The organism is Paraburkholderia sp. SARCC-3016 (genome assembly GCF_031119615.1).
Lineage (GTDB): Bacteria > Pseudomonadota > Gammaproteobacteria > Burkholderiales > Burkholderiaceae > Paraburkholderia.
On the sequence record NZ_JAVHZD010000010.1, the window covers coordinates 113,169 to 170,839 of the forward strand.

The following is a 57,671-nucleotide window of genomic DNA, read 5'->3' on the forward strand; positions in this document are numbered from 1 at the left end:
GAATAACGACCACACAAATGCCTGCTACTCCTGAACATTCGAAAAATGCGCGCAAGCCGTCGCAAGCGGTGCTGGCCACCATCACGTGGCTGGTCGGCATTGGTGTACTCGTGCTCGGCTTCGGTGGGCTCTATTGGTATGTGGCGATCGAGCGCAACGAACTGCCGTGGGGTGCGTTACTGCTGATTCCGTGCGTGGCGGTGATTGCGGCAGTGACCTTTCGTAACTACTTCAGCCGGTGATCGGTCAAAAAGCATAAGAACAGAATCGCCCGCGAGCCCCCGTGCATCGTCCGACAACTGATGGAAGACACCTGAGATTCCGCACCTGCGTGCCGGCAACTGACAACGCGCGTCAATCCGCAATCGACGCGGAATAATGCGGCACGTCAAGCGTTGCTCCGAATGATCGTCATATTTTGCCGGCGGATTGCAGGCAGCGTTAGCTGGTCTGCTTCCCTTCACATTATCGGAGACCGCTCATGCAGATCATCGAGCACATTTACGTGGACGGATCGTTCGTCGTGCCGCACGGAAGCGAAATGTTCGACCTGTTCAATCCGGCAACGGAGCAGGTTATAGGAAGCGTTCGACTGGCGGACGAACACGATGCCAATCACGCAGTCGCAGCCGCGAAGCGCGCGTTCGTATCGTTTTCGCGGACCAGCAAGAGCGAACGGCTCGACATGCTGCAACGCATTCTGAAAGCGATTCAGGCGAAAGAGGACGAACTGACCGAAGCCTCGGCAGAAACGCTCAAACGTACGACGCTGGAGTTGGGCGGTAAGTCGCCGTTCATTATTCTCGACGACGCGGACCTCGCCACGGCGGCGCCGATTGCGGTGCAGGCGGGCTTTACGAACGGCGGTCAGGCATGCAATGCAGGGTCGCGGATATTGATCGACGAGCGTCGGCTTGCTGAATTCGAGAAACGGGTGATCGAGGCGGTCGGGCAATTCAAGCCGGGCGAGCCGCGCGCGGCCGACACGAAAATCGGGCCGATGGTGAGCGAGAAGCAGTGGCAGCGGGTGCAGCGCTATATCCGTCTGGGTCTCGAAGAGGGAGCGCGGCTGTTGACGGGAGGCGAGGGGCGCCCCGCGGGGATGTCGTCGGGCTGGTTCGTCAAGCCTACGGTGTTTAGCGACGTGCGCAACGATATGACGATCGCGCGGGAGGAAATCTTCGGGCCGGTGCTGTCGATCATCCCGTATCGGGACGTTGAAGATGCGATTGCTATCGCTAACGACACGACGTATGGATTGCAGGCGTATGTGATGTCCGCGCAGGATAAGCGCGCGCAGGACGTCGCTGCGCGTATCGATGCGGGGCGTGTGTTGATCAATGGACTTCACTACGATTTCGATGTGCCGTTCGGTGGCTTCAAGCAGTCCGGACTCGGGCGGGAGTTCGGCGTGGCGGGGCTCGAGGCTTATCTTGAGCCGAAGGCGGCGCTGGGCGTGGTGGGAACTGGGAATTAGCGCGGTTGTTCGGCAGGGGTTGTTGCGCGGGGACTGTTGAGTGGGATTTTCGATCTACATCCGTGCTGGGAGATTTCACGGTACACGTCGAAGTGATTGCTTCACCTTCTCACCCGACGAGTTCCGCTACAAGCAAAGTGCTGGCGCCGGCTGCCCGAATGGCTAAGCCGTGCCATTTGTCAGCGGGGGCTTGCGTCTCTGTGTGAATCCACCATGTCTGTGTTCGTTGAGAATTTTAGAGCGTCGATAGGAACTCGAAACCGCCCGAAGCTCAACGATACGATCATAGTTCAAGCTCCGAAGGAAGGATGAACGGATAAGCGATACGCATATCCAAATGATGGATTTCAAGAGTTATTTCTAAGCTGTTTCAACAACCTGTTAAACTCGCATATACGGAATTGCCGATTCCTCGCGAAACCTGACGATTCGCATAGAAGGTTCTTCAGTTCACCCCTCTTCGGTAAAGTTAACAATATGAACGACACTCACAGTCAAGAGCCAACCGTTTTTCATGTAACTCACTGGAAAGCCGGGTCGCAATGGTTGCATCGCATCCTTCGGGATATCGCTTTAGATCGAATCGTTGCACCACAACTGTTCGAAAAGCAATTCCTCGTCGAGCCAATCGTCGCCGGCGCTATCTATCCGACGGTTTACGTGACCAAAGAGCAATTTGAGTCGGTTCCTCTCCCGGCTGGTTCAAAGAAATTTGTCGTGATACGGGATCTAAGGGATACCTTGATTTCCGCCTACTTTAGCATTCGATACAGCCATGCGGTAATCGACAAGAGCCTTGCAGAATGGCGTGAACGACTAGAAGCAGGCAGTATTGAAAGCGGTCTGTTGATGTTGATGGAAGAATGGCTTCCGTTATCCGTGAAGATTCAGGAGTCTTGGGTAAAATCCGGTGAAAATTTCGTTCGCTATGAAGACCTGCTTCAGAACGACTTTGAAATTCTGGAACGAGTGCTCATTCAACAATGTGGGTTGCCTGTGGATACAGAACGGCTGCATGAAATCGTTCGCGGTAATCGCTTCGAGAATGCGACCGGCGGACGAAAACCCGGGGAGGAAAACCGTTTGTCTCACGAGCGCAAAGGCATCGCGGGAGACTGGAGAAATTACTTTACGCCTGGTGTGACGAAAAATTTCAACGCGCAATTCGGCAATCTTCTCGTGTCGGCCGGCTACGAGCTGGTAGATTAAAAGTTCAGGCTCGCGAGACCGCCGCGGCAGAGGTTTATGCAAGCGGCCCCGCGCTTGGCTTCTGCGTCCTGACCTTCGAAAAACGTACGAGGGACGGCGGTCTCGACGCGAGAACCTTCAGACGCCTCTTCCCGCATAAGCGAACGAGCCAGGCCCGATTGCTCTCTCCACCTCGAACGTATCACGCACGCGGACAAAGTTGGTGCGTAGCATTGGAGTACGGGTTTTCCCTCGTAGATCGGTTATCGCGCGCTATATCTTTGTTTTGTCGAGAATTTCTGAGCGTCGATGGCAGCTTGAGACTGCTTGAAGTTCAGAACCACGAGATCAAAGTTCACCGCTGGTTGAGCCTCCACTGTCGAGATTCACTTAACTTTGAACTGCCCATGACGAGGTTATAGGGCGCACGGCGAACGCTGTTCATCCAAGCTTGAACCGCCGGTTCACTTAACTTTGAACTTCCTGGAATCTGCTTCACTTAAGTCTGAATTTTCTGGACGTGTGTTGCAGGCGTAGCTGCGGCTTGGCGCCGCGCGCCTAGATTATCTCATCGTTCAGGTCGTAATCCGCTTGGAGTGCTTCCAAGAGCACCCGGCCAAACGACAACACACTTGCGTCACTCACCTGCAGATGATCCGCGCGCCGACGGCGTCGGATCTCCGAATAGTCAAAGCTTGACAGTCAGCTTTCGCGCGATGACCATCGATGTCATATTTTTTATATGAGGTCGATGATGAATGCGCCGTTGCTTCCCGAGCAGGTCAAGGCCGCCCGTGCGCTTTTGGCTTGGTCGCAACAAGAGCTCGCCGCAAAAGCCCGCGTCGGCACGTCGACCGTAGCCGATTTCGAGCGAGGAGTTCGCACGCCCGTGGCCAACAATGCGCAAGCGATCCGAGACGCGCTGGAAGCGCAGGGCTTGCAATTCGTCGCTGGGGGAGTGGTAGAAAAGGCAATGTTACCGACACCCGTGGTCGCACGGCCGGGTGGGCTGATGCGTTGGGTCAACGCTACGCATTTATCCCAGTGGGGGGAGCGCCGGGACGGTCAGAGCGGTGTGCCGGAATTGATCCGCCGCTTGATATATGTAACGGTCGGACCGTCTGCGGCGATGCGCTTTCCTTCCGATGAGAGTGTCCAACATTCCGGGTGGGACGGCGTTTGCAAGGTCGACGTTGGACTGAGCTATGTACCGGGCGGCGATTCTGTATGGGAGATGGGGACGCAACGTAAGTCAATTCGTAAGAAGGCAGACGACGACTTTCTGACTCGCATCCAAAATCCGTTGGGCTGCACCCCCGCGGAAACAACATTCGTGTTCGTTACCCCTCAGCGTTTCAGCGCGAAGGACGCTTGGGTCGCGGAAAAGAAGGCACTTGGCATATGGCGTGACGTCAAGGTGGTTGATGCAGACGACCTTGTGCACTGGCTGGAGATGTATCCGGCGGTTGCACAGTGGTTGGCGGTCAGGATTGGCCGCCGCCCAGAGGGGCTGCGCAATCTCGAGGAAGTGTGGCTCGAGTGGACCGGCGCAACCCGAATGCCTTCGACGGAAGACGTCCTCTTGACTGGGCGTGATCAGGATCAAACAGCCATTCTGAAGTGGTTGCGCGCCCCTGCGCAGCAGGTCTCCGTGCAAGCCGAATCCCCAGACGAGGCACTCGCGTTTCTCTATGCTGCGATCAGCCCGTTGCCCGACAGCTATAGATTGTGGCATTTGAGTCGTTGCGTCGTGGCGGATGACGTCGCGACGGCGCGCCAACTGCTCGGGCTCGGTACCCCGTTGATTGTTGTACTTGTCGATCCGGAGCCTGGGCTTGCGCAGCATCTTGTCGATGATGGCCATCACGTCTTCGCGGCGTATGGCTCGGATGTAGTTGACTATCAAGGAAATCTTCGACGGTTGCGCAGGCCATGGAAATTCGATCTGCAGACTGCTCTCATCCAGGCAGGCATGAGTGACGAGGACGCTCATCGCTACGCACACGCTTCTGGCCGCAGCATCACGGTTTTGCGGCGATTGATGCCGGCCGCGCCGCATCTGCAGCTCGAGTGGGCGCAGAAAGCGTCTCCTGAACTCATCGCCGCCATGTTCGCCGGCGCATGGCTTGGGACATCGTCGCAAGATCGCATGGTAATCAGTGAACTGGCCGGTCGTCCTTACGAGCAAGTCGAGGAGGTGCTCGCGTCTTTGGCGACTGCCGTAGGCGGTCCGATCGTCCGGTCGGGCGATCTCTGGAAGGTCGTGTCATTGCGTGACCTGTGGACGCAGATCGGCGGTCAGGTAACACCCAGCCAGCTCTCACGCTTCGAAGCAGTGTTTCACAACGTCCTGGGTGCTATCAACCCTCGATTTGCGACACGGCCGAAGAGCATTTACTACGAGGCGGATGGCGAGTTTGAGGAGCAGCCGTCCGTTGCGCTGCGGAACGGTCTTACCGAAGTGATGATCGCTATGGGTGTGTTTCCGGAAAGAGCGGCGCTTGTCTCTGGGATAGGAGGTCACGTCGATCGCGCTGTTCGCAAGCTGTTCGACAATGCAAGCGGATCGCTTTGGTGGTCGCTTTCTCGCGATTTCCAGAATCTTGCTGAGGCCGCGCCGGGTGCGTTTCTGGATGCCGTTGAATCCGGGCTTGAGGGAACAGACCCGCCGATCATGTCGCTGTTCCGCAATGACGAAGGAATGCTCCATTCGACTGAGTATCTGTCGAGCTTGCTGTGGGCTCTCGAAATGCTCGCTCGCAGCCCCGAACATTTGGGGCGATCGGCGCTTCTGCTGGTGCGCTTGCACGAAGTTGACCCAGGTGGCGAGTGGAGCAATCGCCCATTTGCGTCCCTCAGGCGGATTTTTCTGAACTGGTCGCCGCAGACGTACGCAACGTTGCCTGAGCGATTAAAGGTGATAGACGTAATCACACGATTGCACCCGGCTGTTGGATGGAATTTGCTGCTGGCACTGGCTCCGCGTTCTGATGACTCGTCTACGCCCTCGTCCAAACCGAAATGGCGGGACTTCACACCGGATGCGCGCGAGGAGATTACATGGCCTGCGGTCGCCGTGGCAGCCAGTGCCATCGGTGAGCGCCTGTTAGCACACGTGGGGCAAGTGCGGGAGCGATGGCACTCACTGCTAGATTTGTGGTCCAGTTTTGACGAGCACTGGCGCGCACTCGCTGCTGATCAGCTGACTGCATTCGCGCACCAACTTGCAGACCCCGGAGAGATCGAGGAGATGAGGGACAAGTTGCGCTCGCTGCTGATGCAGCATCGCGCTTTCTCGGACGCTCCGTGGGCGATGAGCGAGGACACACTGAAGCCCCTTGATGCGGTTTTTGAGGTTCTGCAGCCCAGTGGTGTGGAGGATAGGGTTCGTTGGCTTTTCAGGCCTGGGGCGTCACAGATAGGCCCGAATATCGATTTTGGAGAAGAGCAGGCTGAGCTACGTCAGAAGCAGTGCGAGGCGGCCGAACACTTGCTGGTGGCGCTCAATACTGATCAGCTCTTCGCTTTCGCGTTAACGGTCACGATGCAACGTGACCTTGGCATAGCCATTGCAAATGCAACCGTGTCTGACGAAAGAAAGCACGAGTTCATGAAAAGAGGGATCCAGAGCTCTGCGACAGAAGAAGCCGAAGTGGGCCTCGGTGTTATGTACGGGCTCAAGGTAAGCGCTGGGCCCGAAGGCGAAGCGTGGATTCAGGGGCTGTGGCGGAAAGCTATTGCGGAACACTGGGGGGGTGAGGCGGAGCTGCGCATAGTACAGGCGCTTCCGGTGAACGCGCTGACATGGAAGCAGATCGAAACGCACAGCGCTACCCTGAGCGACGCATATTGGCGTGCGCTAACGACATACTGGATTCCTGGAGAGGCTGACGCAGGCTATGTCGTCGACCACCTGTTGGAGATAGGGCGCGCCATCGATGCAGTCAGTTGGCTAGGACACCATATCAAACGGAAGCACGATAGTCAGTTGCTCATCCGTGTTTTACGCGCAGCGGCCGCGGGGCAGGCGCTTGACCGCGACGCTACGATGTTCAGCCATTATGTCGGCCTGATGCTGGACTACCTGGAGTCCGATGCCAGCGTCAGCGAGCGGGATATTGTTGGTCTCGAGTGGACTTATTTCCAGGCCTTGTGTTATTCACGACGTTCCGTGAAGTCACTTCATCGTGCGTTAGCTTGCGATCCCGAATTCTTCGTGTATCTCATCAAGCTCATTTACTTACCCGAAGAAGATAGCGGTATCGTCGAACCGGAGCCCACAGATATCGATAAAGCGCAAGGTTTAGCGAGTCAGGCATATGACGTTATGCATCACTGGGCGCACGTGCCCGGCGCCGACGACGAGGGGCAAATTGATGGAAATGCCTTGGAGTTGTGGGTAAAGCAGGCACGTAAGCTTCTGTCAGAGGCTGGCCGCACTGACATCGGCGAAAGCAAGATTGGGGAGATTCTTGCTGCCGCGAAGCGAACGCCGGATCAACCATGGCCGCCAGTACCGGTGCGAGAAATGATAGAGCTCGTGCGGAGCCGGACGATGGAGCGCGGCTTTGAAATTGGCGTGTACAACCGTCGAGGTGTGACGGTCCGAATGCCGCACGACGGTGGAGAGCAGGAGCGAGCACTCGCGGAGCGATATCGTGGAGACGCGAGTGAGCTCCGTTTCGACTGGCCGAGAACCGCTGCTTGCCTCGAACGCATAGCGGAAACGTACGAACTCGACGCAAACCGCGAAGACATTAGTACGGAGCAGAGGGACTGGCTTTGATTGTCACTGAAGCTAGTTACCTTTGAGCCTCAGCCAGGCAATACAAAGAAAAGCTGCGGCAACTGAAAAAATGACGACCGTAGAAGAAAACCGGTAGTAGAGCGTCATTGCTGCCCAACGGACGGGATGACGTTCGGCCCGTCTCTGCTCTGTAATGAGATTCCGGCAGGCCGCGTCGCGTGCTTTGAGATCCCATGTCGTCTTCTGATGCGCGTACAGGAGATCTGCCAGATATTCCATTACCGGACGCTCGGTGATGTTCTCTTGCCACACATCGACCAGTCGCAGTTCTTCTGCTGTCGTCGGCTTCGAACTGCCCGCCCGACGCTCAGAGTCAGCGTAGTCGAACACAAGACCGAACTGTTCGTAAAAGCGGTTACGCCGATCTTTGTTGTCTTCGTCCGCCTGGCCGGAGAGCAGTTCGACTGATCTGACGGCTGCTTTCGGCCACTGCTGTACCCATTGAACGATCTCGTTCATGAGGTAAGTGCCAATGTGCAGGCCGCGAAGATCCGGGGGATCGACAAACACACCGCCGGACGACATTGTGCTTGAGGTCAGTGAAACGGATTGGTCCAGATGCGAATAGCTGGCGTCGAAGGTACCTCCGCCGCCATCGTGTGAGTACTTTTCCACGATCCGATGATAAGACAAGCGAATAGATGCCTTGAAGATGGATCGATCGCGAGGATCCCGTTCGTATACCTCGGTGCGCTCGACAATTAGCCATTCGATCGGTTCGTGGTTCGGCTTGTCAACGGGGCGCACTGCGAGAATCTGCATGCGTGGTTTTATGCGTTTTGTGTCTCGCCATTCATTTTCAAACGATGGAATCGACATTCTGAGCTCTTGGCGTCACGTGACGGATGATAAGTCCACGCAATATCGGCAAACGCGTGGCTGGACTTTAATTGCCCAGCGGTCTGCGCCGACGCGATTCAGGAATAGGAATGTCGACAGTAGGATTGCCTAACTGGCCCCAGTTGCTATATGTAAGAGACCGGCAACTCAGGGATGCGTGCTGCATTGGATCGTTGGCGATAGCACCAGCAACCCGTAACAGCACATCGTGTGTAATCGGATGATTTGAGGAAAGCCGGTTCGATACATGACTATTCGACGATTCCGGCACGGTCGTTACCGGTAGTCTCCGTCGGAAACCGGCCATGAAGCGTCGTTCGCATCCAGCATGAATACGACTTCTGGGCGTCGGCTCCTGATCAGTTTCCCGCCATCCATATCAGTGACACTTTCTGAACATGTCGTCGCCAGTAGCCGATAACCAAACTGCCCAGATTTGCTCAAAAGCGTGAGCGGATTGCCAGACGAACATAAGCCTGGCGCGTATTGGATGAATCTCCCAGATTGCCTATGTTTGCCACCGCGGCGGAGCCCGTCGACGAAACGCCTGACGCCTTCTGCAAAGTTACCCCGGCGTAGAAGTCCGTTCGCTTGGAGACAAAGTAGTCGGCGATCACGGACAACTGGTTGAAGTGCTGGTTCCCCACCGTACCCCCAGCTCCGTTGCCGACGGCGTTACCCTTCGTGTACTCATAGCCAATGCCGGCATAAAACGCGGGTGAGAACTGATATTTGATGCCGACCTCGCCGGTATTGAACTTTGCGGAGTTGCCGCCGAGCGCGGCGATGTTGCCGTACTCGACGTTTGAATACGCGGCGCCGATCAGCATACCGCCGATCTGATAGGTGGCTCCGCCAGCGATCGTCTGCCAGGACGAGGCTGTCGAGTAGCCACTGTTCAGTATTCCACTTAGCTGTGTCGCCCCATTTGGGTTGCCGGTGAAAAAGCCGGTACTGCCGGTCGCGCCAGTCGGATTCTTGAAGTACTCGTAGGCGGCGCCGAGCGTGAATGACCCGTTGGCATAGGCGATGCCCGCGTTGTACCCGCTGCCACCGGTGAAATTGCCGGGCTGCCCGCCGAGGCTCCATTCGCCACTGAAGGTGAGTCCCCGGTACTTCGCGCTGGTGTATCGGATCGTGTTATTGAGCCGCAGCGAATTGTTCAGGTTGTCGAGGTCACCGGGGTGCGAGAAAAGCGCACTGCCGTAATAACCCATCGTCGTGACCGGCTGTACGAAGTAGAAATTCGAATCGTATTGCCGGCCCAGCGTCACGGTGCCGAAGCGGGTGCTTGACAGGCCCACAAACGCCTGACGGCCGAACTCGGCGCCTCCCTGTCCCAGCTGCCCGTTGTTCAGGTTCACGCCGGATTCCAGCGTGAAGATCGCGGAGAGTCCGCCGCCGAGATCTTCGGCGCCCTTTAGCCCCCATCTGCTGCCGTTGATGCCGTTGGTTGAGTCGAGGTTGAACTGCCGGCCGCCAACATTCCGGCCCTTCACCACGTTCTTGTTGTTACTGATGAATTGCACGCCCTCGTCGATAATGCCGAAGAGGGTCACGGAGCTTTGGGCATACGCGTGCGACGCGCACAACAGGGCAGTGCCGCAGACCGCAGCTTGGGTTCGTTTCAATATCATCTCCATGGATTTTCATTGTTGTGAGGCTGCCCGCTCGTTCTCCAACGATTCGAGCCAATCTCTTTTCGTGTTGCGAGGAGGGACCGCGAGTGCGAGACTCGCCCAGCCAGTATCGCGTCGAACACTGGCAAGCCAACTCGGGAATTCAAGCGGAGGGAGCGGCACGATGGCCGCCTTAAATCAGCTACTGAAAGACAGATTCGGCTACGGCACTGTTGAAAAGTCAGTCAACCTGCGACAGAGAAACACCTTTTGTCTCTTTCAGGAAACCGAAAACTATCGCGAGCCCCAACAGAACACCTATCGATGTGAAAAGTGATATGCCGATCGGCAAATCGAGATGCAGAGCCTTGATCGACGACAGCACGACATAGGGGGCGATACCGCCACCAAATACACCAATGTTGTAGATGAAGCCGACGCCGGAGCCGCGTACGTTGCTTGGCAAATTTTCTGCAATGATCGTCGCGTAGCAGCCGCCGGCACCGACGATAAAGAAGCCTGAAAAAAACGCGAAAAGGATTGCTAATGGCATCACAGCCACGGTACTGACGAGCGCATAAACGCTCACACTGCCCAGAATTAGCAGCAACGCCAGACCTTTCTTGCGCCCCAGATATTCCACGACAAAACCGGACGCGGAAAACCCAAAGATCTGGCCAACTGCTGAGGCGCTCGTCAGCCAACTGATTGTCGCGGCACTGAAGTTAAGTCCCTTCAGAAAGGTAGGCAGGAGCCCCTGTAGTGGCCACGCGGCGAACTGTAGAAAGATCAGCATCAGGCCGAGTGTCAGAACCAGCAGCGGATGCTCCGCGAACAGGCGAAACGCGGGCCAGCGGCCGGTCGTCTTACCCTGCTTCTGGCTGCGTTGCCACAGCGGGGATTCGGGCAGATAACGGTACAGGAACCACCCGAGGATGGCACTGGGAACAATGCCGACAAAGAAAAGCACACGCCATCCGAAATGCGGATAGACCAAACCGTATACGACCGCAGCCAGAATCGCACCGATACCCCATCCGGCATCAAGAATTCCAATGCCAATCGCGCGGTGCTTTTCCGGCCAGGACTCAGCGATGATGGTCGAACCCAGCGCGAAGATCGGCGCCATCCCGAAGCCGAGCAACAGCCGGAAAATAAGAATCGATGCGAAGCTCCACGCGACGCCGGTCAACGCGCCGCCCACCGTGAACCATGCCAGCGCAACCAGCAGCGGAATCTTGCGACCGATCCGATCGCTCAGGCTGCCGAACATCAATCCCCCCAGCCATCGCACGCCAAAGGTGGCCAGGATTAGCAGCGAAGCCGTGCTGGCCGCCACGCCGAATGCCTTCGCGATATCCGTCAGGACAAAGGTGACCAGCAGAAAATCAAATGCGTCCAATGCCCAGACACACCATACGCCTATCAGAATGCCCCATTGCCCGCGGCTGATCTCGCGATACCATCGCTGCCCGGCAGCCGACGCCGCTTGTTGTCCGGTTGATTCCATCATGTCTCTCTCCGCTCTGTCCGTTGGCTCTGTTTGGCCTCAGCACGACTTGTTCAGGTTGCTCATACTGCGCTGGCGTGACGTTCTATACAGGTATCGAGAACGTCGCCTCCATCACGCTTACCCCAGTTCTCACTCGAAAAAATTTCGACTTCGTTGAAGCCGTCGTAGCCCGCCGCTTCAACCCAGCCGCGAATCCGCGGGATGTCGATTACTCCATCACCCATCATGCCCCGATCGTTGAGCAGGTCGCGCGTCGGCACGAGCCAGTCGCAAACATGAAAAGCCAGCAGACGGTCCCGGCCCGCGCGATTGATCTGCGCCTGCAGCTTTGGATCCCACCAGACGTGATAGACATCGACTGCAACACCTAACGCACCGCTGCGCGCCGGGTCCAGCTCGTCACAGAGATCCAGAGCCTGCTCCAGCGTATTGACGCACGCGCGATCCGCGGCATACATCGGATGCAACGGCTCGATCGCCAGTGGCATATGAACACTGCGCGCGTATTCGAGCACCTGTGCGATACCATCGCGGACCTGTTCGCGCGCGGCACCGATATCCTTTCTTGCCGATCCAACCGGCAAACCGCCGACGACCAGCACCAGACACGGCGCATTCAACTCGCGCGCTTCGTCGATAGCACGGCGGTTGTCGTCGACCGCCTGTTGACGTCCCAATGAAGTCGATGCCGGAAACATGCCACCCCGGCAATAGCCCGACAGAACAACGCCGTTTTCCTGTAAAAGCCGTGCAACGGTCCTGCTGCCCACTGCCGCGACCTGATCGCGCCACGGCGAAATCGCACGAATGTTGCGCCTACCGCACTCCTCAATTACTCGATCGAGGGGCCATTGCCGTACGGTGGCCGTATTGATCGACAACCAGCGATGATCCTGGGACAGATCACGCATCCCACACTCCGTGCATCGCCAGCAGGGTTTTCATACGCGTGACGGCGAGCTCCGGCTTCTCGAGCAAACCCGCCGCATCCGCCAGCCGGAACAGCTCCGCGAAATGCTGCAGCGAGCGCGCGCTTTGCTGTCCGCCCACCATCGTGAAATGCGGCTGATGTCCATTGAGCCACGCCATGAAGACCACGCCCGTCTTGTAGAAACGCGTTGGCGTACTGAAGATGTGCCGTGCCAGCGCAACCGTCGGCTGCAGGATCTCGTAATAGCGTGCCGTATGCCCCGCGGCCAGTTCGCCGAGCGCGGCGGCAGCCGCCGGCGCGATGGCGTCGAAGATGCCAAGCAACGCATGGCTTTGCCGCTGGTTCTCCAAGGCGCCGATGCCGTCCCCCGCGATCAACTCCGGATAGTTGAAATCGTCCCCGGTGTACATCCGCACGCCGTCGGGCAGACGGCGACGCATCGCGATTTCCTTGTCCTTGTCGAGCAACGAGATCTTGATCCCGTCGACCTTGCCAGCATGGGCCGCAATGATGCCAAGTACGGTATTCATGGCATCGTCCAGCTCCCCAGTACCCCAATAACCTTTTAGCGCGGGGTCGAACATGTCGCCCAGCCAGTGGAGCACAACCGGCTGCCGTGCCTGGCTCAAGATACGGTCATAGACGCGTTCGTAGTCGGAGGGCGATTTCGCGACACGCGCTAGCGCGCGGCTCGCCATGACGATCAGCTTCCCGCCCAGCGCCTCGATCGCTTCCATCTGTTCTTCATAAGCGCGAATGACATCGTCCACGTTGCGCACATCGTCTGGCGCGAGCTGATCGGTGCCGCATCCCGACGCGATCAGTGCACCCGGCGTGTGTCTGGCCGTCTCCAGCGAACGCTTGATCAGTTCCAGTGACGTTGCCCAGTCCAACCCCATCCCTCGCTGGGCCGTGTCCATCGCTTCGGCAACACCCAGACCGAGCGACCAGAGGTGTCGGCGGTAGGCAATCGTCGCATCCCAATCGATCGCGACCTGCGAGGAGGGATCATGACTGGCAAACGGATCGGTCACCACGTGCGCGGCAGAGTACGCGATGCGCGCGGCCTGCGGGCGCAGCTGGTCCGCCGTGAAACGGGTGGCTTCGCGTAGCCGATAGTCGTGCAGGGTGCCGTCGCCGGCCGGAAGCTTCAAGGTCATGCTCATCGATCTCTCGTGATTGTCTGGAGTGCAGTGAAGTTGACTGTGCCTGTCCTTTCGTTGGCCTTGGTCAGGTGGGTGCACGAACGGCAAAGAAATCAAGGACAGCGTCAATCTGGCCTTCCAGCATGGCGGGTCCTTGATGGATGGCGCAGCCTCGAGCGCGAGCGGCCACGAGTAGCGGTGTCATCACAGGCTTCAGAATGATGTCGGCAACCAGCGCGTGACTAGCCAGATGCGTGATGTCGAGTGGCAAGGGGTCGCCGGTGCGCATGCCGACCGATGTGCAATTGACGATAACGTCGAAGCCCAGTGCATCCGGTTTTGCCTCGAACACATCGAGACCCGGCCGATGGCCTTTGATGTCGTCCACCAGAGCACGACGCCGCCGAGCGTCGATATCGAACAATCCGATCGCGTGCGCGCCCGCTGCCGCGATGGCGTGTGCCACCGCACAACCTGCTCCGCCTGCACCAATGACCAGTACGCGACGCCCGGTTACCGTCTGTCCTCGCGACGCCAAACCCCGCACGAATCCTTCACCATCGAAGTTTTCGCCGATCAACCTGCCATCGTCGCCCTTACGGATTGTGTTGAGCGCGCCGGTTAGACTGGCGTTGGGACCCAGTTCGTCGACCCATTCGATGGCAGCGATCTTGTGCGGCACGGTGACAATGAGCCCGTCGAAATTACGGATTGCTCGAAAACTGTCGATCACCCGCTGTAGTTCGGCAGGCGCGACATGCAACGGCACCAGCACCGCATCGGCGCTGCGCTCGCGAAAGGCGGTATTAAAAAGCCCCGGTGATGCGACCTGCGCAATCGGATCGCCGACGATTGCATAGAGCCGCGTGCTACCCGAGAGGGGACCGGGGACGCCTAGGGCCGCGGTCACGTTGCAGACCCGGCATTTGCCGCGAGTCTCGGATGCGGCGCTCGCACTTTGCCCACCAGCTGCTGCTCGATTCCCATGGGTGCCGCGCTGAAGATGCGCTCATCCATGGTACGCAGGGCAGGGGAAATCGCAGGACGGAAACCCATCTGGCTTAAGACATCGCGATCCAGATCGATGCCCGGCGCTATCTCGATCAGCTCCAGCCCGGCTGCCGACGCCTGAAACACCGCCCGCTCGGTCACAAAGAGCGTTGTCTGGCCGCGTTCACGCCCGTATGGACCACTATAGGAAACCTGCTCGAGCGTCTTAACGAACTTGCGATGCTTGCCTTCGGTCACGATCGCAAGTTTTCCGTCACCCGTCGAGATCTTTAGACCTCCTGCGGTAAGCGTGCCGCCGAACACCATCTTCCGGGCATTCTGGCTGATGTTGACAAAGCCGCCGATGCCGATCACCCGGTTAGCGAACCGGCTGATGTTCACGCTGCCTTGTGCATCCACTTCGACTGCCGAAAGAAACGCGAGATCGAGTCCGCCGCCGTCGTAGAAATCGAACTGATAGGGTTGATCGATCATCGCCCAGTAGTTGCGAGCAGCACCGGCATCCAACCCGTTAGCCGGTGCACCGCCGATCAAACCCTGCTCATTGGTCAGCACGATGTGATCGAGGATATTCTCCTCGGCGGCCACAATACCGATGCCGGTGCAGATGCCTGAGCCAACGTTACAGATCGCGCCCGCTTCCAGTTCCATTGCACAGCGTCGCGCGACGATTTTCCGTTCATCCAGCGGCAATGTCGGGAAAGAGCCGAATGGAATGCGCAATTGACCCGCAAAAGCCGGATCGTGGCGAGTCTGATAGGTCTGCATCTGGTCTGGGTCGACCACCACCACGTCGACCAGCATGCCGGGAATTTTGACAGTCTTGCCTGGCAAGGCGCCGCGCTGTGCGAGACGCTTGACCTGCACGATCACGATCCCGCCGCAACGTCGTGTGGCTTGCGCCATCGACAGCATTTCACCGAAGACGGCCTCGTCTTCCATCGAAATATTGCCGTCCTGATCGGCGGTGGTGCCGCGCAAAAATGCCACGTTGATATCGAACGGCTTGTAGAACAGCCATTCACGCCCTTTGAGTTCAACGAGTTCAACCAGATCGTCCGTACAGCGCGTGCTCTGCTTGCCGCCGCTAATGCGCGGGTCGACGAATGTGTGCAATCCGACGTGGGTAAGCAGACCCGGGCGCCCCGCAGCGATTTCGCGCATCAGTTGCGAGAGCGCACCTTGCGGCAGCGTATACGCCTCAATTTCGTTGCGGCTGGCCATTTCGGCGATTGCCGGCGCATCAACCACCGTGCCGCACACGACGCGCTTGAGCAGTCCGGGGTGCGCAAAATGCGATACGCCTCGATGCGAGCGGTCTCCCAGTCCCACCGGGTGCAGCGACGTAATCGAGCGCGGTGCCGCAGTGGCGAGAAATCGCCGCTCCACCGCTTCAATCAGCGCTTCCGGGATCGAATGTCCCGACCCTGAGCCCCCAATGACGATCGTATCGCCATCATGGATCAAGGCCGTTGCCTGATCAGCCGTCAATACCTGCATTGCCACTCCACCCAGAAAAGTATGGAAATGAGCTTAAAACTTATTGACTAGTAAGTCAATAAACGTGGGTGTTGGGGTTTACTCTGCACTACCAGAATCCGCAGGCGGACGCGGATGGACGCGCGTCACCTGCCGGGCCGCATAGCGACCGTCAGGCAACGCGTGGAAATGCCAGGGAGGAGGGGAAAGGATGGGAAGGCGGCGCGGTTAGAAGCGAGCGCCGCGCCTAACATTCGCCGGAGACTACTTCGCCCGACGGCGCGCTTTCGGCTCCGGCGCATAGGCCGACAACATCACGCGGGAAAAAGCATCGAAAAACAGCTTCAATTTGTCGAAACCGCCGGTGCCTTGCGTGAAGACAGACGAACTGTTCACGATATTGATCAGGAGGAACGCGAGATCCTCTCGCGGCGTGTCGTCGCGTAGTTCGCCGTTATGCCAGGCTGTGTCGACTGCGAGCCGGATCGCTTCATGAATCGAAGAGGTGAACGATGCGAGGATATTGCGCGCGTTGTCGCTCAGCACGTCGCTCTCGAGTCGCAACCTGCCGATGAGGCTCCACGATTGAGCGCCTTCATCGGTCTGGTTGAACTGCCGGTAGCGCTCCAGGTTGTAGTCGACCACTTTTTGCAGTTTCTCCTGCAAGGTAGTGGTCGGATCAAGCCAGATGCGCAGGTGACGCCCCCGCGCCTCGTTGACATAGTCGGCCACGACTTCGTCCACGAGGCCCTGCTTGTTGCCGAAGTGGTAGTGAATATTGGTGGTCGTGACATCGAGACGGGTCGCGATATCGCCAAAGCTGGTGCCGTTGAAACCGCGGCTGATCAGCAGTTCAGTCGCGACTTGCTTGATCTTTTCGCGCATATCGGAGCGTGCCGCAACAGGCGTCTTCGCAACCCGCTTTCTTCGCGCTGCGACTTGAATTCCGCCACCGGCTTCGCTTTCCGTGCTGTTTCCCATCTTGGCTGCCGTCCCTTCCGATCAGAGTTCACGCGCAGCATGCTACCGCATCCGGGCACGCGACGCGGCGCTGATCATACCTGCACGAGCAATAGCGTCTCGCCTTCCTGCACGACTTCTTTGCGTCTGTTCATGACTTTCATCGCGAGTGTCACGATGCCGCGATCGCTGCGCTTCGTGGCGCGTTTCGCCTGAATCCGCACCTCGACGTGGATCCGGTCTCCGATGAGTAGGGGGGCGCGGAACGACCAGTTCCAGCTTAACGTTGCGATCCCTTTGAGCCGGACAGCACAGCGCGTTTTGAGGCCATCGGCGAGGGACAGGCCCAGCAGCCCATGCGCTATCCGGCCCGGAAAGCCTGCTGCCTGCGCAAATTCGTCATCCATGTGAACGTCGAACAGGTCACCGGACAGCCCCGCAAAACCCACTACGTGCGCTTCAGTAATAGTAACGCCGGCCGTTTGGTAGGAGTCACCGATCTGCAAGTCGTCAAATCCATACTCGCCCGGCACCAGCACACGTGCTGATTTCTGGTCTTCCGACCGAATTGTCTCGTTCATCACTGTCACCGTATTCCCTCAATGCGAGGCGCTATTTTATCTTATTTACTAGTAAGGTAGATATGCCGGCACAAATGAGATCCGGAGATGCGGCGGCGCGGATGCTTCCTCACGCGACGAACGCGCGATGACGCGCATCGAACAGCATCTCTTGGCTCTGCAGCAGGTATGGCCCGCAAGGAGGGGGCGCGGATGTAGCCAAGCTCAGCTGGGCTACATGCAGCCTGGTGCGCTCGCCGTCAATCACCGCCCGGTCCTGCTCCGGTCGAACTGAACGCTTCGCCGGGAGCAAAGCGCAGCCGAATGAAGGTCCCGCGTCCCGCCGCCTTCGCCTGCTCCTGCTGTTTTTCACCGCATCGTCGGGCAAACGCCGCGACGCGGTCATAAGAACCGGTGAGACCCGGTTCGCGCAGGTCTGTAAGAATCTGCTAGAGGGTCTGCGCTGCTCAGGTGAAGACATCGTAGCCGGACGTCTTGTGGCGCCGTTTCCTGAGATTCGGCTGAGAGTTGGGCGTGGCTATTGCAACGGCAATCGCGAGCACCCCAAGGTGCGCTTGCTGCGCGACTAATTAGCAGCCGAGATACGGCAATTTCTTGCAGACACGAGATGCGTTGGTTCCGTCGTCGCTTCATTTGAATGACCGGTATCCAACCGAAAGCCGTCGCCCTCGGACGCGGCACCGAGCGGCCGCTTTGGGTCGGCTCCGGAAGTCCGACCATCGCCGGGTGACATAGTCGCGAATCCTCGACGGTACTCTGCTGGTAGTTAGGCTTATACTCAACTCATGAGTGTCCGTTGAACGAGGCTGAGCAATGGATCAAATGAAGAATGCGTTCTGGGTTGGATTCGTCGATGGAGTAAAGGACGGTCCGCGACTGTTTTTCGCTCCGCTTCTTGCCGTCTGGCGTTATGCGAAAAGGCGCCTTTCTCGCTGGGCCGGGGGGTAGGCGACTAGCGAACGAATATGCTGGACAAGCGAGGCGATTGAAATCGTCGACGGTGTTCATTGGACGATTCCGATTATCGGCATCGCACCACTCGCGTGCTCATATAAGCTCTGCAACCGGCGAACGATGCTCGACACGAGGCGCGGATTCTCGCAAGTACCACAGCTTGCAATCCGTCCACCATGCCATTCGTAGTTTTCCCGAAGCCATAGAAAAAAGCCCAGATCGAGCCGACGGTTGAACCCTTCGATGCGGAAGTAGCCGTTGAGTACGGTTGCAACCAATGCATCTTGTGCGGCCAATTCCTGACCATCAAACATGACATGCGGTGGCCCATGGACACCGGCTGGCTTGATGTGCGGTTGCCCGCAAGCGGCGCAGTCCGAGACATTGAGGTGCTTGCCCGAAGGACTCTTTCCGAGGCTTGGACGCGTGCTTTTGATATAGGCGTTGCACTTGTCGCAGCGGTCCATAAGCCGTTCGTGGTGGAACGGGCAGAATTTCCAGTCCTTGAATCGCCAGGCTATGCGAAGGTAGGGTACCGGGTCGTTGGCGAGACAGTATCTACAAATGCGGTAGGTCGGCGCTCCGAGCGGGTCAAAATTGAGCAAGTTCCTGGCACGGGGCAATGCGCGGACCGCGTGGAACGTGTTCGAAAGCGCGCGAAGGCGGACTCCGCTGACGGAAGTTCCTGCGCCAATATGACAAATATGTTCGGGCGGCAAGGTGATGTCCGGATCATGCCGCGCCACGATACCGAGGCTTTCGGCCAATCTTTGATATGTGATGCCGTGCATCTGACAGACCCGTTGGATCCACGATGCCGGAGACTCGTCGTCATACGGGCAGGGGGCAACCAGTATGCTCCGCGGGCGCTCAGTCATCGACACTCTCAAATAGCGATAGTTGCCGGTCAACATCACGTGGTCGACGGCGGTCATGCGGGACGCTAGCGGGGTACAGGCGGCGGAGAACGGCTTCAACCACACGAATGTCGGAGGTTGATGAACAGTCTGCGTACAACGCTGCAAGAGCCGAATGTGCGATCGGCGTGTCGCGTCTGGACTTCCTATCTCCCAAAACCGATGTCAACCGATCGAAGGCACGGCATACAAGTCCTGCAGCTTCGACCGTTGGTAGCGTCCGGTTCGTACTGGAGGGATAGTTCGCATCCTGGTTAGGCGGAACGATTCCGAATGCCCAAACCAGTCGAAGAAACGTGTCTATGGAGATGTCGTCGAGGGCGCTAGGAAGACCGTTTGCTACGCGCAGGCGAAAATGTGCGGTCCCCAGCAGGTACGTGATCTGGCTGCTTATAGCCAGCTCGCGGGCGTCCGCTGCCTCAGTGGGTTGATCAGGTGCTACGAGGCGCTGCCCACACTCGCAAAAATCGATCGATGGCCGGCGCCACGATATCGGCCTGCCGCAGACGCACTTATCCAGTAGCCGAATGCGATGAACAGGGCAAGCGGTGACAAGGCAGATCGACCATGCTGCCAATGCACGCAATTTTTCTCGCAGGCACAGGGAGCAGACCTGTGGACGCGTCTGGCGCAAGTGATAGGGACGCAGGAACTGATGGCCAATAAATTCGGCGCCGAATGCAGTGTCACGAAAATAACGCCTCACGAACGCTCGCTGAAGTCGAAGTGGGGAGGAGCCAAACATGAAGGCGATCGCGTTCGACGTCCGTGCAGGAAGATACAAATGACCAGACGTCGCCAGTTGCCGCGCCAGTTCGTTGAATGTAATCCCGTTTATGGTCGCCATGCGAAGCGCGTAGCCGACGCCATCTTCGTCAGCGTCGACTTCGTCCTGCCGCGGATAAGAAGCGGTCTCGGGAGGGAACACTATTCGAATGGGTTATCGCGAAACGAGTCCGGACCCACCATACGGTCAAAGGCGAGCTTGAGATGATGCTTTCCCACTTGCGAGTCGCCGGCGTCGATGGTGATCATTGCAGCTTCGATGACGAGCATCTTGAGCAGGCGCATGGTTCCTTTGGTCGCCTTGAAGACGAGATTTGCATAGTCTTCTACCAGGGGAGAAAGACTAATCTCTCGTACTGCAGTAGCGAACGCCGTTAACACCCCTCGCCATTCCGCGTCGTTTCTGAACTCGGGGAGGCTAAAGACGGAAGATATGCGAGTAGACAACTGCGCATCCGCTTGCTCAATGGATCGGAGCATCTCGGTTCCCGAAAGCACGATGGGCAGGCCCGTACGTGACATAAGGCGTTTGGTCCAGTCTATGATCACTGAGCGAACGTCCTCCTTTTGAGCGAGAAAGACGTGCTGGTATTCGTCGAGCGCGATCAGCCGAATATCGTGCTGGTCGATGGCATCTGCGAGCACATTGAACAGAATCGCGTTGGTCTGTTGCCTGGCGCGTGGTGGTATCGCGTAACTGAAGCTCTCGAGCAGATCGTTCTGGATCTGTGCCACGGTGGGAGACTCTTTGAGGGACGCTACGAGCACGCTGTGCGGACGAAGGAACGGCCACTCGCAAACGTTCCTTTGTACGGCATCAATGAGAAGTGTTTTGCCGGCTCCTGCAGGCGCGACGATGCTGGCTCCGACTGGCTGCCGGAGATGGTGTCCGATCTGCACGATCCGGCCAATTCCATCCAACGCCTCCTTGAACTTCGTATGATGGATGCGGATCTGCGCAATTTGCAAGCCGGTGTGCAACGCCTTCGCGCTGTAGGTCATGACTCTTGCCCGCAGAACGTGTCAAATTTCGGTATCGGCCTCGGTGGTGTTTCCGCCGCGTCATCTGGCACGAGGAGCGTCGCAGAGCGAGTCGGTTGAAGGGCGTCGATCGGTCGATGGACGGAAGTTGAACTGAGCCCCTGAAAAAGAGCAAGCTGCCGACCTCCGCTTTTGATTTGCCGGCCGGCCCTCACTGCGGATTGCCAGTGATCCTGCAGTTCCAGCCTGCTTTCGCGAAGGGTGCCTTCGGCGTTTGCCAGGGTCAGGCGTTGTTTCGCTGCTGCGCGGATTATCTTGTGTTGCGTAAGTGACAGGCCTGCGGCGTATTCCTGATCGCGCGCGAGTACAACAATCCACTCCCTCGTCCGTGGATGCTGGACAAAAATGGAACGGAGATCGTATGGGTCGAATTTCATGGCAGTTTTGAAGACTGCTCCGATTTCACGACGCATGCGTGCCAGCCCGTCATCGGCGTATCGCAACCAGTTGAAAACCGCTCCCTCGTGATTGATCGTTATGCTCTTTGTAATGCCTGCTAGCACATCGAGGTTGGCGAAGTTTTCGGGAAACTGCGGAGCAGGGCACTGCTCGAGCCCTTCGAGAAACAGATCAATCGGCCGGCTCATCTTCTGCGAATGAATTTCGAAGGGGTGGACATCGACAATCCACTTCAAAATGCCGGTGCACAGGTTGTTGAACGTGATGCAGGCACTCACGCGAGGATCGTAGGGTTCGGCGTGCTGGCCCGGCTTACGCGTTCTGCCTGCGGTTGGTAGCTGTCTGGTCAGGCTTCCAATGTGCCGTTCGACCGACGGCTTGAACCACGGCATACGAACCGGACAATATTCGAGGTCAAAGTTCAGGTCTGATGCCACCTGCTTGATGTGATGCGAATGAAACGATAGCGAATTGTCGACGACAAGTGTCTCCCACAGACCCATCGCATGCCATGGGTTCGTCAGTTGTGTTTGTCCCACTATCGAGTCCTTGGGCTGAATCGCGACCTTGATGCTCCGTATGACCCGGGCGAGGGTCTCTCCTTCGAACGATACGAAAAAACCGATGATGTAACCGCTGTAACTGCAGACGAGCAGCGTGATAGTAGGGCGGCCAAGCGGGATTCCAAGCCGGTCGTCGATTACCCACAGGTCCAGCAGCGTATGGTCCATCTCCACACGCTCCAAAGGACGGCCGACGTACCCCAGCGGCTTGGAGAAACGCCACTTTGCCCGTGCCTGCACAGCGCCAAGCCGGATGCGATCGCGATCGAAGGGAGTGGTTTCGTGTGCGATGCGGCGGATCGTGGACAGACTGATCGATGGTGCGGTTTCGTCAGGCGAGCGGTTCGCGGACCTTTCCAGTTCACGCAATACTTGGTCGTGCACGGTGCGCAAGGTTGATCCATCGCGAACAAAGTAGTAACGCCGAAGCATGCAGTCCACTACTCGACGGATTTCCGGGGCTGTCTGTCGAATCCTGCGACGCCCGACGTAGCCCGGAACCAGGCTGGTTGGGTTGCTACCGCTTTGTTCGTATAAGCGCATCCATTGCATCACTGTCGACACGCTTGGAGGCGTCGAATCGCCACGCGCCTGTGCCAGTGTCGCTATCGCTTCCATGATTCGCGAGCGCTGCCCCTTTGAGATGCGGTGCCGGCTCATGTACTTCACGTATTCGTGTGCCCGGATGTATCGTTGTTTGTGATGTTCCGGCAAAGAATCGGTACATACGATCCGACTCGTTCGAGACATCTCTCCCGTTTGATTTGTTGCATCGGCGTCGCGCACGACAACGATTTTCGCGGATAGTATTTCCGCGGTCAGCTTCCCAATCGATATCTTCCGGATCCGACCAGTCTCACAGTTTTCGAGTTGCACACTTCCGCCATCTAATATCCTCTGTACTTGCCACTGTGAATCACCGCAACGGAGGATGAGACCCCGCTCGAGCGTGTATATGCTCACGACTGCCTCCCGAAGGGATAGACGCGTTGCGAATCGCTGAAGCTAAGTGCAGCATTAGTTCGCAAGAAGCGGCGTCCAAGCAGATGCAGGACAGCCGATGCCGGCACACCGGCTGTCGAGGCGAGCGTACCGAGAGCGATACCATCCGGAGATCGGGCAGCGAGAGCTAGCACGCGAGTGGTCAGTTCGGGGGCGAGGTGACTGCGCGCATGGCGCAGGAGAATCGCAGCGCGCTCGTGACGTCCGTCAGCCTTGATCCATTTCTCGGTGGCGAGCATGAAATCGAAGCCCTTTTCACGCAGCATCTCAGATGCGCGTTGCAGTCGCGGCTTGTTCCGGACGCTCACTGAATGCTCTTCGGGCTTTACCTCGACGACGAGCCTTTGCTCGGGTCCTGTCAGCATAAAGTCCGGCACGTAGCGGCCGAGGGCGCCCAGATCAATGAAAAATGGCTGGTGGACAATTGACGTGACTTCGGGGTCGAGGAGCGCCAGTCGTACGAAGTCTCGTTCGAGCAGGCTTTCGTACTCGATAGGCGTTGACTGGAACCACGAACATGCGATGAGACCGACCCGTCGATGAGGGGAACGGGTTACGACCTTGCGGACGCTTGCCATGAAGCTTCTCCAAGCAAAAAGGAATCCGTCTTCCCGAAGGGAAGTGCTTGAAGAGGACTTGACAGGTCCGAATGCATTACCGATACTGAACCTGCCACAGTCGTGTATCGAAAGATGCACGCGGACGCCGCCTAGTCCTCCGGGGTTAGGTGGCGTTTTTATTTTCTACATGGGTATCTCCTTCACAGCGCGATCGTGCTGCGCGCCGTCCTCAGTCGTGCATCTGACATCACGCTTCATGGACGTGATAATCGTCGATAGTTCGCGCATTTGTGCACGGGACAGAGTCGGAAGTAGCTCAGATAGCTGCGCACATATGTCATAGGCGTCCGGCAGTGCTCCGGGCGGGGGAAGGCTTTCGCGCCGCGATGTATTGAAGGCGCGCCACAACGCCGCTTCGTCCTCGGAAGTGAGGTCCAGCGTTGCGACAATTTTTCGAACGAGGTTCTTGTCTTTCGGAAGCTTTGTGCCGCACTCAAGCGCCGAGATGTATGTCTGGCGATATCCAACGCGTTCGGCGAATTCGCCTTGTCCCAACGCCAGCCGGGCGCGTAGTGTACGCAGTGCAACGGAGAAAGGACTCATCGCTGCCTCGTGAATATTCTGCAGTTAGGCTAAGTAATTTTTCCCCGCTTTTCAAGATTGATTTTTCAGTTCTTGTGAAATGCATTGCATTTCAACGAAACTGTTTTGCGTTATCAAAAAGATGTCTGACTGTTCGTGAAAAATGTCCGCCTAGTTCGACGGGGAGCTCATTCTTGAGCGCCGGAGCGTAACCCGATGCTGAGCATTGTTGCGCGCGCGGGGATTAAGGATGCGGATGCGTCGGACCGGCAGATCCACAGTCGGAAGGGCTGTCTGCCGATTCATGAATGACCTCCAGCGGAGCTGAAGCTACCAGCTTCAGCAGCAACTTCATGTCGGGATAACGGAACATGGGGAGACGGAAGCCTCGTTCGGGTACAGGACGGTGAATTCTCCGGGTCTGAGGTAGCCACGCGGGAATATATGCAGGTCGAGTAGGTCCGACGATCCGCGTTCCACCCGTCCCTTAGACGAGATAGTCGATCGGGAACAGATCCGGCCATCTGGCTGCCCAGTGGGGGAGGCGCTTGTTGATCAGCCACGGCGGTCTGACCCACCAGCTGCAGACGGATGGTGCGGTCGATGGACAGCGTGGACGAGCGGGGCACGGACATGTGTTGTGCTTGCAACGATCTAAGCAAATGGTCGTTCGTCGTCAACTGATGGCCGCCAATCCGCAATGCTAAAATCTGCACCGATCTGACACTTTCGCCACTGGAGGTCTATGAGCAACCTAACAAAAATAGTCCAGAAGTTCGAGTCATCACAAAATGCACTGGTCCTTCAGGCTTCCGACCTCTCTCTGCAAACGATCGCGCAAATGGTCCAGAGCAAGGCGATTGATGTTTCGCCAAAATATCAGCGGCGCGAGCGATGGAAGCCCCTTGCACAGGCGGAACTGATAGAGTCGTTCTTGATCAATGTTCCTATACCACCCGTCTACCTAGCGGAAGATGACTTCGGTACTTATTCGGTCATTGACGGCAAGCAACGGATCACGACGATTCATCGGTTCCTTTCCGATCAGTTTGCCCTAGAGAGCCTTCATAAATTCCCGGAGGTCAATGGGCTCAAATTCTCAGGTTTGCCGCCGGAACTTGCCAACGCCTTGAGAATTCGACCATACGTGCGAGTTGTAACACTATTAAAGCAAACGGATCCTGAACTCAAATACGAAGTGTTCACTCGGCTGAACACCGGTGGTGAACCCCTTCTCCCCCAAGAGATTCGTAATGCGCTTTATAGAGGATCGTTCAACGACCTGCTTTTTGAATTGGCAGATGCGCCGTTCCTTCATAGGCAGATGAAGATTGCGACAAAGAAAGAGACACCATACAAGGAGATGCAAGACGTGGAAGCGGTTTTGCGATTTCTAAGTTTGAGTTCGAACTGGGAGGATTTCAGCGGAGACATGCGGTATTCGTTGGATGCTTTCGCGGCGACAAACCGCGCTCTTGGTAAGCCAAAGATCGCGGCAGCTAGGAAGAAATTTGAAACCGCTCTGACACGCTGTCAACACCTGTGGGGAGACGATGCGTTCAGACGCCATCAAGGCGCTGCTTATCGTGACCAGTTCATGTCCGCAATGTTCGACGCACAGATGATAGCTGCATCCGAACTAAGCGAAGCGAGATACCACGCGCTTTCAATCAAGACGGCAGTTGTGCGGAAAGAGACCTTGAAGCTTTTCAAGAATGCTCGCTTCGTCGACGCGATCCGAGTATCTACGAACACACCCAGTAAGGTGTCGTACCGTATCGCCACGATGAAGGATGCGTTGAAGAACATTACCTAAAATGAGCGCAAAAGACTCGTTGCTTGCAACATTGAACGTTCTCAGGGATTGCCTAAAGGATGCCGCGCTGATCGACACCGCATTGACAGTAGAGCACAATCTTCGTGCGAGCATGCTTCGACAAGGCTTGGCGGTGCTGGTATTCGCAACAATGGAGTCGTTCATCAGAGAGCGAACTGGAGAATTACTTCGATCCTTCTCCAATCCTCAACTGGTGTTTTCCGATCTACTCCCACCTTTGCAAAGGGCCACTACCATTGGAGCGTTAGATGGCATTCGTTTTCGCCTCAAGCTACAACCTGCACAAGATAAAATAAATTGGCTCGTTGGAGCACTCGCTCCCGTTGCAACCGCGACGAGCAATCTTGCTCAGCTATCAACGTATTCCTTTGGGCAAGCCGCTTCGAATCTCGTGGAGGACGATGTCTCGGACATTTTGAAAGCATTTGGTGTGCATAGTCCGTGGGTGCAGATAACCGAACTTAGCCGGAGATTGGGCGTCGGAACTCTGGATTGTCAAAGCGAGTTCGTTACAATAAAAGAACGCCGACACGATTCTGCGCACGCTCTTAGCGCGAACGTTTTGCATCCAGATTTGGAAGGCTCGTTGCGTTCAGCGTTAGCAATTTGCATAGGATTCGACTTATTGCTTTCCCATGCGCAGCGGCTAACTAACGATAAGCTCGGACCTAACCGGGACAATCGCCCCGCGATGAAGCATGTGGACGTCCAATTGGTGTTTGTGGCCCCGAAGCCCGGATCAACAGACCGCTTCATTGTGCGAAAGGAGCAACTGCCGCCGCCTGCTACCACCCTAACACGGTCGCTCCGTATCTTGCCAAGCCTTTCTAACGCAGTAACATTTGGTCGTGCTTACGCTGGTTCTCGGAAGCTTCAACTGGTCGTTTTAGACAGTACCTCGACGCCGACGGATTGGGCGACTTGGTAATTAGCAATATTAAATTATAGGAAATATATGTTTCAACATAGTCCATCCGTACTTTCGAAGCCGCGAATGCACCGCATCTGAGCGCCTGCTTCCGAGAATCTCGACAGACCGATCCAGGTCGGGTTATGCCTTTTGGATGAGATGGCGCGCTGGTGCAAACGCGCTCGGTCGTCGGGCGCATGCCCGCCTGTTTGCGACGTTCGACAGAGTAGGCTAGATTGCTGACACGCATTCGAAGGCGTTTGGTATCAGCAATTAAGCATGACGGCTTGCGGATCAACGGCGTCCTCCCGCTGCACCCTTATCGATGTGCTCTGCCGAGCCTAGGGAGTGAGCGATCAAGCGACGAACGCTTCTACCGACACAACAACACTCATGATCGAAACAGAACTAGAAACCGAAACTGGGATGGTACGCTTTAGGAGCTGTCTTCTCGATTGGGTGACACCCATCATTGCTTCAAACCAGCCTAGCCTTGAGTCCGCTGCTGCCGACACATGGGATGCGCTTGCAGGAAAGCCCATACAGGACGGACGTAGCGCGCTGTCGGAAAAACATCGAGCCATTGTAGATATTTTCCAAGAATACATGGAGGTATCTGAAGCGCTGGAAGCTGTGCAGGATGTTAAGGTATATCTGGCACGCTTTCCTTTTTCGAAGACCCGAGTGACAAGAGGTCGCTATTTAGCTCATCAGGTAAGTATTTACCTTAACGAAATCTATATTCTCCGAGTTCGTCTGACAACGCTGGCAAAAGAGGTTCAGAACTGTCTGTCGAGCGCGCCGCAAAAGCAGTTCACCAGACCGTTGATCGCGCCACTGTTCAAGATGATTAAGCAAAGCTTTGACGGGATCGAGAAGACACGGGGAGCGCACGTTCACATCCGACGCTTTGCCGATGACGACATGCGGCGCATCGGAACCCTTGAACTGCTTGCGAGCCGTATGGTTGGTGCCGGCAACCTGGCTCTAGTGGTGTATAGGAACGCGCGCCGGCAGTGGCTGACGCGCATTAGTGATAATGAAAAAGCGATAGACATATTGCTCGACCAGTATGGCGATGCTCTCTGGGCGTCCCTTTTTGCTCCAGGCATGATGTTCGATATGAGCGATGCTCCGGCGAAGCCAAGGAGGTAACGCAATGCGATGTGTGAAGATCCGTCCGCCTGCCAGAACCTCGCTATCCCAACTGTACTAAGACGATGTGCGTCGCAACTGTTGAAGCCGATATCGGAGTGATTGCCTCAAACTATGTCTTCGCGCTTGGCGCGGGTCCTTTTCCCCGTACCCTAGGTCGACGAAGTTGAGGTCGCTGACGTCCTCGAGGCTTACTAGGTCCATCGATACCGTTCGTTACGGCTCGATCCGGATATCGGACGTCCCGAAGTACAAAGCTGCGTAGCGAAGCCGATCCCGATGGTTGGGGTGCGGGTAAACGCCTATCGGTCGGCGACCCTGCCTTGTAAGTCTCAGATGTTGCCGTTAATTGTCGGCCGGCGGTGCCTGCGACGCGCGAAGTCCATAGCTGGGTGTGGACCGTCAAGTGTTTGTTTTTTATGGAATATTTTGGCTGATTGAATGCGTGGATCGCGCGAAAGTACAAAGTTAAGTGAACAAAGTTCAAACTTAACTGAATCTCGACACTCTTCCCCCTTCTTGAATTTGTCACCGCCCCTCCATATAATTAGCACTCGTCGCACTCGAGTGCTAACAATTTCTCCGGCCGGGCTCTCCGGCCGGGTTTGTCCTCAGCGTTCTTCAGTCTCAACCAAGAGAGGAGTATGTATGAACCTTCGTCCTTTGCATGATCGCGTGATCGTCAAGCGTCTTGACCAGGAAACCAAGACCGCTTCGGGCATCGTGATCCCCGACGCCGCAGCGGAAAAGCCCGATCAAGGCGAAATTCTCGCAGTCGGCCCGGGCAAGCGTGACGACAAGGGCGGCCTGATCCAGCTCGACGTGAAGGTGGGCGATCGCGTCCTGTTCGGCAAGTACGCTGGCCAGACCGTCAAGGTCGACGGCCAGGAACTGCTCGTGATGCGCGAAGAAGACATCATGGCTGTGGTGAACAAGTAAGTTCAACGTCCCCAGTTCATTCAAAGGCATTCAAGGAGTTAGAAGATGGCAGCTAAAGACGTCGTATTCGGCGATTCCGCCCGTGCGAAGATGGTCGAGGGCGTGAATATTCTCGCCAACGCAGTGAAGGTTACGCTGGGCCCGAAGGGCCGCAACGTCGTGCTCGAGCGCAGCTTCGGCGGCCCGACCGTCACCAAGGACGGTGTCTCGGTCGCGAAGGAAATCGAGCTCAAAGACAAGCTCCAGAACATGGGCGCGCAAATGGTCAAGGAAGTCGCTTCCAAGACCAGCGACAACGCCGGCGACGGTACCACCACGGCTACCGTGCTGGCACAGTCGATCGTCCGCGAAGGCATGAAGTACGTCGCATCGGGCATGAACCCGATGGACCTGAAGCGCGGCATCGACAAGGCAGTGGCAGCAGCAATCGAAGAGCTGCGCAAGATCAGCAAGCCCTGCACGACGAACAAGGAAATCGCCCAGGTCGGCGCGATCTCGGCGAACAGCGATTCGTCGATCGGCGACCGCATCGCTGAAGCGATGGACAAGGTCGGCAAGGAAGGCGTCATCACCGTCGAAGACGGCAAGTCGCTGCAAGACGAACTCGACGTCGTCGAAGGCATGCAGTTCGACCGCGGCTACCTGTCGCCGTACTTCATCAACAACCCGGACAAGCAGGTCGCCGTTCTCGAGAACCCGTTCGTGCTGCTGCACGACAAGAAAGTCTCGAACATCCGCGATCTGCTGCCGGTGCTCGAGCAAGTTGCAAAGGCCGGCCGGCCGCTGCTGATCATCGCTGAAGACGTCGAAGGCGAAGCGCTCGCTACGCTCGTCGTCAACAACATCCGCGGCATTCTGAAGACCGTTGCCGTCAAGGCGCCGGGCTTCGGCGACCGTCGCAAGGCCATGCTCGAAGACATCGCGATCCTGACCGGCGGCCAGGTGATCGCCGAAGAAACGGGTCTGTCGCTCGAGAAGGCTACGCTGGCTGAACTGGGCCAGGCGAAGCGCATCGAAGTGGGCAAGGAAAACACGACGATCATCGACGGCGCTGGCGAAGCAGCAAGCATCGAAGCGCGCGTGAAGCAGGTGCGCACGCAAATCGAAGAAGCGACGTCGGACTACGACCGCGAAAAGCTGCAGGAACGCGTGGCGAAGCTGGCCGGCGGCGTGGCAGTGATCAAGGTCGGCGCTGCGACCGAAGTCGAAATGAAGGAAAAGAAGGCACGTGTCGAAGACGCTCTGCACGCTACGCGCGCAGCCGTTGAAGAAGGCATCGTGGCCGGTGGCGGCGTTGCGCTGATTCGCGCTCGCGCTTCGATCGCTGGCGTGAAGGGCGACAACGCCGATCAGGACGCAGGTATCAAGATCGTGCTGCGCGCGATGGAAGAGCCGCTGCGCCAGATCGTCACGAACGGCGGCGAAGAAGCAAGCGTCGTGGTAGCAGCGGTTGCCGGCGGCAAGGGCAACTACGGCTACAACGCGGCGACGGGCGAGTACGTCGATATGGTCGAAGCAGGCGTTGTGGACCCGACGAAGGTTACGCGTACGGCACTGCAAAACGCAGCGTCGGTCGCAGGCCTGCTGCTGACGACGGACGCAGCCGTGGTCGAACTGCCGAAGGAAGACGCACCGATGCCTGGTGGCATGCCCGGCGGTATGGGCGGCATGGGCATGGACATGTAATTCGACGTCAAGTCGAAGCGCATGTTGGAGCGCGCCGCGAGGCGCGCTTTTGGCCGCGTTCCTGGCCGGAAAGAAAACCCGCAGCGTGAGAAATCACGGTGCGGGTTTTTTTATATCAATGCCGCGCCTCTCCCGGCGCATCGCTCTTGCCGCTCGCGGTCGGCGCATCTTCATCGGTTTCTCTGGCCCAGAAAAACCGATCGGGAAGGTAGGCGCCCATACCAGGCCGAAACGCGTTCTGCATCGCCTGGAACATGTACTCCTGCGCTTCGCGTACCGCTTCCGCCGGGTCCTGGCCATTCGCGAGCAAGGCCGCGATTGCCGCGCCAAGCGTATCGGTCATACCCATCACGCGCTGCGCCCCGCGGTCCCACAAGTCCTGCCGCAACTGGCCGTCCTCGCAGTAAAGCGTGTTGACCAGCCGATGCGTGCCCGTTTCCATCGACAGAATGTACTCGCAGCCTTGCGACAGCAGGTGCGACACGGCCGCGTCGAGCGTCGGCGCTTCGGCGTCGCCGTCGGGCTGCGCGAGCGCGAGCAGCGCCGCGTGGTCGGCGACGAGCAGCGTGGTTTGCGGTGCGAGCAGGTCTGCTATCGCTTCGCGCAATTCGTCGGCGGCGAGCACGTGTTCGTCATCGAGCGTGAAGTCGGGCGCGAGGATCAGCGGCACGTCGTCATAGTCGGCGACGACTTCGGCGATCGCGCTCACCACTTCGGCGCGGGTCGCCGCGCCGACCTTGAATGCGGCGATCGGCATGTCTTCGAGCAGCATGCGCGCCTGCGTCGCGACAGTCTCCGGGTCGAGCGCGGTGACTTCGTCGCAGCTCGCCGAGTCGCGCACGGTATAACCGGTCAGCACCGTGACGCCGTGGCAGCCCATGCTGGCCAGCGTCATCAGATCCGCTTGCAGGCCGGAGGCGCCGGTGGGGTCGGACAGGCCGAAGGTCAGAACGATCGGAGGGGTGTCGCTGGGCATGAAAGGAGGAAAAAAAATCGAAGCAAATAAGGAGGCCAACAGGAAGGCCAACAAAACGGCCAACAGGAAGGTCAAAAAGCAGGCCCATACGCGTGGGTCGGCTCAATTATGCGGCTTTCTCCCGCGACGAGGCGGTTTTTCGCACGCGTGAGCGCCGTGCACGCTCGCAAAAATTTGCTGCAGCGCAGAATCGTTAATTGCTTTCGCTAGGCATGGGGGCGGCAACACGGTACCATCATGGCTCCCGTTTTAACGGACTTTTCGACGCGCAAAAGAATGGAATATAGAAGCTGGATGTGCCTGATCTGCGGCTGGATTTACGAGGAAGAAGCCGGCTTGCCGGACGAAGGTATTGCGCCGGGCACGCGCTGGGAGGATGTGCCGATCAACTGGACCTGCCCCGAGTGCGGGGCGCGTAAGGAAGACTTCGAAATGGTCCAGATCTGACCGGTCTGGCGGTTGGTTCTGCTGCTGGCTTTACGCTTCTTTACGTCAGATGGCGGGGCTGGCTTTCGCGTCCGGTGCTTGCGTTCTTCATGCCCTGATTTCGCGTCGGTTTTCGCGTCGATTTTGGCGTCGATTCCCCCGGTTTTGACGCTCGGCGCCTGAGTTGATGCGCGATCTGTGCGTACGATCCTTGCGCATTCGGGCAGGCGCATCGCCGAGGCTCGCGACGGATGGGGACGCGTCGCAGCGTACACGGCGCGTTGCGTGCCTGCACCGACTCGAGCGCCGCGCGCGCATGACGGGGACGCGACACAGCTGCGGCCGCACGATTTCAGAGCGCACGCGGCGGCGTAACCGGCGGGTCACGGCAGGTCGTCGTCCCGGTCCTAGCGTCGGTTTCGGTCTGTCGGCGTTTCTGCAAACGTGCTCATGACACCTTCATCCGCTCCCGGCAGTAACCTCGAAGCCTTGCCCAATCCTCGCGGCGGCGCCGTGCGCGCGGCCGAACGCGCGCTTGCCGACGCGATTGCCGCACACGATCAGCATCGCGATGCGACGTTGCCCATTTTGCATGCCGCGCACGCGCTTCGCGAAGCAGGATGGCTCGCCGCGCAACAGTTTGCCGACGCGCTGGTCCTTGCGTCGCCGCTCGCCTTCGATGCGGCGGATTCCATCCGTGCTTACGTCGACAATTCGGCGCATTCCGGACATGCGGCGCCTGCATCGCGTGCTCGTCTGCCCGATAACCCGGTGCGCGAAGCCTTTGGTTCGGCGCTGCATGCGTTCGCGGCGGCGCTCGGCAGGCGCAATCTGCGTGAACTCGCCTGTTCGCCGTCGCTTTACGCGCACTATCGTTCGCTATCGGCGCTGACCGCGCAGCACACGCCGGGCTTCAAGGTCAACTTCGAAGACCTCGCACTAGCGGGCCGTCCGGTCCCGCCTGCTACCTTGCACGCACAACCGGCACAACGTCTCACGCATCTTCGCGCGCGCTACGAGCAGGCGTTGTTGCCGGTTCTGCGGGCGCAGACCGGCGAGGGCGCGATGTCGGCGGCAACGCTCGTCGTCGAGGCCGCGCTCGACGAACTTGAAGCCTGCATGGCCCAGCTGGTCGGTTCCGACCCGTACGATTTCTGGCGGCTCGCAGCCGGTTGCGCCCGTGCGCTGCGCGTGAGCGGTCACTTATCGGGCGACCCCGATGCGCGACGCTTCTTCGCGCGGTGCAACCTCGCGCTCGGGGACCAGGCGCGCGGCATCGAGTACGCGCCGCGTTCGCTCGTGCGTGCGACGCTCGCGTTGCTGTGGCGCGACTATGCGCTGTTCGGCGCCGCCGCCGAAGACACCGACCACGTCGAACTGCTGCGCGACTACGGGTTGACCGTGGTTTGGCATGTGGCAGGCACGCCGGCTTCGGAGGCGCTGTGGGAAGCCAACGCCGCCGAGGCGGCGAGGGGGACGGCAGAGACGGCGGCTCAAGCGCAGCCGACGCCGCCGGAGGTTCCTACGCGCGACCTTGGGCCGCTCACCGTCCACGCCAACGCATACGAAGATTTTCTGCAAACTGCCGATGCATCGATTGCAGCCCTCTCGGAACACGCGCGCGCTGCCGATAACCCGCAAAAGGCCGACGCGAGCGCGGCACTGCAAGCGGGCGATGCCGCATACCGGCTCGGTGCATCCGCGAGCGCGCTCGGGCTCGGTCATGTGGCGCTGCTGTCCGATGCGCTCGGTCTGGCTTGGCGCCGGCGTGCGCACGCGGCGGCCGCGATGCCCGAAGGCCGCACGCAGGCGCATATCGAAGCGCCCGACGCGGCGGTGCTCGAACAGGCCGCGCTTGCACTGCGTGCAATGCTGCACCAGATCGCGGCAGGTATTGCGCCGCCGCAAGCGAGCGCCGCATCGGGTACCGCGCTCGCGGCGTTGACGCGTGCGATCGAACTGGGCAGCAGCTTGACCTGAATTGAACGTGAACTGAACGCGAACTGGACGTACCGGCGTGAACCCAACGTGGACTACCGCGCACATCGAGCGCGGCGTGCCTGCCAGGCCTAGCCGATAAGCGGTAAGTGCGTGTTAGAGTGCAGCTATGATCCGCTGTCCGTGGGGTGGGCCTCGGGCATCGCGTGTCGCCATGACGTGCGGTGCATATGGGGTCTGCACTTCCACTCGTCTTTGCTAGAATTTGACCTATGTCCAAGAGTACCGATCGCATCAATCTCACCAACCAGTTCCTGATCGCCATGCCCAACATGGCAGATCCGACTTTTTCAGGAACGGTGGTCTATCTTTGCGATCACAGCGAGCGCGGCGCACTCGGTCTGGTCATCAACCGGCCAACCGATATCGATCTCGAAGCGCTCTTCAATCGCATCGATCTGAAGCTCGAAATCGAGCCGCTGCTGCATGTTCCCGTCTACTTCGGCGGCCCGGTGCAAACCGAGCGCGGCTTCGTGCTGCATGACGCGGGGCAGGGCAGTTCGTACACGTCGTCGATGCAGGTGCCGGGCGGCCTCGAGATGACCACGTCGAAGGACGTGCTCGAAGCGGTCGCGAACGGCAAGGGCCCCGAGCGCTTTCTGCTCACGCTCGGCCATGCAGGCTGGGGCGCGGGCCAGCTCGAGGAAGAGATCTCCAAGAACGGCTGGCTCACGGTCGAGGCCGATCCGAAGATCGTCTTCGACGTGCCGGCCGAAGACCGTCTCGAAGCGGCGCTCGCGCTGCTCGGCGTGACACTGTCGATGCTCTCCGGCGAAGCAGGTCACGCATGACCGGTGCGCCCGAACGTGCAGCGACGCTGCTTGCGTTCGATTATGGCGAGAAACGCATTGGCGTCGCCGTCGGCAATTCCCTGACGAAAAGCGCGCGGCCGCTCGTGGTCGTGCAGAATCGCAACCGCGACTATCGCTTCGCCGAGCTCGGCAAGCTGATCGGCGAGTGGCAGCCCGACGCGCTCGTGGTCGGCCTGCCGACGCATCCCGACGGCACGCCCCACGCGATGACGCAGCAGGCCAAACGCTTCGGCAATCAGCTGAACGGGCGTTTCAACCTGCCGGTGAGCTGGGTGGACGAGCGCTACTCGTCGGTGCAGGCCGAAGCCGGCGTGCGCAGCGGCACCGCACGCGCCGATCTGCTCGATGCCGAAGCCGCCTGCATCATCCTTCAACAGTACTTCGAAGAAACCGCCACACGCGGCGAACCAAGCGGTGAGATGCGCCGTGAAATGTGCGGCGAAATGCGCGGTGGAATCAGCAGCGAAACCAGCAATGAGTGAGAACATGAGCGCCATCGATGCGGAGCGGCTCTATCGTGCCGTACTCGAACAGATTCGCGCGGCTTACGGCGACGCGTTCCTTCGTCCCGACGAGCCCGGCGGTGCGGTGCTGGCCGGCATATACAGCGGCGGCGCGTGGCTTGCCGAGCGTCTTGCGCGCGATCTGAACGTGCCGGCTTTCGGCGTGGTCAACGTCGCGTTGCATCGCGACGACTACGCGAAGAAGGGCCTGCATACGCAGGCGAGCCCGACGTCGCTGCCCTTCGATGTGAATAACCATCGCATTCTGCTCGTCGACGACGTGCTGTACACGGGCCGCACGATTCGCGCCGCGATCAACGAACTGTACGACTATGGCCGGCCTGCCGCGGTCGAGCTCGCGGTGCTCGCGGACCGCGGCGGACGCGAACTGCCGGTCGCGGCGACCTTTGTGGGCGGCACGGTCGATGTGCCGGCCGATGCGACGCTCGTGCTCGCGCGCCACGGCGACGAAGGCGCACAGCATTTCACGTTTCATACCGAAGCGCGTGCCGACTGAGCACGCCTCACTGCGTCCCTTGCATGCAGGCGTATCACCAGTTTGATCCAGGACCACGATGAACAAGCCTAACCCGGTCGCACAGCACGCGACCCAGGATTCAACGCAGCAGGATTCGACCCAGCGCGCCGCCGAGGCGCGGCACTTTCGCTACGGTTTCCTGAAGGGCAATCCGCAGCTGACGAAAAACGGCGAGCTCAAGCATCTGCTGACAATCGAAGGCTTGCCGCGCTCGATCGTCACGCACATTCTCGATACGGCCGAGCAGTTCGTCAGCGTGACGGACCGCGAAGTGAAGAAGGTGCCGCTGCTGCGCGGCAAGTCGGTGTTCAATCTGTTCTTCGAGAACTCGACGCGCACGCGTACGACGTTCGAGATTGCGGCGAAGCGTCTGTCGGCCGACGTGATCAATCTGAACATCAACGCTTCGTCGACGAGCAAGGGCGAATCGCTGCTCGACACGATCAATAATCTGTCGGCCATGCACGCCGATATGTTCGTCGTACGGCACGCGTCGAGCGGTGCGCCGTATCTGATCGCCGAGCACTGCGCGCCGCACGTGCATGTGATCAATGCCGGCGATGGGCGTCATGCGCACCCGACGCAGGGTCTGCTCGACATGTACACGATCCGCCATTACAAGCGCGATTTCACGAATCTGCGCGTGGCGATTGTCGGCGACATTCTGCATTCGCGCGTGGCGCGCTCCGATATTCATGCGCTGACCACGCTCGGCGTGCCCGAAGTGCGCGCGATCGGCCCGCGCACGTTGCTGCCGGGCGGACTCGAGCAGATGGGCGTGCGCGTGTTCCACAACCTCGACGAAGGCCTCAAGGACGTCGACGTGATCATCATGCTGCGTCTGCAGAACGAGCGGATGAGCGGGGCGCTGCTGCCTTCGGCACAGGAGTACTTCAAGAGCTGGGGCCTGACGCCCGAGCGGCTCGCGCTGGCGAAGCCCGACGCGATCGTGATGCACCCGGGGCCGATGAATCGCGGCGTCGAGATCGATTCGCAGGTCGCGGACGGGCCGCAATCGGTGATTCTGAATCAGGTGACGTTTGGCATCGCGGTGCGGATGGCGGTGATGGGCATCGTCGCCGGAAATAACGACTGACCGCGACGCTTCGCTGCTACGAGCAGTTGCAAGGACCGGAACGACTGATTGCACGCGCAACGATCAGGCCGGCATCGAGCAGGCATCGGGCAGCACCGAACCTCGAGCATCGCAAAAGACAACGCACAAGAAAGGCAGCACATGAAGATTCACATCCAGGGCGGCACGCTGATCGATCCGGTAGCGGGCACCGAACAGCAGCAGGACGTGTTTATCGCGGCCGGCAAGATCGTCGCGCTTGGCCGCGCACCGGAAGAATTTCACGCGGCGAAGACGGTCGATGCGCGCGGCCTGATGGTTGCGCCGGGTCTCGTCGACCTGGCCGCGCGCCTGCGCGAACCGGGCTACGAGCACAAGGCGACGCTCGAGTCCGAAATGGCCGCGGCGCTCGCGGGCGGCGTGACGACACTCGTGTGCCCGCCCGACACGGACCCGGTGCTCGACGAACCGGGCCTCGTCGAAATGCTGAAATTTCGCGCGCGCAATCTGAACCAGGCGCATGTGTATCCGCTCGGCGCGCTGACGGTGGGCCTCAAGGGGCAGGTCATCACCGAGATGGTCGAATTGACCGAGGCGGGCTGCATCGGTTTTTCGCAGGCCGACGTGCCGGTCGTCGATACGCAGGTGTTGCTGCGCGCGCTGCAGTATGCGAGCACGTATGGCTTTACCGTGTGGCTGCGTCCGCAGGACGCGTATCTCGCGAAGGGCGGCGTCGCTGCGAGCGGTGCGCTCGCTTCGCGGCTCGGTTTGTCGGGCGTGCCGGTTTCGGCGGAAACGATCGCGCTGCATACGATTTTCGAGCTTGTGCGCGTGACGGGGGCGCGTGTGCATCTGTCGCATCTGTCGTCGGCGGCGGGCATCGCGCTGATGCGCGCGGCGAAGGCCGAAGGTTTGCCGGTTACCTGCGATGTGACGGTCAACCATGTGCATCTGATCGACGTCGATATCGGTTACTTCGATGCGCAGTTCCGTCTCGATCCGCCGCTGCGTTCGCAGCGCGATCGCGAGGCGATTCGCGCGGGCCTCGCCGACGGGACGATCGATGCGATCTGCTCGGACCACACGCCCGTCGACGACGACGAAAAGCTGTTGCCGTTTGCCGAGGCGACGCCGGGCGCGACCGGCCTCGAGCTGCTGCTGTCGCTGACGGTGAAGTGGGCCAGCGAGGCGGGCGTGCCGCTCGCGAAGGCGATCAACTGCATCACCGCGGCGCCAGCCGGCGTATTGAAGCTCGCCGCGGGCCGCATCGAAACGGGCCTGCCCGCGGACCTGTGCATTTTCGAGCGCAATGCGCACTGGCGCATCGAGCCGCGCGCGCTGAAGAGCCAGGGACATAACACGCCGTTTCTCGGTTACGAACTGCCGGCGCGCGTACGGGCGACCGTGGTGTCCGGGCAACTGGCATTCGAGCAGCGCTAACGCCAGGCTGACGATGCACACGGAACCTTCACGATGAAACTCGCGCTTCGCAAGTTACGACTCGTTGCTCATCTGCTGTACGGCATGTGGGTTGTCGCCACCCGCTTTTCGCGCGTTACGCCGCAACAGCGCTTCGAACTGAACCGCGCATGGTCGCTGCGATTCCTGCAGCTCGCGGGCATGCGGCTCGTCGTGCACAACGACGCAGCGCGCATTGATGAAGGCGCGTTAGTGGTCAGCAACCATATTTCGTGGATCGACATCTATGTGATCAACGCATGGCGGCCGACGCGTTTCGTGTCGAAGGCGGAAGTGCGCAAGTGGCCCGTGGTCGGCTGGCTCGCGTTCAAGCTCGACACGGTGTTCCTGCAACGCGAAAAGCGCAGCGACGCGAAGCGGATCATGCATGAGCTTGCCGATCATCTGATTGCAGGCCACGCGATCTGTGTGTTCCCCGAAGGCACGACGACCGACGGACGCGAACTGCTGCCGTTCCATTCGAACCTGTTCCAGGCGGCGGTGTCCGCATCGAGGCCGGTGCAGCCGATCTGCATTTACTACGAAGATGCGCATGGCAACCAGTCGACGGCGCCAGCGTATATCGACGACATGTCGCTTGGCGAGTCGATGCATGCGCTGCTGTGCGGCGCGCCGTTGACCGCGCACGTCTACGTTTGCGATGCGCTCGCGCCGGGTGCCGAGCGGCGCGTGCTGGCGGCCGAGGCGCAGGCGGCGGTCGAAGCGGCGCTCGAGCGGCTGCGGCCGGCTGGTTCGCGGGTGCGCGAGGCATCGCGTGCACAGCCGGTGCAGCAGGCGCAGAGCGTCGATCGCGACGACGTGTCGAACGCGGGCGACGTGCCGACAACGAACGGACCGCTCGCGCAGTAAAAGTAAAAGCAACCCGGCGGGCGGGTGCACGCGGAAATATCTACGTGCCGGATCGACCTGCCTGGTCTACCGGCTGAGCACCTTCGCGAGACCGAACGTCTCGCGAACACCGGTGTCAGATCACACAGCAGGCCGTTCCGGTCGATTACACTTCGTCGATGTTTACCAATCCCGATTTCTTCCTCTGGAATTTTTTCGCCAGCATTGGCGATGCGGCGTTCACGCTGCCGATCGCGCTCGTCTGCGCGATCTGGCTGTGGTTCTCGGCGCGCCGGCAAGCGGCGCACTGGATCGCGCTGCTCGCGGTCGGCATGGCGGCGGTCGGCGCGACGAAAATTCTGTATGCGGGCTGCGGCATTCAGATTCCGGCGCTGAATTTTCGCGTGATCAGCGGGCATACCACGCTGTCGAGCGCGGTCTGGGCTGTCGCGATGGCGCTGCTGTGCCGGTGTGTGGGCGTCCGTGCGCGCTATGGCGTGATGCTCGGACTGCTGATCGGCGCGCTGACGGCCGTGGCGCGCGTGTTCGACGAAGCGCATTCGATCACCGAAGTGATCGCCGGCTGGGTCGTCGGCGGCGCGCTGGCGGTGCTGTTCGTGCGCAACTTCGTGCACTCGGGCGTGAGGCTCGTCAAGCCGCGCTATGCGGCGCTGGGGCTGTTGCTGGTGGCGTCCGTCGCATATGGGCGGCATGCGCCGATCCAGCAGATGATCGAGATGTATTCGCCGGGGGTGTGCGCGAAGTTTTTTCCGAGCCTGGTCGACGAGATGAAGGACAAGCTTTAGCGCGGGCTCGACGCGTATCTAAGACGTATTCGCGACGCGCCGCCGACGCTTATTCGGCGTCGGCCGAAGCGCGGCAGCCCGAGCAATCCATCTGTGTGACCGTACGGCCGGCCGGCTCGCGCGTGAGCCTCACCGCGGACAGCTGATTGCCCCAAACGCAGCCGGAATCGAGCCCGATCACGTTGTCGCGTACCATCAGACCGAGCGCGGCCCAATGGCCGAATACGACCGTGACGTCGGCCGTGCGCCGCGACGGTACATCGAACCATGGCATAAAGCCCGGCGGCGCCGAATCGAGGCCGCCGCTCGACGTGAAATCCATGGCGCCGTCTGCGTTGCAAAAGCGCATGCGCGTGAGCGCGGTGCAGGTCAGGCGCAGACGATCGATGCCCTTGAGGCTCGGCTTCCAGCGATTCGGCTCGTTGCCGTAGAGACCCGCGAGCGTTTCTTTCCAGTTCGGTGCGCGCAGTGCGCGCTGCAGTTCGTCGGCGAGTTCGAGCGTGAGCGTGGTGTCCCACTGCGGCGGAATGCCCGCGTGCACGAGCAGCATGCCTTCGTCGAAGTGCGCGATCGGGCGATGGCGGACCCAGTCGAGCAGGTCTTGCGCATCGGGCGCGGACAGGATGTCGTCGAGCGTATCGCCTTTCTTCGACTTGCGAATGCCGGCGGAGACCGATAGCAGATGCAGGTCGTGGTTGCCGAGCACGGTGACTGCGCGGTCGCCGAGCGCGATCAGTTCGCGCAGCGTGGCGAGCGAGCCGGGGCCGCGGTTCACGATATCGCCGGCGAACCACAGCGGGGTGTCGTCGGAGGGGGCGGCTTTTGCGAGCAGCCGCCGGAATTCGGTGTGGCAGCCTTGCAGGTCGCCGAAGGCGAGCGGAGCAGGCCTCGTGGAAGTGGTCATGTCGAGTGTGTTCGGTGAGCGTTGCGGCGGTCGTTTCGTGGCGGAAAAGCACCGGCGCATAGGCGGATGCGGCTTGGGCCTTCGTGCCGATGTGGCCGCCTGCGTCGTGCGGGCCGTGCGGTGTCTTGCGATGCGCGCTTTGTGGAATGCCTCGCGACGCAACCGGCGGCACGATCGTACGGGCGGCCTCGGCGCCGACTGCACAATATCGCGTGACATAATAGCTGGTTTTAAGAGGGTGCCATAAGCAGGTGCGTGGAGCGGCCGGACAGGCGGCTTCATGAGGCGGCGATACAAATGGCGCCGCAGCAGATACGTGGTCGGGACCAGACTTACGCGCCGCGCGTTCCACCGGTTGGCTGTGCAGCCTGCATAAGCTGCCCTGCGTGGGACCGGAATAAGCGCTGAAGCGCCAAGGGGGAAAAGCATGATCATCGTGACCGGCGGGGCGGGCTTTATCGGCGCCAATTTCGTGCTGGACTGGCTGCGCGAGGGCGACGAGCCGATCGTCAACGTCGACAAGCTGACGTATGCCGGCAATGCCGAAACGCTTGCGCCGCTCGCTGGCGACGCGCGGCATATCTTCTGTCAGGTCGACATCTGCGACCGCGCGGCCATCGATACGCTGTTCGCCACGCATCGGCCGCGCGCGATCCTGCATTTCGCGGCGGAGAGCCACGTCGACCGGTCGATCAACGGGCCGGGCGAGTTCGTACAAACGAATGTGGTCGGCACCTTCACGCTGCTCGAAGCGGCGCGCGCGTACTGGAACGGCCTGGCCGGTGACGAGAAGTCCGCATTCCGTTTCCTGCATGTCTCGACCGACGAGGTATTCGGTTCGCTGAACCCCACCGATCCGGCTTTCAACGAGCATACGCCGTACGCGCCGAACAGCCCGTATTCGGCGAGCAAGGCTGCATCGGACCATTTCGTGCGCGCATACCACCACACCTACGGCCTGCCGACGCTCACGACGAACTGCTCGAACAACTACGGCCCGTATCAGTTTCCCGAGAAGCTGATTCCGCTCACGATCATCAATGCGCTGGCGGGCAAGAAGCTGCCCGTGTATGGCGACGGCAGGAATGTGCGCGACTGGCTCTACGTCACCGATCATTGCGCGGCGATTCGCACGGTGCTGCAAAGAGGCGTGCCGGGCGGGACATACAACATCGGCGGCTGGAACGAGCAGGCGAATATCGACGTCGTGCATACGCTGTGTCGTACGCTCGACGCGTTGCGGCCGTCGGCGTCGGGTGCGTCGTACGCGGCGCAGATCGAATTCGTGAAGGACCGGCCCGGCCACGACCGTCGTTATGCGATCGACGCGACGCTGATCGAGCGCGAACTCGGCTGGCGGCCCGCGGAAACGTTTGACACCGGCATCCGGAAGACGGTGCTCTGGTATCTCGAGCATCCGGAGTGGATTGCCGGCGTCACGAGCGGCAGCTATCGTCACTGGATGGAAACGCACTACGCGGGAACCGCCTAAAAAAGGAACGCGGATGGCACGGAAGGGAATTATTCTCGCGGGCGGTTCGGGCACACGGCTATACCCGATCACGCACGCGATTTCGAAGCAGCTGCTGCCGGTGTACGACAAGCCGATGATCTACTACCCGCTGTCGACGCTGATGCTGGCCGGCATACGCGAGGTGCTGATCATCTCGACGCCGCAGGATACGCCGCGCTTCGAGGCGATGCTGGGCGACGGCAGCCGCTGGGGGATGTCGCTGCAATACGCGGTGCAGCCGTCGCCGGATGGCCTTGCGCAGGCGTTTGTGATCGGCCGCGAATTTATCGGCGGCGACCCTTGCGCGCTGATTCTCGGCGACAACATTTTTCATGGCCACGACCTTGCGCGGCAACTGCGCGAAGCGAATGACCGCACTGATTGCGCGACTGTGTTTGCGTATCACGTGAACGATCCGCAGCGTTATGGCGTGGTCGAGTTCGATGACACCATGCGCGCGGTGTCGATCGAGGAAAAGCCGGCCGAACCGCGTTCGTCGTATGCGGTGACGGGGCTTTATTTTTACGACCGGCACGTCTGCGATATCGCGGCCGAAATCAAGCCGTCGGCGCGCGGCGAGTATGAGATTACCGACGTCAACACGCGCTACCTCGAAGCGGGCAAGTTGCAGGTCGAGATCATGGGGCGCGGCTATGCGTGGCTCGATACGGGTACGCACGATTCGCTGATCGATGCGGCGACGTTTATCGCGACGCTGCAAAAGCGCCAGGGACTCGTGGTGGCGTGCCCGGAAGAGATCGCTTACCGGTATGGATGGATCGACGCGGACCAGGTGTTGAAGCTTGCAGAGCCGCTCGCGAAGAACGATTACGGGCGGTACCTGAAAAACATTCTGACGGACAAGGTGGTATGGCAATTACGGTGACGGCAACTGCGCTGCCTGAGGTCAAGCTCATCGAGCCCAAGGTGTTCGGCGATGCGCGTGGATTCTTTCTCGAGAGTTTCAATGAGCGGGAGTTCGCGCAGAAGGTGGGCGTGGATGCCCGCTTTGTTCAGGACAACCATTCGCGGTCGGCCAGGGGTGTGCTGCGTGGCATGCATTATCAGATTCAGCATGCGCAGGGGAAGCTGGTGCGGGTGGTGGCGGGGGAAGTGTTCGATGCTGTGGTCGATGTGCGCAAGCGTTCGCCGAACTTCGGGAAGTGGGTGGGGTTCAGGCTGAGTGCGGAGAACCATCGGCAGTTGTGGGTGCCGGAAGGGTTTGCGCATGGGTTTCTCGTGCTGTCGGAGACGGCGGATTTTCTGTATAAGACGACCGATTACTGGTATCCGGAGCATGAGCGGTGTCTGGCGTGGGATGATCCGCAGGTGGGAGTTCAGTGGCCGATTGAGGGGGAGCCGGTGATGGCGGAGAAGGATAAAGCCGGTAAGCCTCTCGCCGATGCGGAAACCTACATCTGAGTCAAGAGGCGTACATGGCTCACACCAACGAACCAATCATCCTTGTCACGGGTGCGACCGGCCAGGTGGGCTTCGAACTACTAAAGAGCCTGCAAGGTCTCGGGCGCATTGTCGCGCCCGACCGGAAAACGCTAAACCTCGCGGATTCGGACCAAATCCGTGCGGTGGTGAGCGAGATGAAGCCTGCACTTGTTGTGAATCCCGCCGCATACACGGCTGTGGATCAAGCGGAAAGCGACAGGGAGACTGCCGCGCGGATCAACAGCGAGGCGCCGCGCATTCTCGCGGAGGAGGCACGGCGTATCGGGGCTGCACTCATCCATTACTCGACCGACTACGTATTCGACGGTGCAAAGAACGTCCCATACGATGAAACAGACGCTACGAATCCGCTGAACGTGTACGGGCAATCCAAGCTCGACGGCGAACGTGCAATCCAGGCAGTTGGTGGCCGATATCTGATTTTTCGCACCAGTTGGGTCTATGGCACACGAGGGCGCAATTTCCTGCGCACGATGCTGCGCCTCGCGCGTGACCGGTCGGAGTTAAGCATCGTCGGCGATCAGTTCGGAGCACCTACATGGTCCACCACGATTGCAGCAATCACAGCACACGTCGCCGCGATCGGGATGGTCGAGCACAGCGATGACGATGCGTGGTGGGAGCAACGGTCGGGAATTTATCACCTCACCTCGTCTGGCGCGACATCATGGGCGGCCTTTGCCGAGGCAATATTCAAGTTTGCTGCAGTTGATCCGCGTCCGTCGGTTAAGGCAATCGGGTCGGACGAGTATCCCGCGCAAGCCAGGCGTCCCAAGAGCTCACGCATGTCAAACGACAAGCTCACGAAGGCATTCGGCATCCGGCCGCCTTCATGGGAAGAAGCCCTGCGTCTATGCATCGCAGAATGTGGGCAATTGCGCTGAGGCGAAGTTTCAAGCCCCAGCTGATGGTGCTGCCGTAAGGTTAACCCTCTGACGCTTCGCATGGATGAAGCGAGCGGTCAGATATAATTGCGAGATTATTTTAGTTTTTTCCCGCTTTTGCGATCGTAAGATCGTTAGGCCTTTTAAACGGAGATGGAATTGACGAGCGCAGTTGTTACTGGCATGACTGGGCAGGATGGAGCATATCTTACTCAACTGCTTCTGGATCGCGGATACACCGTGTACGGCGCGTATCGTCGCACCAGTTCTGTCAATTTCTGGCGGCTGGAGGAGTTGGGCATTCTGAATCATCCCAACCTTCATCTGATCGAACATGACCTGACCGACCTCGGATCGACGGTGCGGTTGCTCAGCAAAGCCAGACCTCGCGAAATCTATAACCTGGCAGCGCAAAGCTTCGTGGGCGTTTCGTTTGATCAGCCGGTGACGACTGGTGAAATCACTGGCATCGGTGCAGTCAATCTGCTCGAAGGCATTCGTGTTGTAGACCGCTCGATTCGTTACTACCAGGCCTCGACATCCGAGATGTTCGGGAAAGTTCAAGCGGTTCCCCAGAAGGAAGACACGCCTTTCTATCCGCGCAGCCCGTACGGTGTGGCGAAGCTGTATGCACACTGGATGACGGTGAACTACCGCGAGTCTTACGACATGTTTGGCTGCAGCGGCATTCTGTTTAACCATGAGTCTCCGTTGCGTGGCCGGGAATTCGTTACTCGCAAGATCACCGACTCCGTCGCGAAAATCGCGCTAGGCCAGTTGGACGTGCTCGAGCTGGGCAATCTCGACGCCAAGCGTGACTGGGGTTTCGCCAAAGAATACGTCGAGGGAATGTGGCTGATGTTGCAGGCCAACGAGCCCGACACGTATGTGTTGGCGACCAACCGCACGGAGACCGTCCGGGACTTCGTTACGATGGCCTTCAAGGCAGCCGGTACGGAAATTCAGTGGCGAGGCGCCGATGAGCATGAGCAAGGCCTCGATGCCAAGAGCGGTAAGACGCTCGTTCGCGTCAACCCGCGGTTCTATCGTCCCGCGGAAGTCGATTTGCTCATTGGCGACGCCACCAAAGCAAGAGACAAGCTCGGATGGGTGCCGAAGACCTCGCTAGAAGACCTCTGTCTGATGATGGTGGAGGCGGATATGCGGAGAAATAAAGTTGGTCTCTCGTACTAAGGAAAGAAAGCCTTTCGCGGTCGTCACCGGTGTCCGCGGCTTCACAGGCGCATATGTTCTTCGGGAACTACGGGGAGCGGGTTACCAGGTACTTGGAACCGGCCTCGATGCTGGCGGAGAGAATGAGCGGGCGCTCGACATAACATCGCTCGAACAGTGTCGTCAGATCATTGATGAGACTCGCCCGACGCACATCGTGCATCTCGCCGCTAGCAGTTTCGTAGCCGATGACGATGCGCTCGACATGTATCGCATCAACGTGCTTGGTACGATCAATCTGCTTCAGGCATGTACCGATAGCGGCCACGTGCCCGAGAAGATCCTCATTGCCAGTAGCGCCAACGTCTACGGAAATAATACTGCGGGCGTTATCGAAGAGGAGTGTGTCCCTGCGCCGGTAAGTCACTACGGCGCCAGTAAGCTCGCGATGGAGCACCTGGTTCGGACCTGGTTCGACCGTCTTCCTATCGTGGTGACCCGGCCGTTCAACTACACGGGATGTGGCCAATCTGCGCGGTTTCTTGTGCCGAAGATCGTCTCGTACTTCGTAGACAAGAAGCCCTATATCGAATTGGGCAATCTGGATGTCGCGCGAGACTTCTCGGACGTGCGTACCGTGGCGAGCATTTATCGCGCACTTCTCGAGGCAGAGGTAGCGGGAGAAATCGTGAACGTTTGTAGCGAACGTCCGTATTCGCTACAAGAAGTTGTGGAGATGGTCCGTCGCGTGTCCGGTCACGACCTCGAAGTCCGAGTCAATCCGTCGTTTGTCAGGGCAAACGAAGTTAATGTGCTTGTTGGTTCGGCAGCAAAGCTTCGCCGCTTCGTGCCCGATCTGCCGCCCATACCGTTTTTCGAGACCATCAACTGGATGGTCGCCGAGGGCTTGGCGCCAAGCCGTCGCGGCAGCAGAGCGGCAAATTCGCCCGCTACATCCGCGTGAGCAGCACAATCTACAGGCTCTCGAAGCGCTGAAAAATTTTATTATTGGACAGCGATTAACGATCCAAGACGACGATTTGTCCGAATAGGCGAAGCATGATAAATTCCTCGCGTTGAGGAGGGCACTCCGGTGCATAACTTTTAATGGACAGTCGAATGTCTGAGGTTTCTAACGCAGTTAGCCCGGAGAGTCAGTCGGCATTCTTCGCGGGCAAGAAGGTCTGGATTACCGGCCATCGTGGCATGCTCGGCTCAGCGATGGTTCGTAGTTTTTCGAACGAGCGCGCAGAGCTTCTTCTTACGTCGCGTCAAGAACTCGATCTGTGTAACCAGCACGCGGTTTTCGAGTGGGTCGAACGTAACCGACCAGAGTTGATCTTTCACATCGGCGCAAAAGTTGGCGGGATTCACGCAAACGCTACGTTGCCGGCAGACTTCCTGTACGACAACATCATGGTGCAGACGAACGTCATCAACGCCGCGCATCGATTTGGCGTTAAACGGATGGTGTTCGTAGCTTCCAACTGCACTTATCCGACGAAAGCAGAGCAACCCATCAAAGAGGATGCGCTGCTAACAGGCCCGCTCGACAACAACATTCGAGCCTATGCAGTGAGCAAGATTGCAGGCATCGAGATGTGCCGTGCGTATCGGAAACAGTACGGCAGCGATTTTGTTGCCGTTATTCCGCCGAATTTGTATGGGCCTGGCGACAACTACCATCCTCAGCATAGCCATGTAGTCGCCGGTATTCTTCGACGTACGCACGAAGCGAAGCTCGCAGGAAAGTCGGAGTTTGTTGTTTGGGGCGACGGTACCCCGCGCCGTGAGATCCTGCACGTCGACGATCTCGCAAAGGCAATGAAGACAGTTATGGCATCGGATACGAAACATGACTTGTTCAATGTTGGTCCCGGTTATGACCATTCGATCGCAGAGCTGGCAACGATGATCGCGAAGGTTGTTGGGTTCGAAGGCAAGATTGTGTATGACACAACCAAGCCGAACGGCACGATGGCAAAGCTTCTCGACAGTTCCCGTATTCGTGAAATCGGCTGGCAACCAAAAGTCGAAGAGATGGCAGGCCTTAAGACCTCTTACGAAGATCTGCTGAGGCTTCTGGAGTCGCCTGAGGCCGGCGGCCGTCTGTAGCGCTGTTCGGTGCCGCCCCTTGCGCGGTGTAGTTCAATTCTCCCTCAAGACGGTTGCGGGCTGATGATCGGCCGACGCAACCGTTTCGTATTTGTTTGCGTGGAAAGTGATCCGGCATGAATGAAAGCCTTGCCAGTAGTTTCTCGTTGCCCAGCGGGTTCGTCGGTCGGTTTGCGGTCGTCAAACTTTGGCCGGAATTGAAGACCGCCGAGGATGAATGCATCGCGAGAATTAAACTTGCTGCCTCCGCGTTAGGCTTGGAGTGCGTCGAAGTTCATGCAGACGGGCGATACATTGATCGTCCGGAGACGGCCGTCAGCAAGAAGGACGTCGACTTTGTTCTCCATCTTCACTACGACACGCCAAAGTTCTACGACGTCTTTTCGTTTGTTGCCCTTTGGAATCCGTTGCAGTTTTATCATCAATGGGGCTACGAACGCACGTCACGCAACCTGCTTTCTCACGATGACTTCGTGAGTTGCAGTTCTGTCGCAGCCGATGATCATGTGGCGCGTATGGTGCGCGGTGCGAAGACGCACTTGCCTGCGAAGTTTCATCTCTACCATTCGATCGCCGATATCGTGCATCCGCCTTCGCTAGGCGACGGCAAGCTCTTCTACGTTGGAATTAACTGGGAGGCAGTCAATGGTGGGAAGTCGCGCCATCAGGACGTTCTGAGAGAACTTGACCAGACTGGAATGTTGCGCATCTACGGCCCAGAGATTTTTCTGAAGGTGAAGGTTTGGGCCGGCTACCAGAGCTACGTGAAAGAGATTCCGTTCGACGGCGTCTCCATGATCGAGGAGATTTCGCGTGCGGGGATCGCGCTAGTCCTATCGTCACAGGCGCATAAGGCATCTGAACTGATGTCGAACAGATTGTTCGAGAGTGTGGCGGCGGGTGCGCTGGTAATTTGCGATGAAAACCGCTTTGCATCGCGCTTTTTCGGCGATTCGCTGCTTTACATCGATACGCGTGCTCCGGTCGCGACTATCGTTGAGGACATCCGAAAGCATATCGAATGGGCGAAAGCCAACCCGGCCGCCGCGCTTGCGAAAATAGCAAAAGCTCAGCAGATTTTTCGGGAGAAGTTCACGCTCGTGCGCAATCTGAGCGCGCTCTACCTTGGTTTGCCAGCTCGTCAGCAGGAATTGCGGGTTCGAATGGGGTTGGGTGAAGGTAACTCGAAGGGGCTTCGCGTCGGGCTATATCTGCTGATGCCGGCGTTTTCGGATGACGTTCTGGATGCTCACATCGCAAGTGTGGATGCTCAGGAATACGACAATTTTGCCCCTGTGCTTGTGATTGATCGTCGCGCCATTGAACTCAATGGCCAAGCCATTGCTGCAGCTGTGAGCAATCGGGCTCGGGAGATTGAGGTCTTGACGGTCGACTTCTTCGATCATGGCCCGATGGGCGAAGTGTCTGAAGAGCGCAACCTTGGCGCGGTGCTGCACGACATTTTGCCAGTTGCGAAGTCATTTGATGCCGTTACCTTCGTAGGGCCGAACGAGGCGCTTTTTGGCAACCACCTTAATGTTCTCGCTGCGAGCATGCTTTCGGATTCGCGCCGACATTGCGTTGCGTCCGCAACTATCGTCGAAAATGGTGACGCGCCGGTGCACGGCATCTCGGAGCATATTGAATTCGGCTATTTTCTGCCTGATGCGCCCATCGGTTTGGGGCGCTTCATGTTCCGCACCTCGAGCATCGCTAGCGACATTGGGATAGCGCTACCTCATCTCCACCGCAAGGCACTCGCGGCACTTGTCGGTAGTAGCGAAATTCACCAGGAAATTCCGTCGACGGTAGTGATCGATGCAGCAAATGGCTATCCATCGGGCAAATGGGATGAGGCGATGGAGAACGAGGTCATAGCGGACTTCTGCCCGGAAGTTTTTAAGATATACACGGGCCACGTTGCGAAGTTGCCTTCGCTTGCGCCTCGCCCCGCTCCGGTGACGGCTCCCCCGCCTTATTCGCGACTGAGCAAGCGCTGGATCGTTTATCAGCTTACGGCGCTGCGCGAGAAGGGGGTGCTTTCCCGCATGGACCACCTGAAAAAAAGACTTCGACGGTCGTCTCCCGACAAGACCGCCTAGGTTCTACTCGAACAGCTTTGGGTATGTAGCGATCATGAATCCTCATGCGGAAAAACCGACTTCACCCGTTGCACTCTGGCGTGGCATGTGGAGAAATCGTCATCTCATCCTTCAAATGACTCGCCGTGATGTTATCGGCCGATATCGCGGGTCAGTGATGGGGGTGTTATGGTCATTCTTCAATCCCTTGTTCTTATTGACCACATATACGTTCGTTTTTTCGGTTGTGTTCAAAGCGAGATGGAACGGGTCAGTACCGCAAAGCAAGAGTGAATTTGCCATTCTGCTCTTTATGGGCATGATCGTGCATACGTTGTTTGCTGAAACACTGAGCCGCGCGCCGACACTAATTGTCAGTAACGTCAGCTATGTAAAGAAGATCGTCTTCCCTTTGGAAATTTTGCCGGTGGTTGCGCTTGGCGTTGCATTGTTTCACGCACTAGTCAGCGTTGTGGTGCTCGGCGCGTTTGTAGTGATTGCGAGCGGACATATTTCATGGACCATGATCTTTTTGCCGGTGATTTTGCTACCGCTGATGGTCTTGACGCTTGGTGTTGCGTGGGCCTTGGCTTCCTTGGGCGTGTTCTTACGCGACGTGGCTCAACCAATTGGGCTGCTCATGACTGTGCTGCTTTTTGCGTCGCCGGTGTTCTACCCGCTTAGCGCATTGCCCGCTGTCGTTCGTCCGTGGTTGTGGCTTAACCCGTTGACTTTCGTTATCGAGCAGGCACGCGCTGTGTTCATCTACGGTCAGTTGCCTGATTGGGGTGGACTGGGAATTTATTGCGTCGTTGCTGTGATAATTGCTTGGGTAGGTTACGCGTGGTTTCAGAAAACGCGGAAGGGGTTCGCTAATGTCCTTTGATACGGTGATCACCGTTGACGACGTGTCGAAGCGTTTCGAAATTTACGAGCACCCTCGCGATCAGCTGAAGCAGTTCCTCTTGCCGCGAATGCAGCGGTTGATGGGCCGCGCGCCGCACCAATACTTCAAAGAATTTTGGGCTTTGCGGAACGTCTCCTTGACGATCGGAAGGGGCGAGTCGTTCGGTATCGTCGGGTTAAACGGTAGCGGCAAAAGTACGCTGTTGCAGATGATCGCCGGAACGTTGACCCCTACGTTAGGCAAAATCACGACCGAAGGACGTGTCGCGGCACTTCTTGAACTCGGTTCCGGTTTTAATCCCGAGTTCTCTGGACGCGAAAATGTCTACATGAACGGAGCTCTTCTCGGCTTTAGTCGCGAGCAAGTTGCCGAGAGAATGGAGTCGATTCAATCGTTTGCCGATATAGGCGATCACTTTGATCGTCCTCTGCTGACCTATTCCAGCGGTATGCAGATGAGGGTGGCGTTTGCTGTTGCGACGGCGTTCGATCCGGACATTCTAATTATTGACGAAGCATTGGCCGTTGGAGACGCGTATTTTCAGCAAAAATGCTTTCACCGGATGGAGCGTTTCAAGGAACGCGGTGGAACGCTGCTTTTTGTGTCCCACGATGCGAATACCGTCAAACACTTATGCGATCGGGCGGTTTTGATTAGCCACGGCAAGGTAGTGACAACGGGCGCTCCGAAATCGGTAATCGACCTTTATCATGGGTTGATTGCACGGAAGAACGATCAAAGCGGCGGGGAAGTGCAGGTGCTTCAATCCGAGCAGCTCGCGCTGCCGCAAGACAGCGGATTTACGTGGGACGCCGAAGCCAAATGGACAAAAGCGACGACTACGACGTCGAACAAACAGGCAGAACTCGTTGACGTAAAGCTGCTTGATGAAACTGGCGCCGAAGTGACGCACATTGAAAGTGAATCTGAGCTTACGGTTCAATACGTGGTTCGGTTGCTCAAGGACTTCGAGCGTCCCGCATTCGGATTGATCATTCGGGATAGGGTCGGCCGATCGATCTTCGAGACGAGTACCTACGCAATGCGGTTGGAAGAACGTCCCATCGCTTCGGGTAGCCTCGTGAAGGTACGGTTCCAGCTAGAGTTCAACCTCCGCGTGGGACATTACTCGTTTTCGGTCGGCGTTGCCAACAAAGGTTTTGCTCGCAGCGAATTTGAGGAGCGCACGTTGTTGATGCATGACGTTGAACAAATAGAAGTGCTTGAATCCAGCGATGCAGCTTTTTACGGGGGGATTTTCAATATGCGACCGAAAGTCGTCGTTCAGGTTGTGGAGTGAGGATGAGCAGATTTATGCGATGGCTTCGCTCCGGAAAGGAATTGTATTTCCTTGTGACGCGCCAGAACGAGGCCATCGAACGCCTCGCGGCGTCGTTGGCTGATCATTCAAAGCAATTGGCTCTCCAGGCAGAATTGCTCGGGCGTCAGTCTGAGTTACTGGATTTTCAAGGGAAGCAGATAGAGAAGCAACTGCAACAGCTGAACGTTGAGACAAATCGATCTGCGCATGTCGCAGCTGTGCTCGAAAGTGTTAGACAAGGCCAGGCGGACACGGCGCATCTTCTTACTCATTCCAGAGAGGAAGGATTGACTGCGGCGCAACTCGCCAAACTTAATCCGCGGATGAGGCGTAATTTTCTGCCAAACGATTCGGCGGTTGCTCAGAAGCAGCTTATGGCGACGTGGGCCGCTCAGGCGGACAGGCTGTGCTATGTCGATTTTCTCGATAGCGGATTTCGCGTATTTTCGCAAAATGATGAAGACGGTGTTTTGCTGCGCATTTTTAGCGCGATTGGAGCGACTAATCGTTATGTGATCGAGATTGGAAGCAACTGCAGTGACTCCGATATTGGGCTTCCGGAGAATCTGTCGACTAACCTCATCGTAAATCACGCGTGGCATGGTGCGATCTTCGAAATTGATCCCACTGAGTGTGCACGGATGCGGTATTTTTTTGCCCGTGACTTTGCTACGAAGCACTTCCATGTGGATGGTGATGCTGGTCGTGACGGTTACTATTCGCCTGTTATCGTCGAAAAGGCCGTTTCTCCGGATGGCATCGATCGCACCCTGCTTGATGTTCACGACGAGAAAGAGCCTGATTTGATGATCATCGATATTGACGGTGGGGACTACGCAGTCGTGCAGGCGATGACGGAGGTCCGTCCACGGGTACTAGTGGTCGAATTCGAAAAGCGGTTCCGCGATCGCCATAGCGTCGTTCAGTTCGAAACGACGCAGTTCAGCAAGCGTTGGCCTCAATCTGGCGCGGCTAGCCTATTGGCCTGGAAGGAACTGTTAGCGTCGAAAGGTTACGTGCTTTGTACCATCGGTTCATGCGGTTTCAATGCGTTTTTCGTGCGTTCCGATGTCGCTGAAGGCAAGGTCTGCGAGTTGAGTCCGCGCGAAGCTTTTGACCGGCACCCAATTTTGTCGAAAGTCAGGGAGCCTTTTTGGCGGTCACCAGACGACACGTGGCAGGCAGTTTGACTCGCCTTGGCCGAAACAATTGCGGACAAACTGAAAGGTGAGGGGATGGCTCGTAGGCAAAAGAAAGCCACGAAGAAGCGGTGGCTTATCGAAGAACGACTGATCACAACTCTATCGAATAGATAGGACGTCCGTCGCGGTGGCTTTAAAGAGTGCGCCGACACAATGAACTCGCGACATCGGTCAGATCAGATGGCGGTTTTGTCCAAGTCTTAGGCAGCCGAAGCAGTATGTGGAAAGTTGATGTGGCGACGCCGATCGACCTAGGGGTTGACCATGCCGTGGTGAGGTGTTTTTATGATGCATATTTCGGCGGCGAATGCTCGAACTGCGACGTTGGCGATGGACTGGATGCTTGGCGAGGCACCTTTATGGCGTGCAGTGTTGAGCGAGTTAAATACCGCAAAGACATCCGCGAGCGAATAGTGTGGTCAAACGATGCGGCATGGTCAAACGGCGCAGCAAGTGACGCAAGGCCTTCGGTGATGTCCACACGATAGACACCTGTATGTCGACGATTTCCACGTAGTGTCCTGTTTAACAATTGGTGCTGACACGCTTCAGGTTTAGATATGACAAAGAACGCATCAAATGACGACCAAAGACTAATTCATGTGCAGGCAGAATTCGATTCGCTTGCCGATGAGTATCGGCACGTACATGAGAAAAATATCGCTGTCACCGGAGAAAGCCCGGAATATTTTTCGGAATACAAGATTGCGGATCTCGCGCAGTCTGTTAACGACCGCGCCTGTCAGAAGTTGCGCATACTTGATTTTGGAAGCGGGATTGGCAACTCTATTCCCTATTTTCGAAAATATTTCCCTGACAGTGAGCTAACTTGCGCCGACGTTTCTGCGCGAAGCATTGAGATAGCGCAAAGCAGATTTCCCGGTGCCGAGAATTACGTAAAAATTGACGAGGTAATTCCACTGCCGACGAATAGTTACGACATTATTTTCTCAGCATGTGTGTTTCATCATATACCACATGATCAACACACCTATTGGCTCGGAGAGCTCTCTCGTATCGCAAAGTCGAATGGCACGCTCGCGATATACGAGCACAATCCGCTAAACCCGTTGACCGTGCGCGCTGTGAATACATGCCCGCTAGACGTTAACGCGAAGCTGATCGTAGCGAAGCAGATGAAATCGACGATATTACAGAGTGGTTGGCGACAGGCGGAGGTTGCGTATAAGGTATTCTTCCCTTCTATGCTGGCTCGGATGCGGGGGCTCGAGCGACGTCTCGAATGGTTGGCGTTCGGTGCTCAATATCGCGTACTCGCCCGTCGTGCTCTATGAGGGATTTCCTAAAACAGTTGTTTCGTTTCGGACTGGTGGGAGTGGTAAATACGTTGATCGGACTATTTATCATCTATGCCATTATGTATCTATTTGGTGCAGGACTGGCAATCGCCAATTTTATCGGTTACATATTCGGTTTTATCGTTAGTTTTATCCTTAACCGCATATGGACTTTTCGGGATCAGCGGTCCATCAGGCGTGTTCTTCCAAAATATCTATCCGTGGCCTGCGCATCATATTTATTGAATTTACTTGTTGTTCTTCTGGTTAATGATCAGTTCAAATTCAATGGATATTTGACTCAGCTGTTAGGTGTAGTGACATACACCGTATGTATGTTTCTAGGTTGCCGCTATTTGGTATTTTCGACGTCACGAGAGTCAAAACTAAACACCTAACACCGGCGCGGTGTCGCATGAACGGGCGAAAACGAATGTTGGGGAAAACTACAATGAATAACTCAAAGATGCTAGGCCGGTTTGTGGAACTCGGTACACTGCTCGTTACCGCATTGATTCCGCTGATGATAGGCATCACGGCGTTGAATGCATGGCACTGGAACTTGTCAGTCCCCTTTGTTTATTTGCAACGAGGTGGCGACGAGACATGGCAACTTATTCTCACTAAAGCATTGATCGATAACGGGTGGATTCTTAATAACCCATATCTAGGTGCGCCAGGGCATGCGCACTGGTACGATAATCCGGCCGGACAAGCGAGTGCCATGCATTCAATTTTAATGCTTGCTTTGTCTAAGATAATCAAAAATCCGGTTGAGGTGCAGCAAATCTATTATATTGGGAATTTTTCGCTAATATCGATTTGCACTTTTATATCGTGCCGTTTACTCGCAATCGGGCGATTGCCTGCGATGCTTGTTGCAATGCTGTCTTCTTTATTGACCTACCGGTTTAATTTCATAATTTATTCATTTTTGGGAAACTATTTTTGTGTGCCGTTGGCATTGGTTCCCGTTTATTGGATTTTTGTCGGACGTTTTGCGATTTTCTCGCAAAACATAGGAAAATCAAATCTCCTTGTTTTAAGGCATATATTCTCATCAAAGCATTTTTTGCTTGGCCTAACTTTCATTATTTTGATTGCAATGGCAGACGGATATTATGCATTTTTTACCTTGCTTTTGCTTGGATTTGCTATAGGGATTCGATTGTTGGCAGGGGACTTCAAGCAACCTGTCTTGCTTGTAGCGCCTTTGGTTTACTGCGTTGTATTAGTGACCGTCGCGCTATCGCTGGTCGCTCCAATTACAATTTACAAGCATACACACGCGGCTGAATTTTCGCCGAACGGTGTTGAAGACCCTGTGCTTGTTCGACACGCTTTTGAGGCTGAAATTTATTCCGTAAGCCTCAAACTGTTAATCGCGCCATCGCCCAATGACAGAATTCGCCCGTTGGGAAAACTGGGTAAGAAAATGATCGAAACCAGTGAGATAGCACGGCAATACAAAATTGGCGTGCCCAACGTTCAGCTGGGTATACTCGGCTCCGGCCTGTTTATGGCAGTGTTGATTGTGTTTTTGGCACCCGCCCTCCGAGAGCGGCTAGGCGTAGCAGCGACGGCGGAACCGACGGCGAAACTTGACTCGATTGCCTGGGCCTCAGGTTCATTTGCAATTTTCATCTTTTTGTGCTCGATTTCGGGAGGAATTGGGACACTGGTTGCGCTCGTTTATCCGACTATTAGGGCGTACGATCGGTTTCCGCTCTTTTTGGTTTTTGTCTTGTATATCGGCGGTGCCGCGATTGCGACGATGCTTTTGGACACGGCCCAACCACGCAGGCGACGCATACTCGTAGTATTTTTTGTTTTACTGACGGTCGGCAGCCTTTACGACCAAATACCGAACAATTCGGCCAAAGGAGACCAAGAGACCGAGAAGCGATTTCTCGCCGAGCGCCACTTTGTTAGCGAAATTGAACACAAGTTGCCGCAGGGTGCAATGGTATACGAGTACCCATATTCGAGGTGGCTGAGTAACAGTCCATACTATGGTTGGGGCTCCTTTGGGCAAATTCGGTTATATTTGCACTCCCATTTTATTCGATGGAGCAATGGGGCATCGAAAAATAGTCCTGTGGATAATTGGCACGCTAGCCTTTCGGCTCTTCCGGTTGACGATTTGATAACTGAAATACGAGCGGCCGGTTTTGCAGCATTCGTTGTGGATAGGACCGTCGTTAAACCTGATGAATACAAGAAGATACGTGATGCGTTGCTGCGGGTGTCGCGAGAACAACCGATTGAGGACAACAATAGTCACCTAGCCTTTTTTCAACTTAAAGATCTTGCGTACCGCTTACATTTTGACAATGCGTATGATTCGGCAGATGGGATTGTTGTGACTGATGCGAAGGGTGTCTTGGAGTCAGCTGACATGTCGCGTTATATCAATCGAGATGCATTGATAAGTTTTTTGAAGGAATCGAAGCGAAACTCAGAGACTATTTCAAGGGCAACAAACC

The 57,671-nt window shown here is 57.7% G+C and carries 49 protein-coding genes (1 of these 49 only partly in view); 32 read left to right on the top strand and 17 right to left on the bottom strand.

The window, feature by feature from the left end; all coding sequences use genetic code 11:
- The first annotated feature begins 17 nt into the window (after window positions 1-17).
- From QYH69_RS12295 to QYH69_RS12310, 4 genes are all read left to right on the top strand, one after another.
- On the top strand, window positions 18-242 hold the full coding sequence (locus QYH69_RS12295) for a hypothetical protein (RefSeq protein WP_308832133.1): 225 nt from the start codon (window positions 18-20) through the stop codon (window positions 240-242).
- A 239-nt stretch (window positions 243-481) separates the two neighbouring features.
- The gene (locus QYH69_RS12300; RefSeq protein WP_308832134.1) at window positions 482-1,477 is read left to right on the top strand and encodes an aldehyde dehydrogenase family protein; all 996 of its coding nucleotides are present in this window, start codon (window positions 482-484) and stop codon (window positions 1,475-1,477) included.
- A 477-nt stretch (window positions 1,478-1,954) separates the two neighbouring features.
- Window positions 1,955-2,686, top strand: a complete 732-nt coding sequence (locus QYH69_RS12305; protein WP_308832135.1) for a sulfotransferase domain-containing protein — start codon at window positions 1,955-1,957, stop codon at window positions 2,684-2,686.
- A 730-nt stretch (window positions 2,687-3,416) separates the two neighbouring features.
- Window positions 3,417-7,451, top strand: coding sequence for a helix-turn-helix transcriptional regulator (locus QYH69_RS12310; protein WP_308832136.1), 4,035 nt, complete (start codon window positions 3,417-3,419; stop codon window positions 7,449-7,451).
- A gap of 12 nt (window positions 7,452-7,463) precedes the next feature.
- Here QYH69_RS12310 and QYH69_RS12315 read toward each other — a convergent pair whose 3' ends face one another.
- From QYH69_RS12315 to QYH69_RS12380, 15 genes are all read right to left on the bottom strand, one after another.
- Window positions 7,464-8,291: a hypothetical protein gene (locus QYH69_RS12315; protein WP_308832137.1), complete on the bottom strand. Its 828-nt coding sequence runs from the start codon at window positions 8,289-8,291 to the stop codon at window positions 7,464-7,466.
- A gap of 461 nt (window positions 8,292-8,752) precedes the next feature.
- On the bottom strand, window positions 8,753-9,949 hold the full coding sequence (locus QYH69_RS12320; RefSeq protein ID WP_308832210.1) for a porin: 1,197 nt from the start codon (window positions 9,947-9,949) through the stop codon (window positions 8,753-8,755).
- Window positions 9,950-10,172: 223 nt separating this feature from the next.
- Window positions 10,173-11,444 carry an MFS transporter gene (locus QYH69_RS12325; RefSeq protein WP_308832138.1) on the bottom strand — a complete coding sequence of 424 codons (1,272 nt, stop codon included), beginning with the start codon at window positions 11,442-11,444 and terminating at the stop codon, window positions 10,173-10,175.
- Window positions 11,445-11,503: 59 nt separating this feature from the next.
- Window positions 11,504-12,355, bottom strand: a complete 852-nt coding sequence (locus QYH69_RS12330; RefSeq protein WP_308832139.1) for a sugar phosphate isomerase/epimerase family protein — start codon at window positions 12,353-12,355, stop codon at window positions 11,504-11,506.
- Window positions 12,348-13,541 carry a dihydrodipicolinate synthase family protein gene (locus QYH69_RS12335; protein WP_308832140.1) on the bottom strand — a complete coding sequence of 398 codons (1,194 nt, stop codon included), beginning with the start codon at window positions 13,539-13,541 and terminating at the stop codon, window positions 12,348-12,350. The genes QYH69_RS12330 and QYH69_RS12335 overlap by 8 nt, the downstream gene beginning before the upstream one ends.
- Before the next feature lie 64 nt (window positions 13,542-13,605).
- Window positions 13,606-14,430 (bottom strand): shikimate dehydrogenase, encoded by an 825-nt coding sequence (locus QYH69_RS12340; protein ID WP_308832141.1) that lies wholly within the window; start codon window positions 14,428-14,430, stop codon window positions 13,606-13,608.
- Window positions 14,427-16,031, bottom strand: a complete 1,605-nt coding sequence (locus QYH69_RS12345; protein ID WP_308832142.1) for a CoA-transferase — start codon at window positions 16,029-16,031, stop codon at window positions 14,427-14,429. The genes QYH69_RS12340 and QYH69_RS12345 overlap by 4 nt, the downstream gene beginning before the upstream one ends.
- 243 nt (window positions 16,032-16,274) lie before the next feature.
- Entirely contained in the window at window positions 16,275-16,895 is a 621-nt protein-coding gene (locus QYH69_RS12350; RefSeq protein WP_308832143.1) for a TetR family transcriptional regulator, read from the bottom strand.
- Between the two features lie 170 nt (window positions 16,896-17,065).
- Complete coding sequence (locus tag QYH69_RS12355; protein ID WP_308832144.1) at window positions 17,066-17,551, bottom strand: MaoC/PaaZ C-terminal domain-containing protein; 486 nt, start codon at window positions 17,549-17,551, stop codon at window positions 17,066-17,068.
- A 1,004-nt stretch (window positions 17,552-18,555) separates the two neighbouring features.
- A complete protein-coding gene (locus tag QYH69_RS12360) occupies window positions 18,556-19,440 on the bottom strand; it encodes a TniQ family protein (protein ID WP_308832145.1) in 885 nt (294 codons plus the stop codon).
- Window positions 19,376-20,350 carry a TniQ family protein gene (locus QYH69_RS36070; RefSeq protein ID WP_374992395.1) on the bottom strand — a complete coding sequence of 325 codons (975 nt, stop codon included), beginning with the start codon at window positions 20,348-20,350 and terminating at the stop codon, window positions 19,376-19,378. The genes QYH69_RS12360 and QYH69_RS36070 overlap by 65 nt, the downstream gene beginning before the upstream one ends.
- The gene (locus QYH69_RS12365; RefSeq protein ID WP_308832146.1) at window positions 20,350-21,210 is read right to left on the bottom strand and encodes a TniB family NTP-binding protein; all 861 of its coding nucleotides are present in this window, start codon (window positions 21,208-21,210) and stop codon (window positions 20,350-20,352) included. Before QYH69_RS12365 ends, QYH69_RS36070 begins: the two co-directional genes overlap by 1 nt.
- Window positions 21,207-23,087, bottom strand: a complete 1,881-nt coding sequence (locus tag QYH69_RS12370; protein WP_308832147.1) for a transposase — start codon at window positions 23,085-23,087, stop codon at window positions 21,207-21,209. The genes QYH69_RS12365 and QYH69_RS12370 overlap by 4 nt, the downstream gene beginning before the upstream one ends.
- 83 nt (window positions 23,088-23,170) lie before the next feature.
- Complete coding sequence (locus QYH69_RS12375; RefSeq protein ID WP_308832148.1) at window positions 23,171-23,791, bottom strand: TnsA endonuclease N-terminal domain-containing protein; 621 nt, start codon at window positions 23,789-23,791, stop codon at window positions 23,171-23,173.
- A 165-nt stretch (window positions 23,792-23,956) separates the two neighbouring features.
- Window positions 23,957-24,376 (bottom strand): helix-turn-helix transcriptional regulator, encoded by a 420-nt coding sequence (locus QYH69_RS12380; RefSeq protein WP_308832149.1) that lies wholly within the window; start codon window positions 24,374-24,376, stop codon window positions 23,957-23,959.
- Window positions 24,377-25,100: 724 nt separating this feature from the next.
- Between QYH69_RS12380 and QYH69_RS12385 the strand changes: the two genes are divergently transcribed.
- From QYH69_RS12385 to groL, 5 genes are all read left to right on the top strand, one after another.
- Window positions 25,101-26,171, top strand: coding sequence for a DUF262 domain-containing protein (locus QYH69_RS12385; protein ID WP_308832150.1), 1,071 nt, complete (start codon window positions 25,101-25,103; stop codon window positions 26,169-26,171).
- 1 nt (window position 26,172) lies between these two features.
- Window positions 26,173-27,120, top strand: coding sequence for a hypothetical protein (locus QYH69_RS12390; RefSeq protein ID WP_308832151.1), 948 nt, complete (start codon window positions 26,173-26,175; stop codon window positions 27,118-27,120).
- A gap of 330 nt (window positions 27,121-27,450) precedes the next feature.
- Window positions 27,451-28,257 (top strand): hypothetical protein, encoded by an 807-nt coding sequence (locus QYH69_RS12395; protein WP_308832152.1) that lies wholly within the window; start codon window positions 27,451-27,453, stop codon window positions 28,255-28,257.
- A gap of 648 nt (window positions 28,258-28,905) precedes the next feature.
- Window positions 28,906-29,196, top strand: coding sequence for a co-chaperone GroES (gene groES / locus QYH69_RS12400; RefSeq protein WP_075156406.1), 291 nt, complete (start codon window positions 28,906-28,908; stop codon window positions 29,194-29,196).
- Between the two features lie 45 nt (window positions 29,197-29,241).
- Window positions 29,242-30,882, top strand: coding sequence for a chaperonin GroEL (groL, locus tag QYH69_RS12405; protein WP_075156407.1), 1,641 nt, complete (start codon window positions 29,242-29,244; stop codon window positions 30,880-30,882).
- A 115-nt stretch (window positions 30,883-30,997) separates the two neighbouring features.
- On the opposite strand, the gene QYH69_RS12410 is transcribed toward groL, so the two are convergent.
- Window positions 30,998-31,858, bottom strand: coding sequence for a hydroxymethylpyrimidine/phosphomethylpyrimidine kinase (locus QYH69_RS12410; protein WP_308832153.1), 861 nt, complete (start codon window positions 31,856-31,858; stop codon window positions 30,998-31,000).
- A gap of 276 nt (window positions 31,859-32,134) precedes the next feature.
- On the opposite strand from QYH69_RS12410, the gene QYH69_RS12415 reads away from it, so the two are divergent.
- The 9 genes from QYH69_RS12415 to QYH69_RS12455 all read left to right on the top strand — a co-directional run bounded on the left by QYH69_RS12415 (window position 32,135) and on the right by QYH69_RS12455 (window position 40,323).
- Window positions 32,135-32,305: a rubredoxin gene (locus QYH69_RS12415; RefSeq protein WP_075156409.1), complete on the top strand. Its 171-nt coding sequence runs from the start codon at window positions 32,135-32,137 to the stop codon at window positions 32,303-32,305.
- Between the two features lie 429 nt (window positions 32,306-32,734).
- Window positions 32,735-34,264, top strand: coding sequence for a hypothetical protein (locus QYH69_RS12420; protein ID WP_308832154.1), 1,530 nt, complete (start codon window positions 32,735-32,737; stop codon window positions 34,262-34,264).
- A gap of 230 nt (window positions 34,265-34,494) precedes the next feature.
- Complete coding sequence (locus QYH69_RS12425; protein ID WP_075156411.1) at window positions 34,495-35,073, top strand: YqgE/AlgH family protein; 579 nt, start codon at window positions 34,495-34,497, stop codon at window positions 35,071-35,073.
- On the top strand, window positions 35,070-35,576 hold the full coding sequence (gene ruvX, locus QYH69_RS12430; protein ID WP_308832155.1) for a Holliday junction resolvase RuvX: 507 nt from the start codon (window positions 35,070-35,072) through the stop codon (window positions 35,574-35,576). The genes QYH69_RS12425 and ruvX overlap by 4 nt, the downstream gene beginning before the upstream one ends.
- A gap of 4 nt (window positions 35,577-35,580) precedes the next feature.
- Window positions 35,581-36,114 carry a bifunctional pyr operon transcriptional regulator/uracil phosphoribosyltransferase PyrR gene (gene pyrR / locus QYH69_RS12435; RefSeq protein ID WP_308832156.1) on the top strand — a complete coding sequence of 178 codons (534 nt, stop codon included), beginning with the start codon at window positions 35,581-35,583 and terminating at the stop codon, window positions 36,112-36,114.
- Window positions 36,115-36,172: 58 nt separating this feature from the next.
- Window positions 36,173-37,231 carry an aspartate carbamoyltransferase catalytic subunit gene (locus QYH69_RS12440; protein ID WP_308832157.1) on the top strand — a complete coding sequence of 353 codons (1,059 nt, stop codon included), beginning with the start codon at window positions 36,173-36,175 and terminating at the stop codon, window positions 37,229-37,231.
- 141 nt (window positions 37,232-37,372) lie between these two features.
- The gene (locus QYH69_RS12445) at window positions 37,373-38,650 is read left to right on the top strand and encodes a dihydroorotase (protein ID WP_308832158.1); all 1,278 of its coding nucleotides are present in this window, start codon (window positions 37,373-37,375) and stop codon (window positions 38,648-38,650) included.
- A 33-nt stretch (window positions 38,651-38,683) separates the two neighbouring features.
- Window positions 38,684-39,538: a lysophospholipid acyltransferase family protein gene (locus tag QYH69_RS12450; RefSeq protein WP_308832159.1), complete on the top strand. Its 855-nt coding sequence runs from the start codon at window positions 38,684-38,686 to the stop codon at window positions 39,536-39,538.
- Window positions 39,539-39,696: 158 nt separating this feature from the next.
- Window positions 39,697-40,323: a phosphatase PAP2 family protein gene (locus tag QYH69_RS12455; RefSeq protein WP_308832160.1), complete on the top strand. Its 627-nt coding sequence runs from the start codon at window positions 39,697-39,699 to the stop codon at window positions 40,321-40,323.
- A gap of 49 nt (window positions 40,324-40,372) precedes the next feature.
- Here QYH69_RS12455 and QYH69_RS12460 read toward each other — a convergent pair whose 3' ends face one another.
- The gene (locus tag QYH69_RS12460) at window positions 40,373-41,227 is read right to left on the bottom strand and encodes a symmetrical bis(5'-nucleosyl)-tetraphosphatase (RefSeq protein WP_308832161.1); all 855 of its coding nucleotides are present in this window, start codon (window positions 41,225-41,227) and stop codon (window positions 40,373-40,375) included.
- 427 nt (window positions 41,228-41,654) lie between these two features.
- On the opposite strand from QYH69_RS12460, the gene rfbB reads away from it, so the two are divergent.
- The 14 genes from rfbB to QYH69_RS12525 all read left to right on the top strand — a co-directional run.
- Window positions 41,655-42,719 (top strand): dTDP-glucose 4,6-dehydratase, encoded by a 1,065-nt coding sequence (gene rfbB, locus QYH69_RS12465; RefSeq protein ID WP_308832162.1) that lies wholly within the window; start codon window positions 41,655-41,657, stop codon window positions 42,717-42,719.
- 13 nt (window positions 42,720-42,732) lie between these two features.
- Window positions 42,733-43,626, top strand: coding sequence for a glucose-1-phosphate thymidylyltransferase RfbA (gene rfbA, locus QYH69_RS12470; protein ID WP_308832163.1), 894 nt, complete (start codon window positions 42,733-42,735; stop codon window positions 43,624-43,626).
- A complete protein-coding gene (rfbC, locus tag QYH69_RS12475) occupies window positions 43,611-44,162 on the top strand; it encodes a dTDP-4-dehydrorhamnose 3,5-epimerase (protein WP_308832164.1) in 552 nt (183 codons plus the stop codon). The genes rfbA and rfbC overlap by 16 nt, the downstream gene beginning before the upstream one ends.
- Window positions 44,163-44,176: 14 nt before the next feature.
- Window positions 44,177-45,088, top strand: a complete 912-nt coding sequence (gene rfbD, locus QYH69_RS12480; RefSeq protein WP_308832165.1) for a dTDP-4-dehydrorhamnose reductase — start codon at window positions 44,177-44,179, stop codon at window positions 45,086-45,088.
- Window positions 45,089-45,241: 153 nt separating this feature from the next.
- On the top strand, window positions 45,242-46,282 hold the full coding sequence (gene gmd / locus QYH69_RS12485) for a GDP-mannose 4,6-dehydratase (protein WP_308832166.1): 1,041 nt from the start codon (window positions 45,242-45,244) through the stop codon (window positions 46,280-46,282).
- Window positions 46,266-47,225 carry a GDP-mannose 4,6-dehydratase gene (locus tag QYH69_RS12490; RefSeq protein ID WP_308832167.1) on the top strand — a complete coding sequence of 320 codons (960 nt, stop codon included), beginning with the start codon at window positions 46,266-46,268 and terminating at the stop codon, window positions 47,223-47,225. The genes gmd and QYH69_RS12490 overlap by 17 nt, the downstream gene beginning before the upstream one ends.
- Before the next feature lie 155 nt (window positions 47,226-47,380).
- Entirely contained in the window at window positions 47,381-48,376 is a 996-nt protein-coding gene (locus QYH69_RS12495) for a GDP-L-fucose synthase (RefSeq protein WP_308832168.1), read from the top strand.
- Window positions 48,377-48,492: 116 nt separating this feature from the next.
- The gene (locus QYH69_RS12500; protein WP_308832169.1) at window positions 48,493-50,478 is read left to right on the top strand and encodes a glycosyltransferase family 1 protein; all 1,986 of its coding nucleotides are present in this window, start codon (window positions 48,493-48,495) and stop codon (window positions 50,476-50,478) included.
- Window positions 50,479-50,512: 34 nt separating this feature from the next.
- Entirely contained in the window at window positions 50,513-51,343 is an 831-nt protein-coding gene (locus QYH69_RS12505; RefSeq protein ID WP_308832170.1) for an ABC transporter permease, read from the top strand.
- Entirely contained in the window at window positions 51,333-52,664 is a 1,332-nt protein-coding gene (locus QYH69_RS12510) for an ABC transporter ATP-binding protein (RefSeq protein ID WP_308832171.1), read from the top strand. The genes QYH69_RS12505 and QYH69_RS12510 overlap by 11 nt, the downstream gene beginning before the upstream one ends.
- A 2-nt stretch (window positions 52,665-52,666) precedes the next feature.
- Window positions 52,667-53,875: a hypothetical protein gene (locus QYH69_RS12515; protein WP_308832172.1), complete on the top strand. Its 1,209-nt coding sequence runs from the start codon at window positions 52,667-52,669 to the stop codon at window positions 53,873-53,875.
- A gap of 572 nt (window positions 53,876-54,447) precedes the next feature.
- On the top strand, window positions 54,448-55,182 hold the full coding sequence (locus QYH69_RS12520) for a class I SAM-dependent methyltransferase (RefSeq protein WP_308832173.1): 735 nt from the start codon (window positions 54,448-54,450) through the stop codon (window positions 55,180-55,182).
- Window positions 55,179-55,583, top strand: a complete 405-nt coding sequence (locus QYH69_RS36075; protein ID WP_374992396.1) for a GtrA family protein — start codon at window positions 55,179-55,181, stop codon at window positions 55,581-55,583. The genes QYH69_RS12520 and QYH69_RS36075 overlap by 4 nt, the downstream gene beginning before the upstream one ends.
- Before the next feature lie 53 nt (window positions 55,584-55,636).
- On the top strand, window positions 55,637-57,671 hold the 5' portion of the coding sequence (locus tag QYH69_RS12525) for a hypothetical protein (RefSeq protein ID WP_308832174.1). 479 nt of this gene lie beyond the right edge of the window; only the first 2,035 of its 2,514 coding nucleotides appear in the window; it begins with the start codon at window positions 55,637-55,639; its stop codon lies off the right edge, out of view.

What these genes read in the sequence shown, in the direction of transcription:
- QYH69_RS12515 (WP_308832172.1), top strand. Translation starts at nt 52,667, where the DNA reads ATGAGCAGATTTATGCGATGGCTTCGCTCCGGAAAGGAATTGTATTTC.
- QYH69_RS12375 (WP_308832148.1), bottom strand. Translation starts at nt 23,791, where the DNA reads ATGGCAAGCGTCCGCAAGGTCGTAACCCGTTCCCCTCATCGACGGGTC.
- QYH69_RS12345 (WP_308832142.1), bottom strand. Translation starts at nt 16,031, where the DNA reads ATGCAGGTATTGACGGCTGATCAGGCAACGGCCTTGATCCATGATGGC.
- QYH69_RS12300 (WP_308832134.1), top strand. Translation starts at nt 482, where the DNA reads ATGCAGATCATCGAGCACATTTACGTGGACGGATCGTTCGTCGTGCCG.
- QYH69_RS12320 (WP_308832210.1), bottom strand. Translation starts at nt 9,949, where the DNA reads ATGATATTGAAACGAACCCAAGCTGCGGTCTGCGGCACTGCCCTGTTG.
- QYH69_RS12335 (WP_308832140.1), bottom strand. Translation starts at nt 13,541, where the DNA reads ATGAGCATGACCTTGAAGCTTCCGGCCGGCGACGGCACCCTGCACGAC.
- QYH69_RS12425 (WP_075156411.1), top strand. Translation starts at nt 34,495, where the DNA reads ATGTCCAAGAGTACCGATCGCATCAATCTCACCAACCAGTTCCTGATC.
- QYH69_RS12495 (WP_308832168.1), top strand. Translation starts at nt 47,381, where the DNA reads ATGTCTGAGGTTTCTAACGCAGTTAGCCCGGAGAGTCAGTCGGCATTC.
- QYH69_RS12505 (WP_308832170.1), top strand. Translation starts at nt 50,513, where the DNA reads ATGAATCCTCATGCGGAAAAACCGACTTCACCCGTTGCACTCTGGCGT.
- QYH69_RS12410 (WP_308832153.1), bottom strand. Translation starts at nt 31,858, where the DNA reads ATGCCCAGCGACACCCCTCCGATCGTTCTGACCTTCGGCCTGTCCGAC.
- QYH69_RS12380 (WP_308832149.1), bottom strand. Translation starts at nt 24,376, where the DNA reads ATGAGTCCTTTCTCCGTTGCACTGCGTACACTACGCGCCCGGCTGGCG.
- rfbC (WP_308832164.1), top strand. Translation starts at nt 43,611, where the DNA reads ATGGCAATTACGGTGACGGCAACTGCGCTGCCTGAGGTCAAGCTCATC.
- ruvX (WP_308832155.1), top strand. Translation starts at nt 35,070, where the DNA reads ATGACCGGTGCGCCCGAACGTGCAGCGACGCTGCTTGCGTTCGATTAT.
- pyrR (WP_308832156.1), top strand. Translation starts at nt 35,581, where the DNA reads ATGAGCGCCATCGATGCGGAGCGGCTCTATCGTGCCGTACTCGAACAG.
- QYH69_RS12510 (WP_308832171.1), top strand. Translation starts at nt 51,333, where the DNA reads ATGTCCTTTGATACGGTGATCACCGTTGACGACGTGTCGAAGCGTTTC.
- rfbD (WP_308832165.1), top strand. Translation starts at nt 44,177, where the DNA reads ATGGCTCACACCAACGAACCAATCATCCTTGTCACGGGTGCGACCGGC.
- QYH69_RS12305 (WP_308832135.1), top strand. Translation starts at nt 1,955, where the DNA reads ATGAACGACACTCACAGTCAAGAGCCAACCGTTTTTCATGTAACTCAC.
- QYH69_RS12315 (WP_308832137.1), bottom strand. Translation starts at nt 8,291, where the DNA reads ATGTCGATTCCATCGTTTGAAAATGAATGGCGAGACACAAAACGCATA.
- QYH69_RS12460 (WP_308832161.1), bottom strand. Translation starts at nt 41,227, where the DNA reads ATGACCACTTCCACGAGGCCTGCTCCGCTCGCCTTCGGCGACCTGCAA.
- QYH69_RS36075 (WP_374992396.1), top strand. Translation starts at nt 55,179, where the DNA reads ATGAGGGATTTCCTAAAACAGTTGTTTCGTTTCGGACTGGTGGGAGTG.
- QYH69_RS12385 (WP_308832150.1), top strand. Translation starts at nt 25,101, where the DNA reads ATGAGCAACCTAACAAAAATAGTCCAGAAGTTCGAGTCATCACAAAAT.
- QYH69_RS12445 (WP_308832158.1), top strand. Translation starts at nt 37,373, where the DNA reads ATGAAGATTCACATCCAGGGCGGCACGCTGATCGATCCGGTAGCGGGC.
- QYH69_RS12420 (WP_308832154.1), top strand. Translation starts at nt 32,735, where the DNA reads ATGACACCTTCATCCGCTCCCGGCAGTAACCTCGAAGCCTTGCCCAAT.
- QYH69_RS12500 (WP_308832169.1), top strand. Translation starts at nt 48,493, where the DNA reads ATGAATGAAAGCCTTGCCAGTAGTTTCTCGTTGCCCAGCGGGTTCGTC.
- QYH69_RS12295 (WP_308832133.1), top strand. Translation starts at nt 18, where the DNA reads ATGCCTGCTACTCCTGAACATTCGAAAAATGCGCGCAAGCCGTCGCAA.
- QYH69_RS12355 (WP_308832144.1), bottom strand. Translation starts at nt 17,551, where the DNA reads ATGAACGAGACAATTCGGTCGGAAGACCAGAAATCAGCACGTGTGCTG.
- QYH69_RS12450 (WP_308832159.1), top strand. Translation starts at nt 38,684, where the DNA reads ATGAAACTCGCGCTTCGCAAGTTACGACTCGTTGCTCATCTGCTGTAC.
- rfbB (WP_308832162.1), top strand. Translation starts at nt 41,655, where the DNA reads ATGATCATCGTGACCGGCGGGGCGGGCTTTATCGGCGCCAATTTCGTG.
- groES (WP_075156406.1), top strand. Translation starts at nt 28,906, where the DNA reads ATGAACCTTCGTCCTTTGCATGATCGCGTGATCGTCAAGCGTCTTGAC.
- QYH69_RS12455 (WP_308832160.1), top strand. Translation starts at nt 39,697, where the DNA reads ATGTTTACCAATCCCGATTTCTTCCTCTGGAATTTTTTCGCCAGCATT.
- rfbA (WP_308832163.1), top strand. Translation starts at nt 42,733, where the DNA reads ATGGCACGGAAGGGAATTATTCTCGCGGGCGGTTCGGGCACACGGCTA.
- gmd (WP_308832166.1), top strand. Translation starts at nt 45,242, where the DNA reads ATGGAATTGACGAGCGCAGTTGTTACTGGCATGACTGGGCAGGATGGA.
- QYH69_RS12350 (WP_308832143.1), bottom strand. Translation starts at nt 16,895, where the DNA reads ATGCGCGAAAAGATCAAGCAAGTCGCGACTGAACTGCTGATCAGCCGC.
- QYH69_RS12310 (WP_308832136.1), top strand. Translation starts at nt 3,417, where the DNA reads ATGATGAATGCGCCGTTGCTTCCCGAGCAGGTCAAGGCCGCCCGTGCG.
- groL (WP_075156407.1), top strand. Translation starts at nt 29,242, where the DNA reads ATGGCAGCTAAAGACGTCGTATTCGGCGATTCCGCCCGTGCGAAGATG.
- QYH69_RS12390 (WP_308832151.1), top strand. Translation starts at nt 26,173, where the DNA reads ATGAGCGCAAAAGACTCGTTGCTTGCAACATTGAACGTTCTCAGGGAT.
- QYH69_RS12520 (WP_308832173.1), top strand. Translation starts at nt 54,448, where the DNA reads ATGACAAAGAACGCATCAAATGACGACCAAAGACTAATTCATGTGCAG.
- QYH69_RS12415 (WP_075156409.1), top strand. Translation starts at nt 32,135, where the DNA reads ATGGAATATAGAAGCTGGATGTGCCTGATCTGCGGCTGGATTTACGAG.
- QYH69_RS12440 (WP_308832157.1), top strand. Translation starts at nt 36,173, where the DNA reads ATGAACAAGCCTAACCCGGTCGCACAGCACGCGACCCAGGATTCAACG.
- QYH69_RS12360 (WP_308832145.1), bottom strand. Translation starts at nt 19,440, where the DNA reads ATGACCGCCGTCGACCACGTGATGTTGACCGGCAACTATCGCTATTTG.
- QYH69_RS12365 (WP_308832146.1), bottom strand. Translation starts at nt 21,210, where the DNA reads ATGACCTACAGCGCGAAGGCGTTGCACACCGGCTTGCAAATTGCGCAG.
- QYH69_RS12325 (WP_308832138.1), bottom strand. Translation starts at nt 11,444, where the DNA reads ATGATGGAATCAACCGGACAACAAGCGGCGTCGGCTGCCGGGCAGCGA.
- QYH69_RS12330 (WP_308832139.1), bottom strand. Translation starts at nt 12,355, where the DNA reads ATGCGTGATCTGTCCCAGGATCATCGCTGGTTGTCGATCAATACGGCC.